General features: G+C 65.8%; 53 protein-coding genes, 2 tRNA genes and 1 riboswitch (2 of these 56 running past the window's edge). Of the genes, 26 read left to right on the top strand and 29 right to left on the bottom strand.

Going from position 1 to position 55,532, the window contains the following annotated elements; genetic code table 11:
- Nucleotides 1-833: the 3' portion of a TAXI family TRAP transporter solute-binding subunit gene (locus WN73_RS29585; protein ID WP_011083361.1), read on the top strand. The gene continues 328 nt to the left of window position 1, outside the view; the window shows 833 of its 1,161 coding nt (coding positions 329-1,161); its start codon lies beyond the left edge, outside the window; the stop codon is at nt 831-833.
- Between the two features lie 69 nt (nt 834-902).
- On the opposite strand, the gene WN73_RS29580 is transcribed toward WN73_RS29585, so the two are convergent.
- On the bottom strand, nt 903-1,286 hold the full coding sequence (locus WN73_RS29580) for a YkvA family protein (RefSeq protein ID WP_028174925.1): 384 nt from the start codon (nt 1,284-1,286) through the stop codon (nt 903-905).
- Nucleotides 1,287-1,382: 96 nt separating this feature from the next.
- On the bottom strand, nt 1,383-1,685 hold the full coding sequence (locus WN73_RS29575; protein ID WP_011083363.1) for a 4a-hydroxytetrahydrobiopterin dehydratase: 303 nt from the start codon (nt 1,683-1,685) through the stop codon (nt 1,383-1,385).
- A gap of 151 nt (nt 1,686-1,836) precedes the next feature.
- Between WN73_RS29575 and WN73_RS29570 the strand changes: the two genes are divergently transcribed.
- Both WN73_RS29570 and WN73_RS29565 read left to right on the top strand, forming a co-directional pair.
- Nucleotides 1,837-3,282 (top strand): TAXI family TRAP transporter solute-binding subunit, encoded by a 1,446-nt coding sequence (locus WN73_RS29570; RefSeq protein ID WP_028174926.1) that lies wholly within the window; start codon nt 1,837-1,839, stop codon nt 3,280-3,282.
- Nucleotides 3,283-3,454: 172 nt separating this feature from the next.
- On the top strand, nt 3,455-4,996 hold the full coding sequence (locus tag WN73_RS29565) for an alkaline phosphatase D family protein (protein ID WP_028174927.1): 1,542 nt from the start codon (nt 3,455-3,457) through the stop codon (nt 4,994-4,996).
- A 23-nt stretch (nt 4,997-5,019) separates the two neighbouring features.
- Here the strand turns inward: WN73_RS29565 and WN73_RS29560 are convergent, their stop codons facing one another.
- A complete protein-coding gene (locus WN73_RS29560; protein WP_028174928.1) occupies nt 5,020-5,403 on the bottom strand; it encodes a response regulator in 384 nt (127 codons plus the stop codon).
- A gap of 186 nt (nt 5,404-5,589) precedes the next feature.
- Between WN73_RS29560 and WN73_RS29555 the strand changes: the two genes are divergently transcribed.
- The 7 genes from WN73_RS29555 to WN73_RS29525 all read left to right on the top strand — a co-directional run bounded on the left by WN73_RS29555 (nt 5,590) and on the right by WN73_RS29525 (nt 12,960).
- Complete coding sequence (locus WN73_RS29555) at nt 5,590-6,357, top strand: Crp/Fnr family transcriptional regulator (RefSeq protein WP_271555773.1); 768 nt, start codon at nt 5,590-5,592, stop codon at nt 6,355-6,357.
- Nucleotides 6,358-6,727: 370 nt separating this feature from the next.
- On the top strand, nt 6,728-7,444 hold the full coding sequence (locus WN73_RS29550) for a prolipoprotein diacylglyceryl transferase (RefSeq protein WP_028174930.1): 717 nt from the start codon (nt 6,728-6,730) through the stop codon (nt 7,442-7,444).
- A complete protein-coding gene (locus WN73_RS29545) occupies nt 7,425-8,870 on the top strand; it encodes a radical SAM protein (protein ID WP_028174931.1) in 1,446 nt (481 codons plus the stop codon). Before WN73_RS29550 ends, WN73_RS29545 begins: the two co-directional genes overlap by 20 nt.
- Nucleotides 8,867-9,112 (top strand): hypothetical protein, encoded by a 246-nt coding sequence (locus WN73_RS29540; RefSeq protein ID WP_028174932.1) that lies wholly within the window; start codon nt 8,867-8,869, stop codon nt 9,110-9,112. The genes WN73_RS29545 and WN73_RS29540 overlap by 4 nt, the downstream gene beginning before the upstream one ends.
- Before the next feature lie 18 nt (nt 9,113-9,130).
- Nucleotides 9,131-9,412 carry a hypothetical protein gene (locus tag WN73_RS29535; protein WP_011083370.1) on the top strand — a complete coding sequence of 94 codons (282 nt, stop codon included), beginning with the start codon at nt 9,131-9,133 and terminating at the stop codon, nt 9,410-9,412.
- Nucleotides 9,413-9,649: 237 nt separating this feature from the next.
- Nucleotides 9,650-11,476, top strand: a complete 1,827-nt coding sequence (gene typA / locus WN73_RS29530; RefSeq protein WP_028174933.1) for a translational GTPase TypA — start codon at nt 9,650-9,652, stop codon at nt 11,474-11,476.
- Nucleotides 11,477-11,712: 236 nt separating this feature from the next.
- Nucleotides 11,713-12,960 (top strand): flavin monoamine oxidase family protein, encoded by a 1,248-nt coding sequence (locus WN73_RS29525; protein WP_028174934.1) that lies wholly within the window; start codon nt 11,713-11,715, stop codon nt 12,958-12,960.
- Nucleotides 12,961-12,994: 34 nt separating this feature from the next.
- On the opposite strand, the gene WN73_RS29520 is transcribed toward WN73_RS29525, so the two are convergent.
- The 4 genes from WN73_RS29520 to WN73_RS29505 are packed head-to-tail and all read right to left on the bottom strand — an operon-like array spanning nt 12,995 to nt 16,065.
- On the bottom strand, nt 12,995-13,402 hold the full coding sequence (locus tag WN73_RS29520) for a thiol-disulfide oxidoreductase DCC family protein (protein ID WP_028174935.1): 408 nt from the start codon (nt 13,400-13,402) through the stop codon (nt 12,995-12,997).
- On the bottom strand, nt 13,402-14,715 hold the full coding sequence (locus WN73_RS29515; RefSeq protein WP_028174936.1) for an SDR family oxidoreductase: 1,314 nt from the start codon (nt 14,713-14,715) through the stop codon (nt 13,402-13,404). Before WN73_RS29515 ends, WN73_RS29520 begins: the two co-directional genes overlap by 1 nt.
- A 7-nt stretch (nt 14,716-14,722) precedes the next feature.
- Entirely contained in the window at nt 14,723-15,190 is a 468-nt protein-coding gene (locus WN73_RS29510; protein WP_011083376.1) for a DUF2269 family protein, read from the bottom strand.
- Nucleotides 15,187-16,065, bottom strand: coding sequence for a dienelactone hydrolase family protein (locus tag WN73_RS29505; protein WP_028174937.1), 879 nt, complete (start codon nt 16,063-16,065; stop codon nt 15,187-15,189). The genes WN73_RS29510 and WN73_RS29505 overlap by 4 nt, the downstream gene beginning before the upstream one ends.
- Nucleotides 16,066-16,331: 266 nt before the next feature.
- Here WN73_RS29505 and WN73_RS29500 point away from each other — a divergent pair, with 266 nt between their 5' ends.
- Nucleotides 16,332-16,841 carry a GNAT family N-acetyltransferase gene (locus WN73_RS29500; protein ID WP_008136728.1) on the top strand — a complete coding sequence of 170 codons (510 nt, stop codon included), beginning with the start codon at nt 16,332-16,334 and terminating at the stop codon, nt 16,839-16,841.
- A gap of 178 nt (nt 16,842-17,019) precedes the next feature.
- Nucleotides 17,020-17,556, top strand: coding sequence for an inorganic diphosphatase (gene ppa / locus WN73_RS29495; RefSeq protein WP_011083378.1), 537 nt, complete (start codon nt 17,020-17,022; stop codon nt 17,554-17,556).
- Between the two features lie 133 nt (nt 17,557-17,689).
- On the opposite strand, the gene WN73_RS29490 is transcribed toward ppa, so the two are convergent.
- Genes WN73_RS29490 through WN73_RS29480 form a run of 3 tightly spaced genes read right to left on the bottom strand, consistent with a single transcriptional unit; the run spans nt 17,690 to nt 19,235 of the window.
- Nucleotides 17,690-18,574, bottom strand: a complete 885-nt coding sequence (locus WN73_RS29490; RefSeq protein ID WP_011083379.1) for a bifunctional methylenetetrahydrofolate dehydrogenase/methenyltetrahydrofolate cyclohydrolase — start codon at nt 18,572-18,574, stop codon at nt 17,690-17,692.
- Nucleotide 18,575: 1 nt separating this feature from the next.
- Nucleotides 18,576-18,929, bottom strand: a complete 354-nt coding sequence (locus tag WN73_RS29485) for a DUF167 domain-containing protein (RefSeq protein WP_028174939.1) — start codon at nt 18,927-18,929, stop codon at nt 18,576-18,578.
- 15 nt (nt 18,930-18,944) lie between these two features.
- Nucleotides 18,945-19,235, bottom strand: coding sequence for a YggT family protein (locus WN73_RS29480; protein ID WP_007598721.1), 291 nt, complete (start codon nt 19,233-19,235; stop codon nt 18,945-18,947).
- 206 nt (nt 19,236-19,441) lie between these two features.
- Between WN73_RS29480 and WN73_RS29475 the strand changes: the two genes are divergently transcribed.
- Nucleotides 19,442-19,517, top strand: a tRNA-Ala gene (locus WN73_RS29475).
- Between the two features lie 108 nt (nt 19,518-19,625).
- Here the strand turns inward: WN73_RS29475 and WN73_RS29470 are convergent.
- The 7 genes from WN73_RS29470 to WN73_RS29440 form a co-directional block, all read right to left on the bottom strand.
- Nucleotides 19,626-20,438, bottom strand: coding sequence for an enoyl-CoA hydratase (locus WN73_RS29470; RefSeq protein ID WP_011083381.1), 813 nt, complete (start codon nt 20,436-20,438; stop codon nt 19,626-19,628).
- Between the two features lie 99 nt (nt 20,439-20,537).
- Entirely contained in the window at nt 20,538-21,341 is an 804-nt protein-coding gene (locus tag WN73_RS29465) for a glutamine amidotransferase (protein ID WP_011083382.1), read from the bottom strand.
- Nucleotides 21,342-21,470: 129 nt separating this feature from the next.
- Nucleotides 21,471-22,250 carry an SDR family NAD(P)-dependent oxidoreductase gene (locus tag WN73_RS29460; RefSeq protein ID WP_011083383.1) on the bottom strand — a complete coding sequence of 260 codons (780 nt, stop codon included), beginning with the start codon at nt 22,248-22,250 and terminating at the stop codon, nt 21,471-21,473.
- Between the two features lie 227 nt (nt 22,251-22,477).
- Nucleotides 22,478-22,966: a tellurite resistance TerB family protein gene (locus WN73_RS29455; protein WP_011083384.1), complete on the bottom strand. Its 489-nt coding sequence runs from the start codon at nt 22,964-22,966 to the stop codon at nt 22,478-22,480.
- A 355-nt stretch (nt 22,967-23,321) separates the two neighbouring features.
- The gene (locus WN73_RS29450) at nt 23,322-24,731 is read right to left on the bottom strand and encodes an adenylate/guanylate cyclase domain-containing protein (protein WP_011083385.1); all 1,410 of its coding nucleotides are present in this window, start codon (nt 24,729-24,731) and stop codon (nt 23,322-23,324) included.
- Nucleotides 24,732-24,781: 50 nt separating this feature from the next.
- Nucleotides 24,782-26,149 (bottom strand): cytochrome P450, encoded by a 1,368-nt coding sequence (locus WN73_RS29445; protein ID WP_028174940.1) that lies wholly within the window; start codon nt 26,147-26,149, stop codon nt 24,782-24,784.
- 34 nt (nt 26,150-26,183) lie between these two features.
- Nucleotides 26,184-27,554: a hydrolase gene (locus tag WN73_RS29440; RefSeq protein ID WP_028174941.1), complete on the bottom strand. Its 1,371-nt coding sequence runs from the start codon at nt 27,552-27,554 to the stop codon at nt 26,184-26,186.
- A gap of 137 nt (nt 27,555-27,691) precedes the next feature.
- Here WN73_RS29440 and WN73_RS29435 point away from each other — a divergent pair, with 137 nt between their 5' ends.
- On the top strand, nt 27,692-29,380 hold the full coding sequence (locus WN73_RS29435) for an MFS transporter (RefSeq protein ID WP_011083388.1): 1,689 nt from the start codon (nt 27,692-27,694) through the stop codon (nt 29,378-29,380).
- A gap of 155 nt (nt 29,381-29,535) precedes the next feature.
- Here the strand turns inward: WN73_RS29435 and WN73_RS29430 are convergent, their stop codons facing one another.
- On the bottom strand, nt 29,536-29,751 hold the full coding sequence (locus WN73_RS29430; protein ID WP_028174942.1) for a hypothetical protein: 216 nt from the start codon (nt 29,749-29,751) through the stop codon (nt 29,536-29,538).
- Nucleotides 29,752-29,916: 165 nt separating this feature from the next.
- Nucleotides 29,917-30,210, bottom strand: a complete 294-nt coding sequence (locus WN73_RS29425; RefSeq protein ID WP_028174943.1) for a hypothetical protein — start codon at nt 30,208-30,210, stop codon at nt 29,917-29,919.
- Between the two features lie 254 nt (nt 30,211-30,464).
- Between WN73_RS29425 and WN73_RS29420 the strand changes: the two genes are divergently transcribed.
- Nucleotides 30,465-31,520 (top strand): polysaccharide deacetylase family protein, encoded by a 1,056-nt coding sequence (locus WN73_RS29420; protein ID WP_271555748.1) that lies wholly within the window; start codon nt 30,465-30,467, stop codon nt 31,518-31,520.
- Between the two features lie 162 nt (nt 31,521-31,682).
- Here WN73_RS29420 and WN73_RS29415 read toward each other — a convergent pair whose 3' ends face one another.
- The 5 genes from WN73_RS29415 to WN73_RS29395 all read right to left on the bottom strand — a co-directional run bounded on the left by WN73_RS29415 (nt 31,683) and on the right by WN73_RS29395 (nt 36,234).
- Nucleotides 31,683-32,051: a hypothetical protein gene (locus tag WN73_RS29415; RefSeq protein ID WP_028174945.1), complete on the bottom strand. Its 369-nt coding sequence runs from the start codon at nt 32,049-32,051 to the stop codon at nt 31,683-31,685.
- A 169-nt stretch (nt 32,052-32,220) separates the two neighbouring features.
- Nucleotides 32,221-32,296 (bottom strand) — tRNA-Thr (locus WN73_RS29410).
- Nucleotides 32,297-32,395: 99 nt separating this feature from the next.
- Nucleotides 32,396-34,150 carry a heme biosynthesis HemY N-terminal domain-containing protein gene (locus tag WN73_RS29405; protein ID WP_271555745.1) on the bottom strand — a complete coding sequence of 585 codons (1,755 nt, stop codon included), beginning with the start codon at nt 34,148-34,150 and terminating at the stop codon, nt 32,396-32,398.
- A gap of 36 nt (nt 34,151-34,186) precedes the next feature.
- Entirely contained in the window at nt 34,187-35,398 is a 1,212-nt protein-coding gene (locus tag WN73_RS29400) for a COG4223 family protein (protein ID WP_028174947.1), read from the bottom strand.
- An 89-nt stretch (nt 35,399-35,487) separates the two neighbouring features.
- Entirely contained in the window at nt 35,488-36,234 is a 747-nt protein-coding gene (locus WN73_RS29395; RefSeq protein WP_011083395.1) for a uroporphyrinogen-III synthase, read from the bottom strand.
- Between the two features lie 151 nt (nt 36,235-36,385).
- Here WN73_RS29395 and tsaD point away from each other — a divergent pair, with 151 nt between their 5' ends.
- The 3 genes from tsaD (at nt 36,386) to WN73_RS29380 (ending at nt 39,193) form a co-directional block, all read left to right on the top strand.
- Nucleotides 36,386-37,459 (top strand): tRNA (adenosine(37)-N6)-threonylcarbamoyltransferase complex transferase subunit TsaD, encoded by a 1,074-nt coding sequence (gene tsaD / locus WN73_RS29390; protein WP_028174948.1) that lies wholly within the window; start codon nt 36,386-36,388, stop codon nt 37,457-37,459.
- A gap of 188 nt (nt 37,460-37,647) precedes the next feature.
- A complete protein-coding gene (locus tag WN73_RS29385; RefSeq protein ID WP_028174949.1) occupies nt 37,648-38,628 on the top strand; it encodes an NAD(P)H-dependent glycerol-3-phosphate dehydrogenase in 981 nt (326 codons plus the stop codon).
- 151 nt (nt 38,629-38,779) lie between these two features.
- Nucleotides 38,780-39,193, top strand: a complete 414-nt coding sequence (locus tag WN73_RS29380) for an EVE domain-containing protein (RefSeq protein ID WP_028174950.1) — start codon at nt 38,780-38,782, stop codon at nt 39,191-39,193.
- Nucleotides 39,194-39,219: 26 nt separating this feature from the next.
- On the opposite strand, the gene WN73_RS29375 is transcribed toward WN73_RS29380, so the two are convergent.
- Nucleotides 39,220-40,299: an adenylate/guanylate cyclase domain-containing protein gene (locus tag WN73_RS29375; RefSeq protein WP_028174951.1), complete on the bottom strand. Its 1,080-nt coding sequence runs from the start codon at nt 40,297-40,299 to the stop codon at nt 39,220-39,222.
- Between the two features lie 123 nt (nt 40,300-40,422).
- Here WN73_RS29375 and WN73_RS29370 point away from each other — a divergent pair, with 123 nt between their 5' ends.
- Nucleotides 40,423-40,878 (top strand): SRPBCC family protein, encoded by a 456-nt coding sequence (locus WN73_RS29370; protein ID WP_011083400.1) that lies wholly within the window; start codon nt 40,423-40,425, stop codon nt 40,876-40,878.
- A gap of 14 nt (nt 40,879-40,892) precedes the next feature.
- Here WN73_RS29370 and WN73_RS29365 read toward each other — a convergent pair whose 3' ends face one another.
- A complete protein-coding gene (locus WN73_RS29365) occupies nt 40,893-42,062 on the bottom strand; it encodes a DNA topoisomerase IB (protein WP_028174952.1) in 1,170 nt (389 codons plus the stop codon).
- A 390-nt stretch (nt 42,063-42,452) separates the two neighbouring features.
- Here WN73_RS29365 and acs point away from each other — a divergent pair, with 390 nt between their 5' ends.
- Both acs and WN73_RS29355 read left to right on the top strand, forming a co-directional pair.
- Nucleotides 42,453-44,399, top strand: coding sequence for an acetate--CoA ligase (acs, locus tag WN73_RS29360; protein WP_028174953.1), 1,947 nt, complete (start codon nt 42,453-42,455; stop codon nt 44,397-44,399).
- A 432-nt stretch (nt 44,400-44,831) separates the two neighbouring features.
- The gene (locus tag WN73_RS29355) at nt 44,832-45,347 is read left to right on the top strand and encodes a L,D-transpeptidase (protein ID WP_161532776.1); all 516 of its coding nucleotides are present in this window, start codon (nt 44,832-44,834) and stop codon (nt 45,345-45,347) included.
- Between the two features lie 53 nt (nt 45,348-45,400).
- On the opposite strand, the gene WN73_RS29350 is transcribed toward WN73_RS29355, so the two are convergent.
- The gene (locus tag WN73_RS29350; RefSeq protein ID WP_039186434.1) at nt 45,401-45,985 is read right to left on the bottom strand and encodes a thermonuclease family protein; all 585 of its coding nucleotides are present in this window, start codon (nt 45,983-45,985) and stop codon (nt 45,401-45,403) included.
- Between the two features lie 233 nt (nt 45,986-46,218).
- Here WN73_RS29350 and WN73_RS29345 point away from each other — a divergent pair, with 233 nt between their 5' ends.
- Nucleotides 46,219-48,249: a methyl-accepting chemotaxis protein gene (locus WN73_RS29345; protein ID WP_271555743.1), complete on the top strand. Its 2,031-nt coding sequence runs from the start codon at nt 46,219-46,221 to the stop codon at nt 48,247-48,249.
- Between the two features lie 141 nt (nt 48,250-48,390).
- Nucleotides 48,391-49,821, top strand: a complete 1,431-nt coding sequence (locus WN73_RS29340) for an FAD/NAD(P)-binding protein (protein ID WP_271555742.1) — start codon at nt 48,391-48,393, stop codon at nt 49,819-49,821.
- A 48-nt stretch (nt 49,822-49,869) separates the two neighbouring features.
- Here the strand turns inward: WN73_RS29340 and WN73_RS29335 are convergent, their stop codons facing one another.
- Nucleotides 49,870-50,079 carry a DUF1674 domain-containing protein gene (locus WN73_RS29335; RefSeq protein WP_028174957.1) on the bottom strand — a complete coding sequence of 70 codons (210 nt, stop codon included), beginning with the start codon at nt 50,077-50,079 and terminating at the stop codon, nt 49,870-49,872.
- A gap of 189 nt (nt 50,080-50,268) precedes the next feature.
- Between WN73_RS29335 and WN73_RS29330 the strand changes: the two genes are divergently transcribed.
- The 3 genes from WN73_RS29330 to purH all read left to right on the top strand — a co-directional run bounded on the left by WN73_RS29330 (nt 50,269) and on the right by purH (nt 55,253).
- Entirely contained in the window at nt 50,269-51,615 is a 1,347-nt protein-coding gene (locus WN73_RS29330; RefSeq protein WP_028174958.1) for an RsmB/NOP family class I SAM-dependent RNA methyltransferase, read from the top strand.
- A gap of 159 nt (nt 51,616-51,774) precedes the next feature.
- Nucleotides 51,775-53,493 (top strand): heparinase II/III family protein, encoded by a 1,719-nt coding sequence (locus WN73_RS29325; RefSeq protein ID WP_271555790.1) that lies wholly within the window; start codon nt 51,775-51,777, stop codon nt 53,491-53,493.
- Nucleotides 53,494-53,552: 59 nt separating this feature from the next.
- Nucleotides 53,553-53,635, top strand: a riboswitch (ZMP/ZTP riboswitch).
- Nucleotides 53,636-53,660: 25 nt separating this feature from the next.
- Complete coding sequence (gene purH, locus WN73_RS29320) at nt 53,661-55,253, top strand: bifunctional phosphoribosylaminoimidazolecarboxamide formyltransferase/IMP cyclohydrolase (protein WP_271555741.1); 1,593 nt, start codon at nt 53,661-53,663, stop codon at nt 55,251-55,253.
- A 128-nt stretch (nt 55,254-55,381) separates the two neighbouring features.
- On the opposite strand, the gene WN73_RS29315 is transcribed toward purH, so the two are convergent.
- Nucleotides 55,382-55,532, bottom strand: the end of a protein-coding gene (locus WN73_RS29315) for an MFS transporter (RefSeq protein ID WP_271555740.1). Its footprint extends 1,235 nt past the window's final position; the window shows 151 of its 1,386 coding nt (coding positions 1,236-1,386); the start codon falls outside the window, past its right edge; the stop codon is at nt 55,382-55,384.

Below are 55,532 nucleotides of genomic sequence, written 5' to 3'. Positions count from 1 at the left end.
GCGTCGTGCGGGCCGACACGCTCGACTATCTGGAGCGCAAGGGCTTTGCCAAGGACATCAAGAAGCAGTTCACGTATGTCACCAAGCTCTACAATGAAGAGATGCAGGTGATCGCGCCGCGGTCGATCGCAACGCTGAAGGACCTCGAGGGCAAGAAGGTCAGCGTCGACCTGCCCAATGGCGGCACCTTCGTCACCGCGCTCACCGTGTTCGAACGACTCGGGATCAAGGCGAACTTCGTCTATGTCGAGCAGCGCATCGCGATGGAAAAGCTGAAGGCCGGCGAGATCGACGCCGTGATCGTGGTCGGCGGCAAGCCGTACAAATCGGTCTCGACCTTCGGCAATGACGGCCGCTTCCATCTCGCGAAGGTCGACTATGCAAAGCCGCTCCAGAGCGACTATCTGCCGGCGACGCTGACCGCGAAGGACTATCCGAACCTGATCAAGGAGGGCGAGAGCGTGGACACGATCGCCGTGCCTGCGGTGCTCGCGGCCTACAACTGGGCGCCCAACACCGAGCGTTATCGCAAGCTCGCACTGTTCGTGGACGCGTTCTTCACGAAATTCCCCTCGCTCCAGAACCCACCCTTCCATCCCAAGTGGAAGGAGGTCTCGCTCGCCGCGCCCCTGTCAGGCTGGAGCAGGCTGCCGGTGGCGCAGCAATGGCTCGACAAGCACGGCGTCGAGCCGGTGACGCGCCAGCGCTTCGAGGCATTCCTGAAGCAGAGCCCCGCGGCCGCACAGGTGTCCGACGCGGACAAGGAGACCTTGTTCAAGCAATTCCAGGCGTGGGATGCGGAGAAGGCGCGGGCGCAGGCGGAGAAGAAGTAGCTCTCTCGGCGTCGTCCTGGCGAAAGCCAGGACGACACGGAGGATGTGGCGACGAGGCGTTGCCAGCAACTACTCTCCTGCCTCCACCTCGTCCACGCCCCGCTTCAGCGCGGCGCGGGCGGCTTCGCGGTGCTCCGTCGTGATGTGGCTGGCGACCATGCGGATGGCGGTGGCGAGCACGGCGGCGTCGTCGGTGAAGCCGAGGATCGGCATCACGTCGGGGACGAAATCGAACGGCAGGATGAAATAGGCGATCGCCCCCAGCAGCGACGCCTGGACATGGCGCGGCGTCTGCCGGTCGAACGCGCAGTAGTAGGCGGCGAGCAGGTCTTCGGCGAACGGCAGATGCGCGGCGACGCGCTTCAGCTTGCGCCAGAAGCGGCGGCGAACGCTTTCACGATCTTCCGCGAGCCGATCGGCCGGCTCGAAGCCGACGCTGTGTTCGGCAGCCATGCTCCAAAACTCCCCGTTCAGCCCGGAGCGGCGGATCGCCGCATCCCCTGCTGATCACAATCACAAGATGGGGATGCAGCCGGTCGCTGCAAGACGTCAGCCCGGTGTAAGCTTGGCGATGGCGTTCATCGCCCTGGCGAGCTCGATGTCGAGCGCTGTGACGCCGCCGGCGTCATGGGTCGACAGCACCACCTCCACGGTCTTGTAGACATTGCGCCATTCGGGGTGATGATCCATCTTCTCGGCAACCAGCGCTGCACGGGTCATGAAGCCGAAGGCTTCGTTGAAATCCTTGAAGACAAAGGTTTTCCCGATGGCGTCGCGGCCCGAAACCTCGGTCCAGTCAGGGATTCCGCCCAGCGCCTGCTTGCGCGCCTCCGTCGTCAGCCGTTCTGCCATGATCGTCTCCGTGCTTCAGGGGAACTTTACCCTAACACCGTGCTTACGCCCGGGTTCACGCGGGATATGCCCCATCCGCTAACCATGACGGAGATGTAACCCCGCCGGACAAGAAATTTGCTACAATTGCGGGCGTAAATCGCCGGCGAAGATGAAACTGAGCCTCAAGCGCCTGTTCGGGAGATCGATGACCGGGGGATTGGACCTGGCCGAAACGCCCTCTCCGCCTTCGCCGCGATCAGCGGCGCGGAAGACGGCGCTCGTGTCTCTGGCGCTGGTGCTCGCAATCGTCGGCGCGCTTGCCGGCGGCTATTATTTCGCGATGCGGCCGGTGGCGCTGAAGATCGCGGTCGGTCCCCCCAATAGCGACGACATCAAGGTCGTGCAGGCGCTGACGCAGGCCTTCTCGCAAAACAAGAGCTATGTGCGGCTACGTCCGATCCAGACCGACGGCGCCACGGCCAGCGCCGAAGCGCTTGCGGAGGGCAAGGTCGATCTTGCCATCGTACGCGGCGATGTCGACGTGCCGAAGAACGCGCAAGCGGTCGCGACCCTGCGCAAGAACGTCGTGGTGCTGTGGTCCGTCCCCGGCAAGGGCAAGAAGAAGGGTGCCAAGATCACCAAGATCGCGCAGCTCGCCGGCCATCGCGTCGGCGTGGTCGGCCGCACGCAGGCCAACGTCAACCTGCTCAAGGTGATCCTCCAGCAATACGGCGTCGATCCCGCCAAGGTCGAGATCATACAATTCCCGGCCAATGAGGCCGCCGAGGCAATCAAGGCCCAGAAGGCCGATGCCTATCTCGCGGCCGGCCCCGTCAACAGCAAGATCACGTCGGATGCGATCGCCGCCTCCACCAAGGATTTCGGCGCGCCGACTTTCCTCGCGATCGATTCGGCGGATGCGATCGCGCAGAATCATCCGGTCTATGAAGCGGCGGAGATTCCCGCCGGCACCTATGGCGGCTCGCCTGACCGACCGGAGGACGAGGTCAAGACCATCAGCTTCGCGCACCACATCGTGGCGCGCAAAGGCGTGTCCGAAACCACCATCGCGGCGTTCACGCGCCAGCTCTTCGCCGTGCGCCAGCAACTGGTGACGGAATTCCCGCTCGCCGCCAAGATCGAAACGCCCGACACCGACAAGGATGCCGTGATCCCCGTGCATCCCGGTGCCGCGGCCTTCGTCGACGGCGAGGAAAAGACCTTCCTCGACAGATACAGCGATTACATCTGGTGGACCCTGATGGCGCTCTCCGCCATGGGTTCGATCGGCGCGTGGTTTGCGGGCTATCTGAAGAAGGACGAGCGCGACAACAACAGCCATCTGCGCGATCGCCTGCTCGACATGATCGCGGCGGCGCGCAAGAGCGAGACCATGGACGAGCTCGACCAGATGCAGACCGAGGCCGACGAGATCCTGCGTGACACGCTGCGCTGCTACGACCACGGGGCGATCGAGGAAGGTGCGCTCACCGCGTTCAACATCGTGCTCGACCAGTTCCACGCCGCGATTGCCGACCGCAAGGCCGTGCTGTTCAGCATGCCGCAAAACCCGCCGCGCGCCGGCGCGCAATTCCGGGCCGCCGGCAACGCGTAAACGGTTGCGCGCGTAATCGCTGCGTCACATTGTCTCAATATAGCTTCGCTGTCATTCCGGGGCGATGCGTCAGCATCGAACCCGGAATCTCGAGATTCCGGGTCCGGTCCTTCGGACCGTCCCGGAATGACGGCGCAAGATACGCGCAAGACAGCCAACCAGCGAATCCACCATGAACATCAAATTCTCCCGCCGCCGTTTCCTCGCCACCAGCACCGGTGCGCTTGGCGCAATCGCAATGCCCTATCTGTCGCGCGCGGCCGACCGGCCGGCGGTCACCCATGGCGTGCAGTCGGGCGACGTCACCGTCGACGGCGGCGTGGTCTGGGCGCGCGCCGATCGTCCATCGCAGATGCTGGTCGAGGTGGCGACGACGGAGTCCTTCAAGGACGCGCGCGCGCTGCCGCCGATCGCGGCGCTGCCCGAAAGCGACTTCACCGCGAAGATGCTGATCGAAAATCTTCCGGGCGGGCAGGACATCTTCTATCGCGTCCGCTTCCGCGATCTCTCGCACGGCGCGATCGAGGGCGAGCCGGTGGTGGGCCGCTTCCGCACCGCGCCGGCCGACCGCCGCGACGTCAGCTTCGTCTGGGGCGGCGACGTCGCAGGTCAAGGCTGGGGCATCAATCCCGATGACGGCGGCATGTTCACCTTCTCCGCGATGCGCAAGCATCGTCCGGATTTCTTCCTGCACTCGGGCGACACGATCTACGCCGACGGCCCGATCGAATCCGAGGTGAAGCTCGCCGACGGCAAGACCTGGAAGAACGTCACCATTCCCGAGAAGGCCAAGGTCGCCGAGACGCTGGACGAGTACCGCGCCGCGCACAAATACAATCTCACCGACGCGAACCTCCGCGCCTTCAATGCCGAAGTGCCGATCTTCGTGCAATGGGATGACCACGAGGTGACCAACAACTGGTCGCTGTCAAAGGAGCTCCCGGCGACCTACAAGGTGCGCGACATCGCGCTGCTCGCAGCGCGCGCGGGCCGCGCCTTCCACGAGATGTATCCGATGCGCGAGAGCATCAATGAGCCGGGCCGCGTCTATCGGCAGATCTCCTACGGCCCGCATCTCGACGTGTTCGTGCTCGACGAGCGCAGCTATCGCGGCCCCAACGGCGCCAATCTCGAAACCGCATACGGCCCCGCCAGCTATTTCCTCGGCCCGGACCAGATCGCCTGGCTCAAGCGCGGCCTCCTCAACTCGCGTGCGACCTGGAAGGTGATCGCCTCCGACATGCCGCTCAGCCTCGTCGTCTCGGACACGCCGAAGGGCGGATCGGAAGCGATCGCTCAGGGCGACGGCCCGGTGCGTGGCCGCGAGTTCGAGATCGCCGACATCCTGCGCTTCATCAAGACGGCGCCGATCAGCAACACGGTGTGGCTGACCGCGGACGTGCATTACGCCGCCGCGCATTACTACGACCCGAACAAGGCGCAATTCCAGGATTTCGAGCCGTTCTGGGAATTCGTCTCCGGCCCGCTGCACGCAGGCACCTTCGGTCCGAACGCGCTCGACAACACGTTTGGGCCGGAGGTGCGCTTCGTCAAGGCGCCGGGCAAGGACAGCCAGAACCTGCCGCCGTCGGCCGGCATGCAGTTCTTCGGTCACGTCAAGATCGACGGCGCCTCCGGCCAGATGACGGTGACCCTGCGCGACCGCGCCGACGTCGCGCTGTGGTCGACGACGCTGGATCCGAAGCTCGCTTGAGCCGCTTCAGCCAGAGCGGAGCGTCATGAGCCGCGCGACCGTAGCGCGGCCTCGAGCGCATCGCTCGAGCACGGCTTTTGCAAACGCGGCCGGTTGACGAAATCCGAAGCGATCCGTGTCTCGGCGCCATAGCCGGTGACGAAGACGAAGGGAATCTTCAGGGCCGCCAGCCGCTCGGCGACGGCAAAGCTGTTCTCGCGGCTGAGCTCGACGTCGAGCAGCGCGAAGTCGGGCGCGCGCGCCGCGATCGCGGCTAGCGCCTGCGCCACCGAACCCACGGTGCGCACGCTTCTCACGCCAAATCCCAGCAGGCGGTCCTCGAAGTCGATCGCGATGATCGGATCGTCCTCGACGATCAGGACATCGGCGGGGACGTCGGACGAGCCGTCCGGGGAAGCAGGTATCATGATCCTGGCTATTGAGGGCTGCATGTTCTTACCGATCAAGGACAGCCGCATTCCGACGCCTGCGCCCAGCGCATCGGAGGGTTCCCGGAACGAAACTCACCACAGAACAGTTTTGACGTCTGTCCACTTGTGCACACGGCCAGCGATCGAGACTCGCTCGTGCTGAAAGGAGAGCAGGGATTTACGATGGACGCGCGTATCGGGAAGGTTACGGAGGTCGGCAGCCGGCCGGCCAACAATCTGCTGCGACGCTTGAGTCCGGCCGACTATGCGCTGCTCGCGCCACACGTCATCGTTGACGATGCCGCGGCCAACGAGCTGCTCTACAGTCCCGGCGACGATGTCCAGGTCGTGCACTTTCCGTGCGGGCCGTCGCTTGCGACCTTTCTCGTTCCCAACGAAGACGGCCGCGACGTCGAGACCATCCTGGTCGGCCGCGAAGGCGCGGTCGGCGGCATCGTCAGCGAGGGATTTCTGCCGGCCTACACCCGCATCTGCGTGAAATTCGGCGGGCCGTTTGCGCGCATCCACGTCGGCAAATTGGAGGCGGCCAAGCTGCGCTCGCCCACGCTGCGCAACATCTTCGTCCGCTATGCCGACTGCATGCTGGCGCAGATCTTCCAGTCCACCGCCTGCAACGCCATCCACTCGATCGAGCAGCGCACGGCGAAATGGATCCTGGCGGCGATGGAGCGGACCGGCGACGAGAGCAGCGTGCCGCTGACGCATGAGCAGCTTGCGACGCTGCTCGGGGTGGGGCGCAGCTATGCGAGCCGCGTGCTCCAGTCGTTCAGGGCCGACGGCATCCTCGACACGCGGCGCGGCTCGATCCTGGTCCGCGACCGCGACCGCCTGCGCCTGCGCGCCTGCCTCTGCAACGAGGCGGTGAAGAACCATTTCGAGGAAGTGCTGCGCGGCGTCTACCCGACGGAGGAGGCGAGCAGCACGGGCTGACCCTCTCCGGCGCGCTCCCGATCCCCCTGACCTCCCGCTCCATGCAGAGCAATCGCATGTGGATTTCACGAGGATTGTCCGCGGGCTTGCTTCGCCTCTCCCGCTTGCGGGAGAGGCCGACGCGCCCCGGGGCGATGCGAAGCATCGTCCCGAGCGCGGCGGGTGAGGGCTCTCACCACGCAGGGACGTCCTCCGCAATCCCAGGCAATCCCGCCGCGGAGACACCCCACCCCAGCCCTCCCCCGCAAGCGGGAGAGGGAGCCGAGCGCCGGTGCCGCCGCATCGTGCACACCACATGCGATAGCCCTGCGCTCCATGAAAGGATGCCGACGTGCGACACCGCACGTCCGCCGTGCTATACCCGCTCCGCATGAGCGGGGCATTCCTTCACACTGTCTTCGATGTTGCGGCGTGGCTGGCGGCGGGGGCGGCGGTTTACTGGCTGTCGCGACAAGGCTTGCGGTTTCCGGCGCAATCCTTCGAGCTTCCCTACATCGCCGCGCTGGTGTTCGGCGCCGGCCTTGCCGCCTATCTGTTCGGGTCCGCCAATCTGTGGCTGTCGGGCGAAAGCGGCATTGCGCGCTCGGTCGAGGGCGCGCTTGCCGGCGGCATCGTGGCGGTCGAGCTCTACAAATGGACCGCCGGCATCGCCCTGCGCACGGGCGCGCGGTTTGCGCTGCCGCTGGCCCTCGGTATCGCGATCGGACGGCTCGGCTGCTATTTCGCGGGCCTCGACGATTTCACCTACGGCACGCCGACGGCATTGCCCTGGGGCCATGATTTCGGCGACGGCATTCTCCGCCATCCCGTGCAGCTCTACGAGAGCGCCGCGATGGGCATGTTCGCGCTGCTCTATGTGCTGGCGGTCTTGAACCGGAACGCATTCGCGATCACCAATGGTTTCTACCTGGTTCTGCTCTACTATGGAGCGCAGCGCTTCCTGTGGGAATTCCTCAAGCCCTATGGCACGCTGATCGGCCCCCTCACGCTGTTTCACCTGCTGTCGCTGTTCATCCTCCTCTACGCCGCAATCATGCTGGCGACGGCGCCCAAAGCGAGACCTGTGCATGAACGCGCCGTTGCGTAAGTCGCGTCCCTACATCTTCTGGGGCCAGACCCAGTCCCTCTGCGAGACCTGCCTGAAGCTGGTGCCGACCAAGATCCAGATCCTCGACAACGAGGTCTGGTACGAAAAGCGGTGCAAGGAGCATGGCGTTCAGTCGACGCTCGTGTCCACCGACGCGGCCTATTGGCGTTTGTGCAAGGATTTCATCAAGCCTGGCGACCGCCCGCTGCAATTCCAGCACCGCACCGAATTCGGCTGCCCCTATGATTGCGGCCTCTGCCCGGATCACGAGCAGCATTCCTGCCTCGCGCTGATCGAGATCACCGAGCACTGCAATCTCACCTGCCCGGTCTGCTTCGCCGAATCCGCGCCGGCGCGAACCAAATTCACCCCGCTCGCGACCGTGGAGAAGATGCTCGACGCGCTGGTTGCCAGCGAGGGCGAGCCCGACCTCGTGCAGATTTCCGGCGGCGAGCCGACATTGCACCCGGACTTCTTCGCGATCCTGGACGCCGTGCGCGCCCGCCCGATCCGCCATGTCATGATCAACACCAACGGCCTGCGCATTGCCCGCGAAAAGGATTTCGTGGCGCGGCTCGCCGAGAACAAGCGCGGGCTGGAGGTCTATCTCCAGTTCGATTCGCTGCAACGCGATCCATTGATCAATCTGCGCGGCGCGGACCTGCGCAAGATCCGCCAGCAGGCGCTGGAGAATCTCGAGCATTTCGGCGTGTCGACCACGCTGGTGGCGACCATCAAGCGCGGCGTCAACGATGCCGAAATCGGCGACATCGTGCGTCACGCGCTGACCTGGAAATGCGTGCGCGGCGTCACGCTCCAGCCGGTGCAGGATGCCGGCCGCAACGAGAACTTCGACAAGAATACCGACCGCATCATGCTGTCGGAGATTCGCAACCGCGTGGTCGAGACCGGCGTGTTCGGCGACAAGGACATGATCCCGCTGCCCTGCAACCCCGAAAGCATCTCGATCGGCTACGGCCTGCGCAAAGGCGAGAAGGTGCTGCCGCTGACCTCGCTGATCCCGCAGGAACAGCTGGTTGCGGTGATGCCCAACACCATCAGCCCGGAAAAATATCCGATGCTGCGGGAAAAATTTGTCGATCTGTTCTCACTGTCGTCGGGGCCGATCAACACCTCCGAGCGCGTTTGCGAGCTCTTGTGCTGCCTGCCGAGCTTCGAGGTGCCGGAAGGACTTTCTTACGAGAACGTGTTCCGCGTCACCATCGTGCAGTTTCTCGACCGCTTCAATTTCTGCGTCGGCAACGTCAAGCGGTCCTGCATCCATTTCGTCACGGAGCAGGGCGCGATCATTCCGTTCGACACCTACAATCTGTTCTATCGCAACGGAAAGATCGACGGCATCCGCGCTGCACTGGCTGGCGAGACGTATCGCGAGGCACGCCAAAGCGAGGAGGTGCCGCGATGAGCGACACCGGCACGCCTCCTCCGACTCCGACGCCGCAAGGGGACGCGCCTCCGATGGCGCCGCCACGGCGCGACGGGCGCCTGACCGCTTTCATGGTGATCGCCGGCGTGGTGCTGCTTTTCCCCGGCCTGTGCTTCCTGGCATTCGGCGGCCAAGGTGCCCCCTTTGTCCTGATTGGATTGGTCCTGGTCGGATTTGCGATCTTCCTGTTCATCCGCGCGGCGAGCCCGCCCAAGCCCTGACAAGAGTGTCGCCTCCTCATGAGCAACATCGCCCCCCCGCCCCCGCCTCCTCCGGCCGCCCCGCCGCAGCGCGGCGGCTGCCTGACCGCGCTCATGGCGATCTCCGGGGTCATCCTGCTGCTTCCGGGTCTCTGCGCACTCCTGTTCGGCGGAATCTCCATATCCGAGGGGGGCAAGATCGATTCCGACATCGCCCCGCTGGTCTTCCTGGGGCTGGTCGTCGGCATCGGGGGCGTCGTCCTGATCTGGGCGGCGATCAAGGGGCGAAAGGCCCCCGCTCATCCCGGAACCCAGCCCTAAGCCCCGGGAATTCCCGGACAAAATTCAGTCAACCAACCGGCAAAGAACACATTGTTTTTTGGCGGTTTTTGCATATATTGCGCCGCAACGCGCAGGGTGCCCGGTCGATAGACCGGGCTTCCCTTTTTGGGCGGAAAGCGCCCGTTTCCAGTCTTCCAGCGTTGTTTCGAGAAGAGGTCCCGGTCTGGCCGGCGAGATCGCGCTTAACCCATTGTTCGAACGCAAAGAAGCTCACTCATGAACCTCCGCAACGTCGCCATCATCGCCCACGTCGACCACGGCAAGACGACCCTGGTCGACAAACTCCTCCAGCAGTCCGGCACGTTCCGCGAGAACCAGAAGGTGACGGATCGCGCCATGGACTCCAACGACCTGGAGCGCGAGCGCGGCATCACCATTCTGGCCAAGGCAGCCTCGGTGCAGTGGAAGGACACCCGGGTCAACATCGTCGACACCCCCGGCCACGCCGATTTCGGCGGCGAGGTCGAGCGCATCCTCAACATGGTGGACGGCGCGCTGGTGCTGGTGGACGCCGCTGAAGGCCCGCTGCCGCAGACCAAGTTCGTGGTCTCCAAGGCGCTGAAGGTCGGCCTCAAGCCGATCGTCGTCATCAACAAGGTCGACCGCCCCGACGCGCGCCCGACCGAAGTCATCAACGAGGTGTTCGACCTGTTCGCGGCGCTCGACGCCAGCGAGGAGCAGCTCGACTTCCCGATCCTCTACGGATCGGCCAAGCAGGGCTGGATGGCCGAGAGCCCCGAGGGTCCGCAGGACAAGGGCATGGAGCCGCTGTTCGACCTGATCCTGCGCCACGTCGCGCCGCCGACGGTCGAGGAAGGTCCGTTCAGGATGATCGGCACCATCCTGGAGGCCAACCCCTATCTCGGCCGCATCATCACCGGCCGCATCTCCTCCGGCGTGCTCAAACCGAACCAGCAGGTCAAGGTGCTGCATGCCGACGGCAAGCTGGTCGAGACCGGGCGCATCACCAAGATCCTGGCGTTTCGCGGCCTTGAGCGCACGCCGCTGGATGAAGCCGAAGCCGGCGACATCGTCGCCATCGCGGGCCTGACCAAGGGCACCGTCGCCGACACCTTCTGCGATCCGACCGTCGAGGTGCCGCTGCCGGCACAGCCGATCGATCCGCCGACCGTGTCGATGTCCTTCATCGTCAACAATTCCCCGCTCGCCGGCACCGAAGGCGACAAGGTGACGAGCCGCATGATCCGCGACCGTCTGCTCCGTGAAGCCGAAGGCAACGTCGCGCTGCGCGTCGTCGAGGCCGCCGACAAGGACGCGATGGAAGTCTCGGGCCGCGGCGAATTGCAGCTCGCGATCCTGATCGAGACCATGCGCCGTGAGGGCTTCGAGCTCTCGGTGTCGCGCCCGCGCGTCGTGTACCAGAAGGACGAAGCCACCGGCGCCACCATGGAGCCGATCGAGGAGGTCGTGATCGACGTCGACGAGGAGCATTCCGGCGTCGTCGTGCAGAAGATGAGCGAGCGCAAGTCCGAGCTGGTCGAGATGAAGCCGTCCGGCGGCAACCGCCTGCGCCTGGTGTTCTACGCGCCGACCCGCGGCCTGATCGGCTACCAGGGCGAGCTGCTCACCGACACCCGCGGCACCGCGATCATGAACCGCCTGTTCCACGGCTACGCCCCGTACAAGGGCGAGATCCAGGGCCGCCGCAACGGCGTGCTGATCTCCAACGACCAGGGCGAGGCCGTGGCCTACGCCATGTTCAAGCTGGAAGACCGCGGCCCGATGATGATCGAGCCGGGCTGGAAGGTCTACAAGGGCATGATCGTCGGCGAGCACACCCGCGACAACGATCTCGAGATCAACGTGCTCAAGGGCAAGCAGCTCACCAACATCCGCACGACGTCGAAGGACGAAGCCGTGCGCCTGACCCCGCCGATCCGCATGACTCTGGAAAAGGCGCTCGCCTATATCGAGGACGACGAGCTCGTCGAGGTCACCCCGAAGTCGATCCGCCTGCGCAAGAAGCACCTCGACCCGAACGAGCGCAAGCGCGCGGAGAAGTCCAAGGAAGCGGTGGCGTAAGCTACCGCACGCCGTTGTGCCGTAGGGTGGGCAAAGCGTAGCGTGCCCACCACTTGAAGTCCCGGTCGGCAATGGTGGGCACGGCGCAAGAGCGCCTTTGCCCACCCTACGGAGCGTCACTCCCGCCTCTGGAATACTGGATCACCCGCTCCAGTGCGCAAGCGCGCACAGGGCGGGTGATGACAGCTGACTTGTGGCGGCTTCAGCACATCCAGCGAACGTGCTAGAGCCCGCCCATGAGCTCCCTTCCCTCCTCCGTTGATGTCGCGATCATCGGCGCCGGTGCTGCCGGGCTCGGCGCGGCGCACGCGCTGGCGGGTTCCGGCCTCTCCGCCATCGTGCTGGAGGCCCGCGACCGGCTCGGTGGCCGGGCGTGGACCGTGCAGGCCTCGCCCGAGGTGACGTTCGACGTCGGCTGCGGCTGGCTGCATTCGGCGGACCAAAACTCCTTCGTCGCAATCGCAAGGCAGCTCGATTTCGAGGTCAACAAGGACCTGCCGCCCTGGCGCGAGCGCGCCTTCGGCAACGCGTTTCCGCAAAGCCAGCGCGACGAGTTCATGCAGGCGATGGACGCGTTCTACGAGCGCCTCTGGCAGGCCGCGCAAAAGGGCAAGGACGAGCCCGCGAGCCTGAGCCTCGAGCCCGGCAATCGCTGGAATCCCATGATCGACGCGATCTCGACCTATATCAACGGCTGCGAACTCAAGGACATGTCGACGCTGGACTGGGACGCCTATGAGGACACCAACCTCAACTGGCGCATCCGCCGCGGCTACGGCGCCCTGGTCGTGGCCTATGGCGCGCCCTGCCCGGTGGCGCTGAACTGCATGGTCACGCTGATCGATCATTCCGGCCCGCGCATTCGTATCGAGACGTCGCAGGGCACGCTGACCGCCGGCAAGGCGATCGTCACCGTGCCGACCAATCTGATCGCCGATGAGGCGATCCGCTTCTCGCCACAGCTCCCCGCCAAGGTCGATGCCGCAGCCGGCCTGCCGCTCGGTGTCGACGACAAGGTGACGCTGGCGCTTGGCGATGCCGAAGCGTTCCCTAGGGAAGGCAACCTGCGCGGCGCCACCATGCGCACCGCGATGGGCACCTACCACATCCGCCCGTTCGGCCAGCCCTGCATCGAAGGCTTTTTTGGCGGCAGCTTCGCAAGAGAACTGGAAGACGCCGGCGACGGCGCCATCGCCGCGCAGAGCATCGACGAGATCGCCAGCTTCCTCGGCAACGACATCCGCCGCAAGCTGAAGCCGCTGTGCGAGTCGCGTTGGGCGCATGATCCTTTCGCGCGAGGGTCGTATTCGCACGCGCTGCCCGGACACGCCGGCGACCGTGCGGTGCTGGCTGCACCGGTGGATGGACGGCTGTTTTTCGCCGGAGAGGCGACGTCGCCGACCTTCTTCACCACGGCGCACGGGGCGCGGGACAGCGGAGAACGGGCGGCGAAGGAAGTGCTGGCGGCTCTGCGCAAGCCATAACCGCAAACTCCGTCATTGCGAGCGCAGCGACAAGTCACTCGATTACCCGCGCCCGCAACTCCGCATCCGGCACAAAGCACGCCTCGTACTTCCCGAAAATGCGATAGCGGTTGCGCGCGATGAGGCTGTAGACGGGATCCCGCAGCGGCTTCGGTACCGCGAACAACGCGCGTACCCAGCCCCAATCGGGAAGCTGCGACAGCACCATCAGCGCTGCATCCGACTTCATGAACACCTCGCCGCCGTGGATCACGGCGTTGGTGTCGGGATCCCCAGGGTCGATGCCGAACGTGCGCGCCAAACGCGCCCCATAGTCCGACTGGATCGGCGTGAAACGAAAGCGCTTCGCCGTGTCGCGCTTGGCGACGAAGCGCACCCAGCGCGAGCAGAAGATGCAGACGCCGTCGAACAGGATCACATCGTCGTCGGGCCATTTTGGCATCAGCGATTATCCAGCATCAGCAGCGCAACCAGCATCAGCACGATCGCAGGCCCCGTCTTGACCAGCGCGCCGAGCGGCTCGATCCAGAGATCGGGCGTCAGGATCGCCGCGCCGAGCATATAGCCGAGCGAGGCGACAATGCCCGCGACCAAGCCGACCGCAGCCGTACGTCGGAACGCGATCAGCACGCCGATGCTCATGTCCATCAGGCTGGTGCCGATGGTGATGGGATCGACCAGCGCAGGCGCAAAATTGTGCGCGCTCAGGATGCCGGCGGCGGCGCGGTAGGAGACGAACAGCGCGATGAAGCCGGAGACGACCCAGAACGCGGCCAGGCTCGCGAAGATCAGCGCCTTGACCAGGAACAGCCGCGCGAACCATTTGTCCTGGATGGTGGCGGGATGACGTCCGATCACTTCAGCCAGCGTTTTCGGCACGATGCCCGTGGCGGCGATCCAGGCCGAGGGATCACCGCTCACGCCGCGGCGCAGCTCGGCTATGGCGGTGGAGCGCATCGGCGGCATCCAGCCGAGATAATTGGCGAGATCGCCGATTTTCGCGCCGAGATCGAGCATCAAGGTCGGCATCGCGATGCGCGGCCAACCGGCCGTGCCGAATGCGAACCGAAACTGCTTGATGATTCCGGCCATGGTGACCGGCTCCGATAGCATCAGGTCCCAGCACACTGATATCACGGATGCATCGTCGATATCACGCGCGGCGAGCCAGGCGATGGTCGCCGAGATGTCCTCGACCGCGACGGGCTGGAACGGCGTCGCCATCTCCGCACCCGGCAAGTCGAGCGGGAAGGCGGCGAGCGCGCGCAGCATGGCGCTGCCGCCATAGGCTGACGGCGCGACCACGAAGCCGGGCCGCAGGATGGCATGGGCGATGCCGGAGGCCGCGATCAATCGCTCGGCCTCGCGTTTGGTCGTCGCGAAGGCGGTGCGGTCGGCTTCGGCCATTCCCGGAATCGAGATGTGCACCAGCCGGATCGCGCTGTCGCCGATCGCCTGAAGCAGACGCGCGACGAAATCCCGGTGCACGGCGCTTGTGTCGCTGCCGGGCCCATCCTGGAGCACGCCGAGGCAATTCACGACGACATCCACGGCCTGCTCGCGCAGCAGGCGCGTCAGCGCGGCCGCATCGAGCGATAGGATTGGAAGCTCGATATCGAGCGCGCCCATCTTCTGCGCCGGCGACAGGCTGCGCGCCACGCCGACGGCGCGAAAGCCCCGCGCGCGCAGATCGTCGGTGACGAAGCGGCCGATCAGGCCGGAGGCGCCGAGCACCAGGATGGTTCGCTGGTTCATCATTCCCTCAAAACGGCTTGGCGACCATCAGCCAGAGGATGAGCATCGTCGCGCCGAAGCCGGGGAAGCCGAACGCGAACCAGCGGCGGAACAGGACGAAGTAACGCTCCGGCAGCGCGGCGCGCTGCTCGGAAGCCTTGCGCGCGAGATCGCGCATCTCGATCTGCATGAAGACGACAGGGATCCAGAACAGGCCCGCGATGGCATAGAGCGCGAGCGACGCGAGCAGCCAGCGCTCCGTGAACGACGTGGCCGAGAGCATCATCAGCAGGCCACCGCTGACCGGCTGCAAGATCACGGCCGACAGCGTGAAGATCGCGTCGGCAATCACCACCACCGAGGCGGTGCGCGCAATGAAGTCTGCATCGTGCGTGCGATGCGCCATCAGCATGAAGAAGGCGATGCCGGTTCCGGTGCCGAGGATGACGATGGCGCCGAGCACGTGCAGGTATTTGACCAGGAAATACAACGTCATGGTTTCTTCTTCAGCGCACGCTCGAGCTCGCTGCCGGCGGCTTTGACGCCGGCTTCGGTCTCGATCATCCAGTGCCCCTCGCTGCCCACCCCGGGCAGTGCGCGGAAATCGACCTTGCCGCCACCGCCGCGAAATGCATCTGCCAGCGACTTCGAAAATACCGGCGGAAAATAGCTGTCATTGCTCGCAACGAGCCATGTGACGGGAATGCGCGCCGCCTTGCCGAATTCAGCGGCGGCCGCGAGAAGCGCATGGGGCGCGCAGATCCGGTTCGGTTCGTCATTGGCATGGCCGCCGCGCCCCGGCGCAATTACTGTGATCGCCGAGATCGTCTTGGGCTCGGCATTGGCGAGCGCCAGCGCGCCCCAGCCGCCGGCGGAATGGCCGATCACGATCGCGGCATCCTTGCGGATGAAATCCTGCTTTCGCAAATGGTCCAGTGCCAGCGAAATTTCTTCGGCGGTCGCACGACCCGCGCGCGCGTAATCCGCTTCGTCACAGCCGCCCTGGTCTTCGACATAGCGGCCGCCGGTTGCACCGTGGCCGAGCCGTTCCGGCACCAGCACGGCAAAGCCGCGCGCGACGAGGAACGCTGTGAGCGCGCGGTATTCCGGCTGCGGCATTTGTGCACGACGCAAGCCATTCTGCGTCGAAGCATGCGCGATGACCGCGAGTCGAAATGGACCGGCACCGAACGGGCGAAACAGCAGCGCATGCGCGGCAATGTCCGTATCCGGCGACGGCACACGCCACTCCTGCCGGCGAAACGGCTCGCCTTCCTCGCCCGATGCAGCGAACGTGACCTGGGCGCACAGAGGCGGCGCGGTCAGCACGGCCAGCAGAGGCAGGAGCGCGAAGATGTTGAAGAGCCGCATGAATTGCCGGAGTCGAGCACGGACAACGAAGGCCAGACTAACGGGAACGAATCATCCTGGGCGGACTTTCTGCGTTGCCATCGCCATTCATTGGTTGCTGCAACCGAGTTTTGCACCGACGCATGGCAGTTCGTTGCCGTTCAGGGCAGCGCCTTGTCCTCTTTCGGTACAACACAGTTGAAATACTGATGCAGAAAGTCCACAGGTTAACCGATAATTAACGATAGGTCTTGCCGCCGACGCGGCGACTTGGTTTGATCGTGTCCATGAGCACAACCCTGATCGAGGTCCGGCCGGCCAAAGCTGCAGATGCAACTGCGGTGGCGTCAACCCATGACGAAGCCTGGCGCTCGGCCTATCAGGGCATCATTCCCGGCGCCGAGCTGGAGAAGCTGATCAACCGCCGCGGTCCGCAGTGGTGGGACAGCGCGATCCGCAAGGGCAGCCGCGTCAGCGTACTGGTGTTCGGCGACAAGATCGCAGGCTATGCCAATTACGGCCGTAACCGTGCCCGCAGCCTGCACTTCGACGGCGAGATCTACGAGCTCTATCTGCGCCCCGAATTCCAGGGCCTCGGCTTTGGCCGTCGCCTGTTCGCCGCCGCTCGCCGCGACCTGATGCAGAGCGGGCTGAAGAGCATGGTCGTGTGGGCGCTCTCGGACAACGATCCGGCGACCGAGTTCTACCGGGCCCTGGGCGGCCGCATGGTGGCGCGTTCTTCGGAACGATTCGGGCCGAAGTCGCTCGACAAGGTTGCCTTCGCTTGGACCAATTGAGCTGCTGAAAGTCTAGCCGGCAGCGTTTCCCATCCGTCGATACCGTTGCCGCTTGAGCCGGTGTTCGCCGGATTCATTATTTCAAAAAAACACGATGGATTGGGGGGCCAAGCCCGCGTATGACAGCGCCAAAATCGCTGCCGGGCGCGATTTAACCTCGGCAACAACGGAGCCTTGAATGCGTATCGATGCTATCTCGATCGGGAAAAACGTCCCACAGGACGTCAATGTCATCATCGAAGTCCCCGTGGGCGGCGAACCGATCAAATACGAGATGGACAAGGAGGCCGGCACGCTGGTGGTCGACCGCTTCCTGTACACGCCGATGCGTTACCCCGGTAACTACGGCTTCATCCCGCACACGTTGTCGGACGACGGTGACCCCTGCGACGTGCTGATCATCAACACCCGCGCCATCATCCCCGGCGCCGTCATGAGCGTACGCCCGGTCGGCGTGCTGTTCATGGAAGACGAAGCCGGCGGCGACGAGAAGATCCTGGCGGTGCCGTCGTCGAAGCTGACGCAGCGCTACGACAAGGTGAAGTCGTACTCCGACCTGCCCGACATCACGCTGCAGCAGATCCAGCACTTCTTCGAGCACTACAAGGATCTCGAGAAGGGCAAGTGGGTGAAGATCCTGCGCTGGGGCGGCCCGGAGGACGCGCACAAGCTGATCCTCGAGGGCATCGAGCGCGAGAAGAAGAAGAAGGGCTGAGCTTCTGTGTCCCGGACGCGGCGCGGCATGAAATGACGCGACGCTGAGCCGGGACCCATGCCGCCACTGGGCCCCGGCTCAGCAGCGCCCCGCTGAAGAAGCGCTGCGCTGCGTCCGGGGCACGAGAGTTTACCTACACCGCCGGCTTCGGCAGCCCGGCGATTGCGCAGGCCGCGCGCAGCGTGTTCACGAGCAGGCACGCCACCGTCATCTGGCCGACGCCGCCGGGCACCGGCGTGATGGCACCGGCAACGCCGAGCGCTTCCTGATAGGCGACGTCGCCGACAAGGCGCGTCTTGCCGTCCTCCTTTGGAATCCGGCTGATGCCGATGTCGATCACGGTCGCGCCGGGCTTCAGCCAGTCGCCGCGCACCATCTCCGGCTTGCCGACGGCGGCGTAGACGAGATCGGCGCGCTTCACGAGGCCCGGCAAATCGCGCGAGCGCGAATGCGCGATGGTCACCGTGGCGTTCTCGTTCAGCAGCAATTGCACCAGCGGCCGGCCGACCAGGTTGGAGCGGCCGATGACGATGGCGTTCAAGCCCTCGAGCGAGGGATGGACGCTCTTGGTCAAAATGATGGAGCCGAGCGGCGTGCAGGGCGACAGCGCTTCGAAACCGCCAGCGAGACGACCGGCATTGTTCGGATGCAGGCCGTCGACATCCTTGGCGGGATCGATGGCGTTGATGACGGCCTCGGTGTTGAGGCCCTTCGGCAGCGGCAGCTGGACAAGAATACCGTGCACGGCGGGATCGCGGTTGAGCTTTGCGACGACGGCCAGCAAGTCCGCTTGCGAGACGTCAGCCGGCAGCTTGTGCTCGAAGGAGGCCATGCCGGCCGCCTGCGTCTGGGTGCCCTTGGAGCGGACATAGACCTCGCTCGCCGGGTCGTTGCCGACCAGGACCACCGCAAGGCCCGGCACCAGATTGTGCTCGCGCTTGACGCGGGCAACCTCGTCGGCCACGCGCGCCCGGAGGTCCGCGGCAATGACTTTTCCATCGATGATCTTGGCCGTCATGTCAGTTCCCTCGGTCTTTCGATTTGGCGGATGCGAGTTGGCGCAAGGTCTCGCCGAGCCGAGCCGGATCGCCGTCGACCGCGATCTGCTTCAGCCGCGAGGTCGCTCCGGACAGGAGTCTTACGCTGGCCTTGGGGACACCAAGCGATTTCGCCAGCAGGACCAAAACGGCCTTGTTGGCCTCGCCGCCATCGGCGATCGCGCGCACCCGCACCTTGAGCACGCTGCGGCCATCGGCCAGCTGCTCGATCCCGTCGATGTCGTCGCGGCCGCCGCGCGGCGTCACCCGCAGCGCGATGCTGATTCCTGCAGCCGAGTAACGCCAGGGTTCCTTGAAGGCCTCTTTCGCGACCAAGGCGCTCCTGCCTGCTTAGATGACGTTCGGGTAGATGTAATACAGGATCACCCGCTCGATGAACATGATGAGCAGGATCAGGATGATCGGCGAGATGTCGAGCCCGCCGAGGCTGGGCAGGAAATTGCGAATCGGCGCCAGCACCGGCTCGGTGATCCGGTAGAGGAACTCCGCAACCGCCGAAACGAACTGGTTGCGGGTGTTCACCACGTTGAAAGCGATCAGCCAGGACAGGATCGCGGAGGCGATCAGCAGCCAGACGTAGAGGTCGAGCACGATGATGACGATGTCGAGAACGGCACGCATGGCTTTTGAAGACTCTGGCTTTTGAAAACTCTGGCTGCGGTCGGGATTGACGCCTTTTGCTAGATATCGGTTCCCCCCGGCCCAAACAAGGGAAGTTCGGACGCAGGAATGGCTAAAACCGGGTTACGCCCGTCCTTGACTTGACCTTGGCAGGGACTTAAATGGCGCCCGGTTGTCGGCCGCGTTTACCAGGGCGGCCAACAAACGGGGCCATAGCTCAGCTGGGAGAGCGCGTCGTTCGCAATGACGAGGTCGGCGGTTCGATCCCGCCTGGCTCCACCAGCCTTCGCAGGCTGCGCCTGCTTCGGCTCGGCAAGCCCGCTCGTAGCGAAGGCTGCCACGCCATAGCCCACGGGGCGACGGCGGGCTCCATCCGAAGACCTCTCCCCCCTACCTCCCCGTAAACCTCGGCGGCCGCTTTTCCATGAAGCTTGCCACGCCCTCCCGGAAATCGCTGCCGCCGAGCGCCACCATCATCTCCCGGTTGGCCTCGATCGTTGCCTCGGCCAGCGTCTGGAACGGCACCTCGTAGAGCTGGCGCTTGATCACGGCCATCGCGCTCGGCGAGACGAAGTCGGCGAGGTCGCGCGCATAGGCGTAGGTTTCCTCGCGGAGCTTCTCCGGCGAGCACAGACGGTTGACCAGCCCGATCCGCAGCGCCTCGTCGCTCGAAACACGGCGCGCCGAGAGCAACAGATCCATCGCATTGGCATGGCCGACGATGCGCGGCAGCATCCAGCTGATGCCGTGCTCGGCGATGAGCCCGCGCCGCGCGAAGGCGGTGGTGAACACGGTGTTGTCGGCGGCAAAGCGCAGGTCGCAATAGAGCGCGTGGACGAGGCCGATGCCCGCGGTCGCGCCGTTGAGCATAGCGATGACGGGCTTGCCGATCGACGGATAGAAGCCGTAGCGCGTCTGCCAGTCGGGCCGGCGATTCATGTCGAAGGGCGGCAGGCTCGATGCGCGCCTGACGTCATCGGGGTCGAGCCCTTTCAGCGCATCCATGTCGGCGCCGGCGCAGAAGGCGCGGCCCGCGCCGGTGAGCACGATGACGCGGACATTGTCGTCGGCGCTTGATGCTTCCATCGCATGGCGCACGTCGCGCTCCATTGTCGGCGTCCACGCGTTCATGCGGTCCGGGCGATTGAGCGTGATGGTCGCGACCTTGTCGCGCACCTCATAGAGAATGTGTTCATAGGCCATGACGCTCTCCCTTTGTCTGCCGGCACGCGTTCGCGCGCGCTCGTTGTCAGCGAGCCTAGCATATCCAGGGATGAGGCAAGGGCTTGCGCGAAGGCGCGATCACTCGGCGGCTTGCGCCAGCAGCGGCCGGCGCGCCAGCCAGCCATTGATGAAGTGATCGAGCCAGGCGCGTTCCGCGGCATCGTACACGGCACGGTCCGCGAAATGATGATGCCGCTCGCGCGCACCGGGCGCGCTGAACCCGTCATAGCCGCGCGTGGTCCAGCGATGCATCATGGCGTAGGTCACGTCAGGATGAAACTGCACGCCGAAGGCATGGCCCGCACGGAACGCCTGCACCGGAAAATCGTCGCCTTCCGCCAGCAGCTCAGTGCCGGCCGGCAGCTCGAAACCCTCGCGGTGCCAGTGATAGACCTGCGCCGGCCAGGCCGGACAGAGCGCGTGGCCCGCGGCCGTCGGGCGGATCGGGTAGTAGCCGATCTGGGTCAGTGCCTCCGCATGCGGCGCGACGCGGGCCCCGAGCTGCATCGCCAGCATCTGCGCACCGAGACAGATGCCGAGGAACGGCCGCTGTTCGCGAAGCGGAATTTCGATCCAGTCGATCTCGCGGCGGATGTAGTCGTCGGGATCGTTGGCGCTCATGGGGCCGCCGAAGACCACGGCGCCGGCATGCTGATCGAGCGTCTCCGGAAGCGGATCGCCAAAGCGGGGACGGCGGATGTCGAGACGATGGCCGAGCGCGCGCAGCGCATTGCCGACCCGGCCGGGCGTCGAGGATTCCTGGTGCAGGACAATCAGAACCGGCAACCGGGCTTCGGGACGAGCAGCAGATGCGCCAAGGGCCCTTCTCTTCGGGAAGGGCACCAATTCCGCGCCACCAAACCTGTCCGTCCGGAACGACATTGCCTTTCCAAATGCTATCGGTTCAGACCGCCAGCATAGCTAAGCGATGGTTAACATCGTGTGAGTTTGCGCACACACGACACCGATCAGGAAAGCAAGCTCCGGGCCACGACAGGCTTCGAGCGTTCTTCAGCGTCTCTGCCGCTGGAATCGGCTGGTGGCGGACAGGATGAAGCCGCGCGGGAAGAAACGTAGCGCGAACGGCACAATCTTGATGCCGAGACCCGGCAGCACTGCCCGTTTATTTGCCATCAGCCCACGATAGGCCTCCCGTGCAACATCGGAGGCAGGAACATTGAGAAGGGCCGTATTGTGTCCGGATCCGACGCCGGCGCGCGCCTGGAATTCGGTAGGCACCGGACCCGGGCAAAGTACGGTGACGCGGACGCCGCGCGGCGCGAGCTCCGCCCGCAAGGCCTCGGTGAGAGAAATCACATAGGCCTTGGACGCGTAATAGACCGCCATGCCGGGGCCGGGCAGAAAGCCGGCGACCGAGCCGACATTGAGAAGACCGCCCTTGTTCCTGATGAGCTGATCGGCAAATCGCAGCGACAGATCGGTCAGGGCCCGGACGTTGACGTCGACGATGCCAACCTGCTCGTCGCGATCGCACTCGATGGCATCGCCGAACACGCCGAAGCCGGCATTGTTGACGAGATGGTCGAGCTCGACATCTTCGGCGGCGAGCGCGGCCGCGATCTTCTCGCCGGCATCAGCTTCCTGGAGGTCGCAGGCGATTACGATCGGCTTCTTGCCGCCCTTGGCGGCGAGTTCGTTCGCGAGCGCCTCGAGCCGGTCCGCACGCCGCGCCGTCAGCGCCAGACGGTGTCCATTCGCGGCGAACACCCGCGCCAGCTCCGTGCCGATGCCCGCCGAGGCACCGGTGATCAACGTTACCCGCTCAGTCACGATCGAAGTCTCTTGAATTGAAGTTTTTAGTCCCGCAATGGCGGAACGAGAGCATAGGCCGTACGCGACAGGCAAGCGGCGCTGACAGCATGGCCGCCTGACCGGACATCAGGGAGACCAGAAAACCCGGGGATTTACGGATGAATCCGGGATAACCGCAGCCGGGGGCTACATTAAAGTTTCGTCATGTAGCCTGTACAACCGGCAATCCGCCGTGTTGGACGAAATCAGCCGCCTACGGCGCCGTCCTTCACCTGGTTACCGGCACGGTCCGCCACGGCATGCTTCAGGTCGATCCGGTCGCGCTGGGAAATCCCGAGCAGGTCGGAGGCGCGCCAGACCACGTTGTCCTCGAACTCGGAGACCTGGCCGTCGGCATAGACCAGCTCCCACATCATCTGGACGATGCGCTTGCGGCCCGCTTCGTCGAGCGAGCGCATGATGACGCTGGTGAAGTGATAGAGATCGACCGCCTCACCCTCGACCTGGGTCGCATCGGCGATCAAACGATCGGCAGTGCCGCGATCGAGCCCAAAATGGCTTTCGATCAGGCTGTGCAGCTTGCGCTGCTCGGTCGCCGTCGGCTGGCCGTCCAGCGAGACCACGTGAACCAGCAACGCGGTCGCCGCAAGCCGATAATCGCTGTCGCCGAATGCGCGATCCCCGGCATGGGGAGCAACAATGTCGGCGATGAATTGACGCAGGCCGTCGAGCATGGGGTCCTACCGAAAACGATGACGCCGCGGGGGCGCGGCGTTACCAGCATTATATGTGCGGGAAACTCAACCGGCGCAACGTGCGTCAGTTCCCCGCGCTGCATTACGTTTCGGCAATCTCAAGGCGGTCATTTCTGAAGGGCGGCCAAATCGACTCTCCTAAGTCGTCCTGGCGAAGGCCAGGACCCATTACCCCAGCGAGCAGTTTGACGAAGACTGGTTGTCGTACGGTACTACGACCATCCGCAATCGATAGATACCGCGGTATGGGTCCTGGCTTTCGCCAGGACGACGCTGGAGAGATTTGGTGCTTCGCTCGTAGATGACGGAGCCCGCGGACTCCGCCACCGCGCGCTCACGGTATCTCGTACACCACCATCTTGTCGGCGATGCCGCGCAATGCGGCCTGCTTCTGAATCGGCTTGATTTCACGCTGCTTCAGCACTTCCGCCACGGCTGGCGCGTCCAGCACTGACCCGGTGATGTGCATCTCCTGCGCGGTCGACAGGCTCTGCACGCGCGCGGCGATGTTGACGGTCTGGCCGAAATAATCCTGCCGCTCGTTGAGCATCACCGCGAGGCACGGACCTTCATGGATGCCGATCTTGACGATGAGATCGGCGGTGCCGCGCTGCTTGTTGAGCACGTCCATCGCCGCACGCATCCGCAGGCCCGCGACGATCGCGTGCTCGGGACGGACGAAGGTCGCCATCACGGCGTCGCCGATGGTCTTCACCACCGCGCCCTTCTCGGAGGAGATGATCTCGAGCAGCGCATGGAAATGCGCGCGCACGAGATCGAAGGCGGCGAGATCGCCGACCCGCTCGTAGAGCGCGGTCGATCCTTTCAGATCCGTGAACAGAAATGTCAGGGACGTGATCTGGAGCCGCTGATCGACACTGAGATTGTCCGCCTTGAACACATCGCGGAACGTCTGGTTCGACAGCATCCGCTTGGCGGTGAGGAACGGCTTGCGCTTGCCGATGAGGTGATGAAGCGCCTCGGCCGCGATGAACACCGACGGCAGCACGCGTACGCCGGCCTGGTTCTCCAGCGACAGCCGCAGCGGACCCGGCCGCATGGTCGTGGTGCCCGTCGGCGCCTGCACCCTGTTGTACATGATGGCGAGCTGCTGGCGGTCCTTGGTCGGCTCGCCCTGGACGTCGATGAAATGCGCGGCGTGCGTCACCGGCTCGAAGATGATGATGAAGTCGTTCGGCAGTTGCAGCGACATGGTCGCCTTCTCGCCGGCAGGCAGCTCCATCGTATCCAGTGTGACCTCGTTGGCCAGCGTCGCAAACGACTCCTTGTTGAAGTCGACGCCGGAGCTCCAGAACACCTGCTTGAAATACTCCCATACCGGAAGCGTATCCGGGTCGTGCGCCGCGATGCGCCGGACGCGCGGGTTCACGGTGAAGGAGACCTCGACCTGGTCGTCGACGGAGGCCTTGTAACCGCAGGCACAGAGCGCACAGTGATAGTCGTCGGGCTTGAGCGCCTTCAGCGTCGCGTGAGCGCCAAGCACACCGCCGCAGCCCGGACACAGCACGTTCCAGCCGAGATCGAATAGCCCGAGCCGCGCCGAATGCAGGAAGGCGGAGATCGCGCGCTCTTCGTCGACACCATGCTGCCTGGCGAAATCGAGGACATTGACCCGGTTGAGCTCGTGATCCTCGCCGTCCTCGATGAGGCGCGCAATCTCATCGACCGCCTTCGGATCGGCGGTCTGCTTCAGAACGGAAAATTGGGCCTGGATGTCGCTCATGGCGTAACTCTATCTAGGGTGGATCACGCCATCGGCCAGGCGAGCGCCTGTCACCGACGCGTGATTCGGAACATGGGTGAGCGGTCCGGCTGGGTCGTGACGACGCCATGCGGGATCACGGGAACCGTATCGACCAGCTCGACGCGAAACGCACCGATCAGCCGGGCCAGCGCCAGCACGGATTCGGCTTGCGCAAACGGTGCGCCGACGCACACGCGCGGACCCGCGCCGAACGGCAAATAGGCAAAACGGTCGGGTGCTTCGGTCGACATGAAACGCTTTGGAACGAACGCGTTCGGCTGATCCCACAGCTTTTCGTGCCGGTGCAGCAGCCAGGGCGCGATCATGATGATGTCGCCCCTGCCGATCTCGATTCCGGCCGCATTGTCCTTCTCGCGCGCGGCACGCGCGATCAGGAAGGCGGGCGGATAGAGCCGCATGGTTTCTTCGATCACCGCGCGGGTGAATTTCTGGCGATCGATGTCGGCCATGCTGTCGAGATGTTCGCCGCGGGTCTCGGAGGCCACCTCCTCCTGCGTATCAGGATCGAGCGCGAGCAGATAGAGCGCCCAGAACAGCGCGGTCGCCGTGGTCTCGTGGCCGGCGAGAATCATGGTCGCGACTTCGTCGATAAGCTGCTCGTCCGAAAAGCCCTTGCCCGTTTCAGGATCGCGCGCCTCGTCCATGAGATCGAACAGGTCGCGCGGCGGCGCGCCGTCCTTTTTCCCGGCGGCGCGCCGCTCGGCGATCAGCATCGCGACGAATTCGGTCCAGCGCTTGCGGAAACGGGCGCGGGCAAAATCCATCGGGCTCGGCCAGGACACCGGCAGCAGCATGTCGAGGAAATAGGGCCGTCCCAGCCGCTCGCCATATTCCACGACGAAGTTGCGCAAGGTGGCGCCATGCCGGTCCATGCCGAACGAGAACATCGTGCGCCCGGCGATCTCGAGCGTCATGCGCTGCATGGCCTCGCGCAGATCGACGGTCTCGCCGCTGCGCGCATCCAGCTTCGCGATGGTCTCGTCGAGCACCGCCGTCATGTGCGGAACGAGATTTGCGGTGGCGCGCGGCGTGAAGGCCGGCGCAAGCGTGCGGCGCTGAAACGTCCAGGCATGACCTTCCGCAATCAGGAGGCCTTCGCCGAGCACGGGACGCAGCATGCGAATGCCGGCCGGCGTGCGCGTGTAGTTCTCGTAATTGCTGAGCAGGACATGCCGGATCGCGTCCGGGCGGTTCAGGATGAAGCTCTTATGGAGGAAGAAGCGGCCCTCGAGAACGTCTTCCTCATAGGCGCGCTGTCCCCAGGTTGCGATCATGTTCTGCCTGATCACAGCGACCCGTCCGAGGAACGACATGTCGTCGGGGGCACGCGGCGGCGTCGGGGGGATGATGGGCCGCCGCACGCTGGCGATGTTCATGGCTCTCTCCCGCAGATGTGACGCAGGCAAATAGCTAGTAAGTCAGCTCGGCAACCGCAATCCTGTTCTCGGCGGCAGGCCAGAGGCGTGCCACGATCCGTTCTTCGCCGAACTGGGCCACGATGTTACGCCCGATCTCGCCGGCCGGAAGCCGCAATGTTGCTGTCGCATCCGTGGGTACGCCCGGTTTGACGTCGGCCGGCTCCTTGCCGTCGAGCAGAACCACGTCCCGCGGCAGGCCGAAATAGCCGCGCGGACGTGACATGATCACGACTGCGCCGGCATCCTTGTCCGCCGGCCCGAGCGGGCGCGCGGCACGCAGGTGGACGACGTCGGACGAGCGCGGGAAGGGCGAGCGATAGATATGCGTGGTCGGCGCATCCGGCGACGCGAGGACGAATTCGAGCGGCCAGGAGGGTTCGACCTGCGCTGGCCCCCAGCGGCCGTCAGCACCGGTCTTCGCGCTGTGCACGGCATTGCCGTTGCGCTCACCGGTATCCGGATCGACGCGGAAGATATCGACGGTTGCGCCCGCCACCGGCCGATTGGTGGACACGCCGCCCGGCGTTCCCGTGACGAGGCCACTCAGCCTGACGCTCGGTTCCGGCACGATCGCGATGCGCGCGGGCTCGCGGCCGGCGATGAACTTGTAGATCTCGCGGAACGCGCGCGGGTGAAACGCCACCTCGCGATGATCGAGCGCACCGAGCACGAGATTGGTGGCCCCCCGCAGCTCCGGCCCCTCGGCGGTGACACCGGTCGGCGTGCCGGGCTTGCCGATGAAGCGGCCGTCGGCTTGCGCGTATTTGTCCATGCCATCGCTGCGCAAGGTGAGGAAAGCCGTGCCCGGCGTCACCTCGCTCTCGCCCCCGTTCAACCCGCGCAGGAAAACGCCGCGGCCGTTGAACTCGTTGTTGGGCTGGTCGTCGCTCGTGAACACGCCGTGATTGGGCGTGCCGCACAGGACAGCGTGGCTGACGTCAGCCACACCGCCGTTCCTGACGACATTGCGGATCGCATAGCCGCCGCGCGAGCTGCCGACCAGCGCCACGCGAGGTGCGCCGGTACGGCGCTTCAGCTCGGCGATGGCGGCGGCGAGCTCACGGCGCTGGTCCTCGGTCGAGGAGCGGTTCGCCTGCTCGACCGTGTCGTCGCTCCGCGCATTGGGATCGGTGAAGTTGATCGCCAGCATGCGATCGCGCGCGATGCCATTGGATTCCATCCGCCACATCGTGGTCATCCAGAGCGCGTCGTAGTCGCCATTGCCGTGGACGAACAGGATCGGCGGCACCTCGGCGCCCTGCGCCGCGGGCGCGGTTTGAGCGAAAGCATCCATCCGGACGCTCGCAAGCGCAAAAGGCAATGTGCCGGCACCTTGCAGGATCGTCCGTCGCGACAGCTTCATCTGTTCCTCCCCGGCAAAACCGCCTCTTTGCACCGCTTATAGCGTCCTAACCACTGGACAGCGAAGGACTTTCGCGGGCATCACTGAATCCGCCGGAATCGCCAGGACCACTTCTGCCAGCCCATATGGAAGGGGATATGACCGAGCAGCCGAACCGTCAGAGAATCGCAGCCGACGGCATCGCCGCGCCGCTGCGATACACCGTGTTCCGGCGCATCTGGCTCGCCAGCCTGCTCTCCAATCTCGGCCTGCTGATCCAGGGCGTCGGCGCCGCCTGGGCGATGACGCAGATGGCGGCCTCGGCCGACAAGGTGGCGCTGGTGCAGACCGCGCTGATGCTGCCGATCATGCTGATCTCGATGCCGGCGGGCGCCATCGCCGACATGTATGACCGCCGCATCGTCACCCTGGTCTCGCTCATGATCGCGCTGACCGGCGCGACTGCGCTCACGATCCTGGCCGGGCTCAAGCTGATCACGCCGGAAGCGCTGCTCGCCTTCTGCTTCGTCGTGGGCAGCGGCAACGCGCTGTTCGGCCCGGCCTGGCAATCCTCGGTCAGCGAGCAGGTGCCGCCCGAAGCACTGCCGTCGGCCGTCGCGCTGAACGGCATCAGCTACAACATCGCGCGCAGCTTCGGTCCCGCGGTCGGCGGCGTCATCGTCGCCGCGCTCGGCGCGGTGGCGGCGTTTGCCTGCAACGCGATCCTCTATCTGCCGCTGCTGGTCGTGCTGCTGCTGTGGCGGCGCAGCACCGAGCCCTCGCGCCTGCCCCGCGAGAAGCTCAACCGCGCCATGGTTTCGGGCTTCCGCTACATCACCAATTCGCCGCCGATCAAGATCGTCCTGCTGCGCACGCTGGTGATGGGCCTGATCGGCGGCGCCATCATGGCGCTGATGCCGCTGGTCGCGCGCGACCTCTTGCATGGCGGCGCGCAGACCTACGGCATCATGCTCGGCGCCTTCGGCATGGGCGCGGTCATCGGCGCGCTCAACATCCACGAATTGCGCAAGCGCATGAGCGGCGAGTCCGCGATCCGCGCCTGCACCATCTCGATGGCCTTTGCGATGGCCGCCCTTGCCGTGAGCACAGAACCGGTGCTGACGGCGACCGCGCTGGTGCTGGCCGGCGCGGTCTGGATGGCCGCCGTCGCGCTGTTCAATATCGGCGTGCAGCTCTCGGCACCGCGCTGGGTCGCAGGCCGGTCGCTGGCAGCGTTCCAGGCCTCGATCTCCGGCGGCATCGCGATCGGCGCCTGGGGCTGGGGCCATCTCACCGACTATGCCGGCGTCGAGGTCGCGCTTCTGGTCGCGGCAGGCCTGATGCTGATCTCACCGCTGCTCGGGATCTGGCTCACGATGCCGCGCGTCGGCGCCCGCAACGAGGACGCCGAGGTGCTGGCCGATCCCGAAGTCAGGCTGTCGCTCACCGGCCGCAGCGGACCGCTGGTGGTCGAGATCGAATACCGGGTGTCTCAGGAGAACGCGCGCGCCTTCCACAATGTGATGCAGGACGTGCAGCTCTCGAGGCAGCGCAACGGCGCCTATGGCTGGTCGATCGCGCGCGACATCGCCGACCCCGAATTGTGGACCGAGCGCTATCACTGCCCGACCTGGTTCGACTATCTTCGCCAGCGCAACCGCTCGACCCTATCCGAACGCGCGCTGCATCAGCAGGCGATCGATTTCCACATCGGCCCCGAGCCGGTGCGCGTCCGCCGCATGCTGGAGCGTCCGTTCGGCTCGGTGCGCTGGAAGGAAGAGACGCCGGACCAGGGAGCAAGCGAGGTGCTGCCCGTGGTCGCGACCGCGGCGGGCAGCAGCACGTAGGTTCTGCCGTCGTCCCGGCGAAGGCCGGGACCCATAACCACAGGCAAAAGTTTGGCGAAGATTCGGAGTTGCGACCGAGTCCTGTACAGCTAGTCGCGCTCTATCGATAGATCACGCGGTATGGGTCCCGGCCTTCGCCGGGACGACAATCACGTTTACTGCCCGTGCTCCGTCAGCACCTTGTCGCAGCCCTTGCTCAGCCGCGTGCGGTTCTGCTTCAGGCAGGCGAGCACAGCCTGGTCGCCATTGTTCATCACGGGGCGGCAGAAGCGCGTGACGTCGCGCGCGCAGGCGTCGTGTCCGGGCTGCTGTTGCGCGGAGGCGCCAGATGCGCACAGAAGAAAAGGAACGATCAAAAGAAATCTGGTCATCGCGTAATGCCTCTTACCCGGAAGATGTGCGGGCGAAGCTAGTGCGACGATCCCGGAGCCGCAACGGCTTTATTGACAGGCTGCATCGCGCCACAGCGTGGCCCCGGCTTGACGCCGGGGCACAACGCGAGGGGAGCTAACCGACGCAACGATCGCTGTGTGCTCTTACTGGTTGCCCTGAGCGTCAGCGACCTTGCGTGAGGCGCCCTTGGCGAGGTCCTTGTCCATCACTGCGCGGCAGCCGGCGCTCAGATCCGAGCGATGCTTCATCATGCACGCGGTGATCTTCGGGATGTTGGGGATCTCCGACGAGCACAGGCGGAAGGCATCGCCGGTGCACTGCTGCTGCGCCTCGGCCGAGAAGGCGAAGCTCGAAGTCGTCGAGACGATCGAGACGATGGCGGCGAAGCCCAGAGCCAGGCTGGTGTCGCACAGCTTGGCCGTAAACGACTTGGTCATTTGAAGCTCCCATTGGCGCCGCTGCAAGCGGAGCCCGTTGTTGATGGGAACTACGATGCTCTAGCAAAACAGTTTCCACTGTGATGACGGTCACGGGGCGCACCCCAACTGTGACATCGGTCACATTGGCGCACCTCGCTGAAAATCCGGCGCAAACGCCGTCGTGTTGGTGTCACGTTAACTGTTCCTTCGCATTAATGGCTCGTCGCGCGGGAAATTCCGCAGGTTTGGTTGCGTAATTGGAAAGAGTAGCGATGCGTAATGCGTTGGGCCTGATGCTGGCCAGTGTAGTTGCGGCGGTCGTGATCGCCGCCGGCGGTTGGTTTTATTATTCCGCGAGCGCCGATCCGGGCGCCCCCAAGACAGTTGCCGCCCGTGCCGCCGACCCGTTGCCGGCACAGGCGAAAATCGCCGCCAAGGACGACGTCGCGACCACCGCGGCGATCGCGGCGAAGCCGACGGCCGTTGCCCAGGCATCCGCGCCTACGCCCGCCCCGGTCGCGCCAGTTCAACCGAAGCAGGCCTGCGCCAATCCAAACGCCCTCGGCGTCGCCCGCGTGGTCGAGATCGACACCACCGGCGGTCCCGGCTTCGGCTTCGAGCACTTCAAGCAGTTCGATTTCCTCACCGACAAGGAGGTCGTGCTGACCTTCGACGACGGTCCGTGGCCGGTCAACACGCCCGCAGTGCTGAAGGCGCTCGCGGATGAATGCACCAAGGGCCTGTTCTTCTCGGTCGGCAAGCACGCGACCTACCACCCGGAGATCCTGCGCCAGGTTCTGGCCCAGGGCCACACGGTCGGCACGCACACCTGGTCGCATGTCAACCTGAACAGCAAAAAGATGACGGAGCAACAGGTCAAGGACGAGGTCGAGAAGGGCTTCAGCGCAGTGAGGTTCGCGCTCGGCACCAATCCCGCGCCGTTCTTCCGCTTCCCGCAGCTTCAGCACAATCCGGCGATGGTGAGCTATTTCGGCACCCGCAACGTCGCGATGTTCTCGACCGACATCGATTCCTTCGACTTCAGGAAGGGCGCCACGCCGGAGAAGATCGTCGAGACCGTGATGGGCAGGCTCGACAAGCTCGGCAAGGGCATCATCCTGATGCACGACTTCCAGAAGCACACCGGCGAAGCCATGCCGGCGCTGCTCGCGCGGCTCAAGGCCGGCGGCTACAAGATCGTGCAGATGAAGGCCAAGACCACCTTCCAGACGCTGCCGGAATATGACGAGGCGCTGCTGAAGGACCTGAAGGTGCCGACCTCGAGCGCGCGTCCGATCGGAAGCGTGGTGCAGACGGTTTCGCAGTAACGCGTTCGACCAGATCGAAAACTCTTGCGTGATGGCCGGGCTTGTCCCGGCCATCAACGTTCTTGGGCCACTCCGAAGACGTGGATGCCCGGGACATCTGGCGCGAACACGCGCCTCGCGTTTGCCTGAGGCGTGACGGCGAGGGTGGGGCGCAAAGACCGCTTACCAATAGATGCCGTGGCGATGCAGCTCGCTGATGATGCGGCCTTCGGTCCAGGTACGCTTGTGCTTCGGCTTGTTGACTTTCGCCGTGGTCTTCGTTGCGGTCGCGGCGGGCGCTGAAGTCGTCGTGGTTACGGCGGGTGCCGCGGCAGGCGCAGGCGCCGAGATCGCCGGCGGACGGTCGACATATTTCGGAGGTTCGGTGACGGGTGCGGCTTCACTCACTTGCGTCGTCACGGCGATTGTCGCCGTCGCTTGCGGCGCCGAGGCCTGTTCGCTCGCCGTGGCCAGCGAGAGGCTGCGTGGACCGGCCGCCTGAGCAGATGCTGAAGCCAGGACCATGGCGGCCAGCAGAATGATCTTGCGCATGTGAAATCTCCCCGCGTTGGCGTGACCGGGACGCTACGGGAGAGACACGCGACATTATGTGATCGCGATCACGCAGGCGACCGAACGATCTTGAACCCGCGCACGCTCATGCCGGCTGGATGCGCCGGTTAAGACGCTTGTCTGTGATAACAGGATGAATTCGGGGCGCTGGTGCCGCAAGAGGGATTCGAACCCCCGACCCCGTCATTACGAATGACGTGCTCTACCGACTGAGCTATTGCGGCGAACCCTGCCGGGCTCGGACGATGCCGGTCCCGATACGCGCGCTCCTGATATCGGGCATGGCCCGAATTGGCAAGAACAAGCCGGGTGCGAAATGCGGCTTAGGCGCCCCAGCGGGACCAGAATCCGCGCCAGCCGCCGGCCTGGGCCTTGGGCGTGCCGATTTGTTCCGTAAATTCATCGCTCGGGCCCTCGTCATCGATCCCGGGATCATCCGGGGCGCGGACGATCGGGATGACGGCGGGGATCGGGACAGGTGCGGGCTTGCCGAGGTCGGCGCGGGTCCGGAACACCGGCGTTGCCGCCGCCGGCGATGATTCGGCCGGCTCGGGGGCCGGCGTGACCGGCTCCGCAGATGTCATCGCAGGCTCTGCCTTTGGCTCTTCCTTCGGCTCTTCCTTGGCCACCGGAGGTGAATTGTCCTGCTCCGCCGGGACCGATGCAGCCGGAGCCGGTTCCATCAGGGTGTCATTCGCAGGCGCCGTCACCCGTTTCGGCGGCGGGGCCGCCAGCATGGCTTCCTCGAAGGCCGAGGATTCGATCAAGTCGCCCTTGTCGGAAGGAAGGCTCGCGACCGGCGTCTGCCACTGGAAGGCGTCGAGGCGGCCGGTGACCGGGGAAACCGGGCGCCAGCGATCGCTGACATAGCCGTCGGCGGTCCAGGCCGGATCGTGGCGAGCACGCACCGCGCGCAAGGTCCAGGCGCGGGCGCGGCCGCCGTCGCCGTGCTCGGTGCGCTCGATCTCCGCCATCAGCAGTGCGACCCGCTGGGTCGGATCGTTGACATAAGGCGCCAGCACCGCGCGTGCGCGGCTGAATTCGGAGGCATCGATCGCGGCGCGTGCGAGCGCGAGCTGGCCTTCAACATGGCCGGCCTTGTCGGCAGGCGTCTTGGCCGCAAGCGTCTCGACCCGCTGCAAGCGCTGCCGCGCGGAATCGCCGAGCTTCACATGTGCATAGGCCTCGGCCAGATCGGGATGCGGATTGGCGAGCCAGGCGGCCTCGACCAGCTTCATGGCGCGGCGCACCTGATGCGCCTCGCTCTCGAATTTTGCGGCGAGCACGGCGGCCGGCACCAGGGTCGGTGCGAGCTTGATCGCCTCCATCACGCTCTCGCGTGCGACGTCGCGATCCATCGTTTGCAATTCCAGCGCACGTGCGGTGAGCAGCACGCCGCGCTGGCGACGATAGGCCGGCTTGTCGATCAGGCCCGCGGACAGGTTCGAATCGAGGATCGCCAGCGCGCCGCTCCAGTCGCCGCGCGCGCAGCGGAAGCCGAGCACCGCATGCGAGGCCCAGGTCGACGACGGCGACAGCTTGATCGCTTCCTCCGCGATCATGACGGCGCCGACCGCATCGTCGGCGCGCTGCGCCTCGATGAACAGGCCGCGCAGGCCGAGCAGCCGCGTATCCTCGCGCTCGGCCATGGCACGGAAGGCGCGCTGCGCCTCGTCGCGATTGCCTTCGAGCTGCGCCGACTGCGCATGCAAGAGAAGCGCGAGCGGATCGTTCGGCGCATGCCGCCGCGCCGTCTCGGCATGACGGCGGGCGAGCGCGGTATCGCCATGGCCGATCGCGAGCAGGCCGTGGGTGATGGCGTGGCGGCCGCGCGCGTGGCGCTTTTCGTGACTGCGGCGGCGCAAACGCCCCGGCGTCCGCCAGATCGTCGTCAGGATGCTCCAGACCAGCACGACTGCCGCGGCAAAGAGGCCAAGCAAGAACACGAATCTGGGCAACGTCGTTGAGGCGCGGAAGCCGCCCGCCGTCAGGACGAGATCGCCGGGCTGATCGGCAACCCAGGCCGCGCCGGCCGCCGCCAGCGCAATCAAGACGAGGAAAAGGACGATGCGAAGCATGGCGATCCCTATACGCGCTGATTGTTGCGCGAAGCTTTATTGAGCAGGCTTGACGAGATCCGCCATGGCATCGTCGGCGAATTTGCGGGAGGCGGCGAGCGCGGCATCGCGGGCATTGGCCTTGTCGAGCCAGGCCTGCGCCGGCGCGCGATCGGCATCGGGCAGCGTCTTCAACTCGCGCCGCGCCTCGACGAAATCATTGCGGAGCGCAGCAGCCGTCACCCGCGCCACGATGGCGCCGCGATCATTGCCGACCCCGTCGGTCCGTTCGATGCGGACGAGCTTTGACGCTCCGGCCTGGAGGCGCTCGACGATGCCGCCGCCGCTGGACTGGGCATCCGCCGGCGGCGACAGCTTTGACACGATGTTGAGGAGCTCGCGGCTCAGCGCGACGGGGGTCGGGATGCCCGACGATGCAAAGGTGTCGAGTGGCTTCAGCATCTCGGGCTTGGCCGCCAGCGACCGCGCCGCGGCGAGCTGCGCCTCATAGGGATCGCCATGGCGCACGGCGACGTCGAGCAGGGCCGCCGCCACCACATGGCGCAGCGGCTTGTCGTCCATCGTCCTGGCGTCGGCGATCTTCTCGCCCTGCTGCGCAAGCTCGGCCCGCTCCGTCTTGCCGGCGCGCTCGAGCTGCGCGATGCGGTCGTTGAGCGCGGCAAGATCAGGCGAAGCGGCGCCCGGCGCAGATTTCGCGTCGTTCAGTGCGCTCGCGGTCTTGTCGGACTGTGCGCGCAGATTGGCGATGTCGCTGCGCAGGCTGCCCACGGATTTTTCCAGCGCATCGATCCGCGCCACCATGGCCGGATCGGCGGCGGGCTTGCCGGCCTTGGCTTCAACCGCGGCAACGCGACCGCCCAGAGCATCGACCGTCGCGCTCGTCACTTGTGGCGCGGCAGGCGGCGCCTGCACGGCGGGCCAGCCCAGCATCCAGCCGACCGCGATCACGACGGCCGCCGCCACCGCACCGGAGAGCGGTGCAATGACCCAGGGCGAAACCGGAGGCGACGCGGGAGCGGGCGCAACCGCGGCCTGCGCCTCGGCGCGCTCCGGCTCGGCGTCAGCCTGCTCGGATTTTGCCTGCTCGGGCTCGGTGTGCTCGCTCACCGGCGGAGCCTCGGGCTCGCCCGCCGCCTCCTGCGGCTGGGTCGAGACATCGGTCGCCTCGAGGTCGATGGTCGGCGGGGGGCGCTTGGCACGACCGGACTCCGGGGCCAATCCTGCGTCTTCAGGCTTGTCGTCGGCCATCGTGACGGTTCCTCACACTTCCATACCTTGCACAGATCCCTGGCGCAGATCTTGGGCAGACCCGATCGCGTCGGATTCGGCCCGACCTCTTACGCCAAACGGGTCTGCAAAGCACGCTCCAAGGTGTCAAATAAGGCATTTTCGTCCGGTTTCGCGGCCACCAGAACCTGCGACGCACCGGCATCGCGCAGCACGCTTGCGACCGTCTCGGACAGGCAGCATTGCGGGATCGCCAGCGCCGAGATTTCGACGCCTTCGTCCCGCGCTGCATCCAGGAAGGCTCGCGCGCTGCGCCGGGAGTAATGAAGCACCGCCTCGATCCCATGCGCGGCAAAACCCTCGCAGACATCGCGCGGGAGAACCTTGACCGGCGCCATGCGATAGGTGGTCTGCGTCACCACGTTGAAGCCTTCGGTGCCGAGTTCGCCGCCGAGATCGCGCGACAGATCCGCGCCGGCGAGATAAAGCAGCGTGCTTTTCTTTTTCAGCACCTTGTCGCGCGCACTCCGGACGACCGTGTCGCGCAGGGCCGCGGAATCGCCGCCGGCGATAATCACCTCGGCAAAGCCGGCGTCTCGCGCGGCAGTCGCGGTGTGCTCGCCGACCGCGAACAGCGGCAGCTTCAACAGGCCGAGATCCTGCAATTGCGGCGCGACGGCACGGATCGCATTGGCCGATGTGACGATGATGGCGCTATAGTTCGCCTCGCTCTCGTCGTGGAAAGCGACCGGCTCGAATTTGAGCACCGGCGCGAGCAGCACCACGTGTCCCCGCGCGCGCAAATTGTCCGCCGTCGCCTCATTGTCGGGATGCGGTCGTGTGACAAGAATGGACATCGCTCGTGTTCCCGAACCGCGTGACGGTGACGCATTCGCAAAGACGGCCGCGCGTGACGATTGCGCAAGCCGACCCCGGAATGCTACCGGACGTACCAGAACTCTGCTTTCCGGATGAGCGCAAGGGCGCAAATTGGATAACAATTCGCCAATGCTGGTATTGGGCATCGAAACCACCTGCGACGAGACCGCCGCGGCCGTGATCGAGCGCGCGCCTGACGGCAGCGGCAAGATCCTGTCCAACATCGTGCGGTCGCAGGTCGATGAGCATGCCCCGTTCGGCGGCGTGGTGCCGGAGATTGCCGCCCGCGCGCATGTCGACCTGCTCGACGGCATCATCGACCGCGCCATGCGCGAGGCCGGCATCGGCTTCGCCCAGCTCAATGGCGTCGCGGCGGCCGCGGGACCGGGCCTGATCGGCGGTGTCATCGTCGGGCTCACCACCGCGAAGGCGATCGCTTTGGTGCACGACACGCCGCTGGTCGCGGTGAACCATCTGGAGGCGCATGCGCTGACGCCGCGGCTGACCGACGGAATCGAATTCCCGTACTGCCTGTTCCTCGCCTCCGGCGGCCACACCCAGATCGTCGCGGTCACCGGCGTCGGCCAATATGTGCGGCTCGGCACCACCGTCGACGACGCCATCGGCGAAGCCTTCGACAAGGTCGCGAAGATGCTGGGCCTGCCCTATCCCGGTGGCCCGCAGGTCGAGCGCGCGGCGGCCGGCGGCGATGCCGCGCGCTTCGCCTTTCCGCGGCCGATGCAGGGCAGGCCGGACGCCAACTTCTCCCTGTCGGGATTGAAGACCGCGGTGCGCAACGAAGCGAGCCGGATCGCCGAGATCACGCCGCAGGACATCAGCGATCTCTGCGCAAGCTTCCAGGCCGCCGTGCTGGATTCGACGGCCGACCGGCTGAATGTCGGCTTGAGACTTTTCCGCGAACAGTTCGGCGCGCCGCGCGCGCTCGTGGCCGCCGGCGGCGTCGCCGCCAATCAGGCGATCCGCGGCGCGCTGCATGACGTCGCTCGGCAGGCCAAGACGCAACTGATCATGCCGCCGCCTGCGCTCTGCACCGACAACGGCGCGATGATCGCCTGGGCCGGCGCCGAGCGCCTCGCGCTGGGAATGACCGACACGATGGAAGCCCAGCCCCGCGCCCGCTGGCTGCTCGACGCGAATGCGACAGCGCCCGCGGGCTACGGCAAGACGCGAGCGGGATTCTAAATGGAGAGGCGTCTCCACGAGCTCCACTTCACCTCGCCCCGCTTGCGGGGAGAGGTCGGATTGCATCGTAGATGCAATCCGGGTGAGGGGGACTCTCCGCGAATCCAGCTGCCACCTCCCTTGCGGAGACTCCCCCTCACCCCAACCCTCTCCCCGCAAGCGGGGAGAGGGAGCGGAGGGAGCGAGCGATGACCGCGTTCCACTCCGTTGCGGTGATCGGAGCGGGCGCCTGGGGCACGGCGCTGGCGATGGTGGCAGCGCGGGCCGGGCGGAGCGTCACGCTCTGGGCGCGCAATGCCGAGCATGCGACGCGCATCGCTTCGACCCGCGACAATCCGCGGCTGCCCGGCGTGCGGCTTGCGCCGGAAATCGTCGTGACGAGCGAGCTGGCGCTCGCCGCGCGCGCGGACATGCTGCTGATCGCAACGCCGGCGCAGCATCTGCGCGGCGCCGTCAACATGCTGGCCTCGCACATCGCAAGACCGACACCGGTCGTCGCCTGTGCCAAGGGCATCGAGCACGGCACCCATAAATTCATGACCGAGGTGATCGCTGAAGCCGCGCTGCACGCGCAGCCGGCGATCCTGTCGGGCCCGAGCTTTGCCGACGACGTCGCGCGCGGCCTGCCGACGGCGGTGACGCTGGCGGCGAAGGAGGAAGAGCTGGCCAGCAGCCTCGTGCAGGCGTTGGGCTCGCCGACGTTCCGGCCCTATCACTCCACCGACGTCCGCGGCGTCGAGATCGGTGGCGCCGCCAAGAACGTGCTGGCGATCGCTGCCGGCATCGTGGTCGGCCGCAACCTCGGGGCCTCCGCGCTCGCCGCGCTGACCACGCGCGGCTTCAGCGAGCTGGCACGGCTCGGCCGCGCCTGCGGCGCGCGCCCGGAAACGCTCTCGGGCCTCTCCGGCCTTGGCGACCTGCTCCTGAGTTGTTCAACCGCGCAATCGCGCAATTTCGCGCTCGGCATTGCGCTCGGCCGCGGCGAGGCGGCGCCGGCGGGCAAGCTTGCGGAAGGCGCATTCACCGCGCCGGTGCTGGTCGAGCTCGCGGCCGCACGGAACGTCGACATGCCGGTCTCGCAGGCCGTCGCTGCCATCCTCGACAACAAATTGACGATCGACGCAGCGATCGAGGGGCTGCTGACGCGGCCGTTCAAGGCAGAAGAATGACATCTTCCGTCATGCCCGCGCTTGTCGCGGGCATCGACGTCTTGGTATTGAACACGGAAGCAGAGACGTGGATGGTCGGGCATAGGCGAGCGAAAGCGACGCCGTCCTTCGGACGGCTATGCCCGGCCATGACGAACGGATAGGGCGCGCGATGAACTACTGGCTGGTGAAATCCGAACCGTCGGTGTGGTCCTGGGACCAGCAGGTGGCGAAGGGCGCCAAGGGCGAAGCCTGGACGGGGGTGCGCAATTACACCGCGCGCCAGAATCTCGTCGCCATGAAGAAGGGCGACAAGGCGTTCTTCTATCATTCCAACGAGGGCAAGGAGATCGTCGGCATCGCGGAGATCGTCAAGGAGGCCTATCCTGATCCGACCGACAAGACCGAAAAATTCGTCTGCGTCGACATCAAGGCCGACAAGCCCTTGAAGACGCCGGTGACGATGGCCGCGATCAAGGCCGAGAAGAAGCTCGCCGACATGGCGCTGGTGAAATATTCGCGCCTGTCGGTGCAGCCGGTGACGGCCGAGGAGTGGAAGCTCGTCTGCAAGATGGGCGGGATGTAGGAGTTATCCCATCTACGCTGTCCGACTTACGTCTCCGGCAGCGCAAAGACCTCGCATGGCGCAGCAATGCCGCGCAGCGGATGCGATCCTAGCGCGACCAGTGGCATGTCCGTCTCGGCGGCGAGCGCGCCCGACACCAGCACGGTCTCGCGAAGCGGCTTGCACAATCCCTCGAGCCGGCTGGCGAGATTGACGGCGGGACCGATCGCCGTGAAATCGAGGCGGTTGGCGGCGCCGATATTGCCCCACAGCATCTCGCCGAGATGGAGCGCCGCGCCAAACGAGAGCGGCGGCAGGCCCTGGTTGCGGCGCTCGTCGTTGAGGTGGGCCATCCCCGCCCGGGCCGCGCCTGCGGCGCGCAAGGCCGCATCGCAGGCGCGGCGCGGTGATGCCTCGACCACCGGAAAGATCGCGAGCACGCCGTCGCCGATGAATTTCAGCACCTCGCCGCCAAAGGCGTGAACGGCACCGGCGATGCGGTCGAACCAGGCGTCGAGCGCCGCGATCACCTGGGCCGGCGGCGTGGTTTCCGACAGGATCGTGAAATTGCGCAAGTCCGCATAGAGTAGCGCGGCCTGAATGGTTTCGCCGAGATCGCGCCGCAGCGGTGCCGCCAGCACCCGTTCCGCGCTGCGTTTGCCGAGATAGGCATCCAGCGTCGCCCGCAACGTGGCGCGCGCGGCGAGCACGGCAAGGGGCGTCGCGGCAAATCGCGCAGCCTGGCGCAGTTGTTCGATTTCATCCGCCGTGAACGGACGCGGCCCGATCCAGCCGAGCACCGGTCCATCGGGCCGACCGACGATGTCTTCGTGCACCTCGCCGTCCGCAATGCCGCGGAGCCACCGGCGACCGGCATCGTTGGGCGGGTCGGGCGCCAATCCGCCTGGTGCAAAGCCGAGCGCTTCGATTACCGCGCCGGTCCCGGCGCGCCACAGCCAGGTCCGCTTCGCGATCAGCGGGTGCGGCACCTCCAGCGTCAGGGCGCCTGCCGCAAGCGGCACGCCGTCGGCGACCAGATGCGCGCCGAGGTCCGCAAGCAGGCGATCGGCCCCCTGACTATCGGAGGCGGCATCGACGAGCCAGGCGAGGGTCGGGGCGAGGTGCATGGCCCGATGATGACGAAGCAGGCCCGTCTTTGTCACGGGCAATCCTTGACGGAGCGCAGGGCCGCCGCCATGTCCCGAGGGCAGCCCAAGGGCAGCTCAAGGCAAGACGAGGGATGATCGCCGATGACCGAACCGTTCATAGTGCGACGCGAGACCCAGATCGCAGCCCCGCGTGCCACCGTCTTCGCCTATTTGACCGATCCCGAGAAGATCTTGAGCTGGATGGGTTCCGACGCGACGACGGAACCGCATCCCGGCGGGCTCTATCTGCTCAAGGGTATCGGCCCGCGCGGCGCCGCCGCCCGCGGCGCCTTCCGCGAGGTCGTGCCGGTGCATCGTCTGGCCTACACGTTTGGCTGGGAGGGCGGCCAGGAAGTACCACCCGGATCGAGCCTGATCGAGATCGACCTGATCGAGCGCGACGGCGGCACGCTGCTGCGCATGACCCATAGCGGGCTGCCGACCGAGGAACAGGCCGCCGCACACGCGAAGGGTTGGGCGCACTATCTGGAACGACTCACCACCGCAGCCGCGGGCAACGATCCCGGTCCGGATAACGGCGTCTCGACCAAGTCGTAGCTCTTGTGGGGTCGTTACACCGCCGCGGTCGCGACCACCTGCGCCAGAAGCTGCTCGCGCCTCGCCTGCGAGCGCTGGCCCTTCATGGTCGCGGCGAAACGCTCGAGAATGCCGTCCTCGAAGGCGGTGACGATGGTGTCGTGGACATAGCTCTTGCGGCAGATCGCCGGCGTGTTGGAGAGCTTGTCGGCCGCGGCACGGATCGCGTCCAGCACCTGCTTCTTGCGGCCGCGCTGGCTGGTCGCCGGCGTGATCCGCGACAGCGATTCCACCACGACGGCGGAGGCCATCAGGGTGCGAAAATCCTTCAGCGAAATCTTGATGCCGGCGATCTCGCGCAAAAACGCGTTCACCTGCGTGGTGTTGACCGCGCGCACGATGCCGTAGGCATCGCGATACTGGAACATGCGTTTGCCGGGAACGCCGCGCAGGATGCCGATGGCGCGCACCAGCTTGGCCGCGTCGCACTCCTTCCGCACCGCCTTGCCGCCCTTCGCCTTGAAGGTCAGCACGAAGCAATCGTCTTCCAGCGTCACGTTCGACTTCAGCAGCGTGGTCGCGCCGCGGGTTCCGTTGAGGCGGGCATAGGATTCGTTGCCGGGACGGATCGCGGTGCGCGCGATCAATTCGATCACGGCCGAGAGCGCGAATTCGCGTGTCGGCTCGTCACCCGACAGGAACGCCGACACCTTGCGCCGGATCTTTGGCAGCGCGCCGACGAGCTTCTCCAGGCGATGCGCCTTGCGGTGCTCGCGGACCTTCTCCCAGTCGGCGTGATAGCGGTATTGCAGCCGGCCCGCGGCATCGCGTCCCACGGCCTGGAGATGCGTGCTCGGATCGGCCGAGTAGCGCACCTCGCGATAGGCCGGCGGCACCGCCATGGCGTGCAGCCGGCGGATGGTGCGGGCGTCGCGGATATGCGCGCCGTTGGGACGGACGAAGGAATAGCCCTTGCCGCGCTTGATGCGGCGGATGGTCAGCTCGTTCTGGTCGCCGAGCCGCAGGCCCAGCTCCCTGGCCAGCGCCTCGACCGTCGCCGCGGGCGCCGTGTCGAAGACCTTTTTCGGGCTGAGACGCGCTGATGCGGCCGGTTTCGGCCATTGTCCCAGGGCCTTGGCCAGCGCAACAGCTGCAGGATCGGCTGAAGCGGGCCGCATCGTCCCGAGATTCTGCTGATCCATCATAGTGTTACGCCTTAGCCCTGCCTGTTACCGGTCAATGCCGCTGTTCTGATTTTTGTTCCTAGGGGTCTCTTTGGACCCGGGTTGGCCATTTAGGGTGTTCCGAACCGTATTGCGAGTCCCGAATCAGTGAGAGACGGTTCCCAAATACCTCCGAGCGGCGCATGGGGCTCTGCGCGGGCCTGTTCCGGGGATCTGGGTAAAGAGCCGAAAGGCGCCGACCGGCCTGTTTCAGATTTGCGACAGCCGACCTGCGCACCTTGATCCTTCGCATGGCGGGCCGCTCGCCGAAGGTCCAGCTTGTGCACCTTGTCGGGTCCGGTTAGCCCGACGCATAATCAGCCCAATGATTGATGTCGGCATTGCCTGAGCTTGCCGCATGTGGAGGGAAATATGTCCGAGAAGATTTACGACGTGCCGGCGGAATGGGCAAAGCGCGCCTGGGTCGACCAAGCCAAGTACAAGGAAATGTACGCCCGCTCGATCTCGGACCCGAACGGTTTCTGGGCCGAACAGGCCAAGCGGATCGACTGGATGAAGGCGCCGACGAAAATCGAGAACGTCTCCTTCGCGCCGGGCAACGTCTCGATCAAATGGTTCGAGGACGGCGTCCTCAACGTCGCCCATAACTGCATCGACCGTCATCTGCACAAGCGCGCCAACCAGACCGCAATCATCTGGGAAGGTGACGATCCCTCGCAGTCCCGCCACATCACCTACAAGGAGCTCCACGACGAGGTCTGCCGGATGGCCAACATCCTGCGTACCCGCAACGTCAAGAAGGGCGACCGCGTCACCATCTACCTGCCGATGATTCCGGAAGCGGCCTACGCGATGCTGGCCTGCGCGCGGATCGGCGCGATCCACTCGGTGGTGTTCGCGGGCTTCTCGCCCGACAGCCTCGCCCAACGCATCAACGACTGCCAGTCCAAGGTGATCATCACCGCCGACGAAGGCCTGCGCGGCGGCAAGAAGGTGCCGCTGAAGGCCAATGTCGACGCGGCGCTCGCCAAGGCCGACGGCGTCGACTGGGTCGTCGTGGTCAAGCGCACCGGCGGCAAGATCGACATGAACCCGACCCGCGACCTCTGGTATCACGAGGCGGCGGCGATGGTGACGACGGAATGCCCGGTCGAGCACATGCACGCCGAGGATCCGCTGTTCATCCTCTATACCTCCGGCTCGACCGGCCAGCCCAAGGGCGTGCTGCACACCTCCGCCGGCTATCTCGTCTATGCCGCGATGACGCATCAATACGTCTTCGACTATCACGACGGCGACATCTACTGGTGCACCGCCGACGTCGGCTGGGTCACGGGCCACAGCTACATTCTCTACGGGCCGCTCGCCAACGGCGCGACCACGCTGATGTTCGAGGGCGTGCCGAATTATCCGGACAATTCCCGCTTCTGGAACGTCATCGACAAGCACAAGGTCAATACCTTCTACACCGCGCCGACCGCGATCCGCGCGCTGATGCAGGGTGGCGACGAGCCGGTGAAGAAGACCTCGCGCGCCTCGCTGCGCCTGCTCGGCTCGGTCGGCGAGCCCATCAATCCGGAAGCCTGGGAGTGGTATCACCGCGTCGTCGGCGAGGACCGCTGCCCGATCGTCGATACCTGGTGGCAGACCGAGACCGGCGGCATCCTGATCACGCCGCTGCCGGGCGCCACTAAGCTCAAGCCGGGCTCGGCGACGCAGCCCTTCTTCGGCGTGGTGCCGGAGATCGTCGATGCCGACGGCAAGGTTCTGGAAGGCGAGACCACCGGCAATCTCTGTCTCACCCGGGCATGGCCGGGCATGATGCGCACGGTCTATGGCGATCACGCGCGGTTCGAGCAGACCTATTTCTCGACCTACAAGGGCAAGTATTTTACGGGCGACGGCTGCCGGCGCGACGCCGACGGCTATTACTGGATCACCGGCCGCGTCGACGACGTCATCAACGTCTCCGGCCACCGCATGGGCACCGCGGAGGTCGAGAGCGCGCTGGTTGCGCATGAGAAGGTGTCGGAAGCTGCCGTGGTCGGCTTCCCGCACGACATCAAGGGCCAGGGCATCTACGCCTATGTCACCCTGATGGCCGGCGTCCAGCCGACCGAGGATCTGCGCAAGGAGCTCGTGACCTGGGTGCGCAAGGAGATCGGCCCGATCGCCTCACCCGACCAGATCCAGTTCGCGCCGGGCCTGCCCAAGACCCGGTCCGGCAAGATCATGCGCCGCATCCTGCGCAAGATCGCCGAGGACGAGCCGGGCAGCCTGGGCGACACCTCGACCCTGGCCGATCCCGCCGTGGTCGACGACCTCGTCAAGAATCGGCAGAACAAGAAGTCGGCGTAAGCCAAGGTCTCGTGCCCCGGACGCAGCGCAGCGCGCACTTCAGCGGTGCGCTGCAGGGCCGGGGCCCAACTGTCCACACGCAAAGAACTGGGTCCCGGCTCTGCGCCTCGTCACTTCGTGCCGCGCCTTGTCCGGGACACGCGACCAAACCTCGCTCCGCACTCTGTCGCCCCCCGAAACAACAGCGGTTCACACCCTCACGCTCTTGTCAGGGCGCTTGCCGGCATGGCCGTATCTTTCCCGCCGAGTGTTGTTTTCCGGTCATTTACTTTATTTCGAACATTTCCTTTGTTCCCCCGGCTGGCTGGCCCTCGGCGGCCGCGCGTAGAAACCATCCGGTTAACAGGCGCGGTTAAGAATGTCTGGGCAAGGCAGCGATTGCCGGGTTCTGCGTAGATTTGGACGACCCGTACGGGGCAAGGGGAAGCATTGATGGCGATGAGGATTGCTGTGGCGCTGGCCGCCACCATCGGGGCAGGGATATTGATGTCAACGGCGGCGGAGGCGCGGCCAGAAATGGTGGGGACGCACCTGGCCGACTATTCGCCGGGCACCATCGTGGTCAAGACCAACGAGCGGCGGCTCTATCTCATTCTCGATAACGGCCACGCCGTGCGCTATCCGGTCGGCGTCGGCAAGTCCGGCAAGCAGTGGGCCGGCACGACCCGTATCGACGGCAAATACCGCAATCCGGCCTGGTCGCCGCCCGCCGAGGTGAAGCGCGACAAGCCGCAGCTTCCCGACGTCATTCCCGGCGGCTCGCCGCGCAACCCGATGGGCGTTGCGGCGATGACGCTCGCCGGCGGCGAATATGCGATCCACGGCACCAACGTGCCGGGCTCGGTCGGCGGCTTCGTCTCTTATGGCTGCATCCGCATGCTCAACGACGACATCACCGATCTCTACAGCCGCGTCTCTGTCGGCACGACGGTGGTCGTGACACGCTGATCACCGGGATCAGAGAGAATTGAAAGAGCCGCGTCCTCGACGCGGCTTTTTTGTTACCAGAAGCGCCACCCCCGCGCGCACCAGCCGTCGCGATGGCCGCCATTGTAGCTGCGCGCATAACCACCCGCGAGCAGCACGGCCGAGACGTTGGCCGTGCGTTTGGTCGCGACGTCGGCAAGAACACGCCCGTATTTGTCGGGGCCGAGATTGGTGATCGTGACGCCGCCCTGGCCGAGCAGGTTGCGCAGCGCGTCGGTGGCGGCTTCAGCCTTGTCCAGTTCCTCCTGGCAGGACGCTTTCATCTCCGGCGCATCGATGCCGCGCAGGCGCACGCGCACGACGAGATCGCGGCCGCCCTGCTGATGCACGCGCGCGAGAAAAGTGTCGCCGTCGATGGTGCGGATGACGTCGACGGGCTGACGGCTAGCGGAATTGCCGGATTGCTGGAGGATGATCTCGGTATCTTGCGACCGACCGTCGGCTCCATGCGGAACGGGCGCTCCGTGCCGGAAGGTGAGCACGATCGCCGCCGCGACGCCGACCACGAACATCCACGGCAACAGCCCCGCGAAGCGGCGGCCGAATGGCGAACCGCCGAACTGCGGCCGATAGGCATTGGGGCGATCGTGGAAGCGCATCAACTCACGCTAGGACTGAGTCGGGGAAACCGGCAAGGCACGATCGGCACCCGGGCTGATCGGTGATCGCTTGATCGCCCCGATCGTTGCCCGACGAAGAATCGTACCTATGCGCGGCGCGCTGTTCCAAACGCTCTCCGTTCCATACCTCCTGTAGTTGTACGGAGTTTAAGATTCACGCACTGTTTAGTAATAGGGCGGAGTACTCGGTTTGCGTGTGGGGAGCGGTAAGCATGGCATCGTTCAAGGTTCGCATCGGTACAAAACTGGGATTGACCGCGAGTGCGGGTGTCCTTCTCGTCGGCGGCATGCTCGCCAACCAGCTCATTCGCAACGAGCAGATCGCGGACCTGAGCCGGCTGGTGGTCATCAACACCGCGAACAAGGCCAACGCCCAGGGCGCCGAACTCGCAGTGACCCGGGCACGCCTCGCCATAGCGGAAATCGGATCCGCATCCTCCGCCGACGGTCTCGCCAAACATCTCGAAACATTGCGTGGCTCCATCGCCGGTGCCACGACCGAAATAGACGCCGCATTGGAACGGTCCAAGCGTGCCGAAGCCAAAGAGCTTTGTCGCGAGGTGAAGATCCTGCTCGACGCCTCTTTGAAGGCCGGCAACGATCTCGGCGAGGCTCGTGGCACCGCCGTCGCCGAATTCGCCGCGGCAAGCCAGATCGAGGAGGCCTGGAACAAGGCCCTCGAGACCCTGTTGGCGTCGTCCGCAATCGCCGCATCGCAGAACCGGCTCAACATCGAGGTCGCATTGCGCGAAGCCGACGCCTTGTTCAAGGCGGTCAGCGCGGCCGACTGGCATTTCACGGCGACCGGCGACGCCGTGCAGAAGGACCGCATCGCCGAACGCGCCGACGCCATGATCCGCGTTCTGAAACAGGTCCGTCAGTCCGCCGACGACAAGAAGATCGTCGACGGTGTCGACGCGCTCGCCGCGCTCGCCGGACGCTACAAGGCGGCAACCGGCGCAGCCATCAAGGCGGAGGAAGCCAGGAGGCGCATTTTCGACGAGCGGGTGCTTCCGGCCGCCAAGGAAATCACGACGCGCGTCGACAAGCTGGTCGCCGCCAACAACGAATATATGGCTCTGCGACAGAGCCAGCTCGTGACCGCGCTGGAGCAGGCGACCCAGGTCAGCCTGGCCGTCGGCGTCCTCGTGATACTGGTCCTGGCCGGCTCGGCTCTGTTTTCCGTGCTGAGCATCGCCCGGCCGATCCGTCGCATCGGCGACGTGCTGCTGCAACTCGCCGGCGGCAACAAGGCCGTCGAGATTCCCTACACCTCCCGCGGTGACGAAGTCGGCGACAACGCCCGTGCGGCCCGCACGTTCAGGGACAACCTGATCCGCATCGAGCAGATGGAGGCCGACCAGAAGGATCAGGAGGCCGCAGCCGCTGCGCAACGCAAGCAGGAGATGATCCGGCTGGCGGGCGCGTTCGAGGATGCGGTCGGCGGCATCATCAATTCGGTTTCGGTCGCCTCGCAGCAGCTCGAATCCGCCGCCGGCACGCTGTCGGGGACAGCGGAAGAGACCGAGCAGCTTTCCGGAATGGTGGCCGCGGCCTCCGAAGAAGCCTCTGCCAATGTCGGAGCCGTGGCGTCCGCCGCCGAGGAGATGAGCGCATCGGTCGTCGAGATCGGCCGCCAGGTCCATGATTCCAGCCGCATCGCCGGCGAAGCGGTGCGGCAGGCCGAGCGTACCGACCTCCGGATCAATGAATTGCTCAAGGCCGCGGGCCGGATCGGCGACGTCGTCAAATTGATCACCGCAATCGCGGAGCAGACCAACCTGCTGGCCTTGAACGCCACCATCGAAGCGGCGCGCGCCGGCGAGTCGGGCCGCGGATTTGCCGTGGTGGCGAGCGAGGTCAAGGCGCTCGCAGCCCAGACCGCGCGGGCAACCGACGAGATCGGCGCACAGATCGCCGACATGCAGACGGCGACGGAAGACTCCGTCGGTGCCATCAAGGAGATCGGCACGACCATCTCCAGGATTTCGGACATCTCGACCACCATTGCCGCCACCATCGAGGAGCAGGGGGCTGCGACGGCCGAGATCGCACGCAATGTCAGCGAAGCGGCTAAGGGAACGGTCGAAGTCGCCGACAAGATCGCCCAGGTCAGTCATGGCGCCGGCGCCACCGGTTCGGCGTCGACGCAGGTGCTGGCATCCGCGCGCTCACTCTCGACCGAGAGCGGCCGCCTCAAGCACGAGGTCGCGAAATTCCTCGATACGGTGCGGGCCGCCTGAGGACCCGCACGTCCTGCGGCCGGCCCGAGGCCGGTCGCAAGCCATCTTTCTCATGTGACGAACAATCAACGGCTTTGGGAAACCCCCACGCCGAGCCCCCGCTCGCGCCTGGGTCAAACAGATAAACTGGGGGATTGGGCGATGATCATCAGCATTGTCGGCGGTGGCGCGACCGGCATCACGATCTTGCGTCATCTGGCGGAGCTCGCCGCATCAGGGCGAGACCACGGCGCGATCAGCGGAATTCAGCTCTTCGACAAGTCCGGTTTCGATGGCGGCGTTGCCTATCGCACGCAGAGCGACCGCCATCTGCTCAACATGAAAGCGTCGACGATGTCGATCCGTCCGGGCGACGCGGAAGAGTTTCTGCGCTGGCTTCGGGCCCGCGGCCTCTCCTGCCACGGCAACAGGCACCTGCCGCGGATGGTCTATCGGGACTACCTCGACGCCGTGCGACTGGCCGCGATCGCGCAATGCCGCAGCGCCGGCGTGCCCGTTCATGTCGAGCATGCCGAAATTGTCCGCATGCGGTTCTCGCCGGATCGCGATGTCCTGCTGACGACCGACCTCAACATCACGCATATCTCGTCCGTGCTGATCCTCTGCACCGGTCACAACGCGCCCGACGACCATTACGGCCTCGCCGCAATCCCGAACTACATCCGCGACCCCTACGCCCAATTCGCCTTCGCCGATCGCGACGGCGTCGAGGTCGGCATCCTCGGAAGCGGACTCAGCGCGGTCGACACCGCGGCGGCGCTGGCCAAAACCCACCAGTCCGTCAGGATGACCTGCTTCTCCAGAAGCGGCCTGTTTCCGACGGTGCAGCCGGTGACGAGTCCCGCCATCGCAAATGGCTTCCGCGACGCCCTGGATCGCTATGTGGCCAGCCGTGAGCGAATCGAAGCGGACGCCTTTGCCGCCCGCCTTTCCGGACTGCTGCTGGAGACCACCGGAATTCGCTGCGATCTGTCTTGCCGCAACGTCGGCGGCGATGCGCTGGCCGATCTCGAGCACAACATCGGGCGAGCCGAGTCCGGCGAGCCCAGCGTCTACTCCTATCTCGTCAGTGTCATCGACGTGATATGCGATGCCTGGAGCCGGATGCGCGATGTCGAGAAGATGCACTTCATGGACGTCTACAATTCCGGCTGGCTCCGCAATCGTTCGGCGATGCCGCTGGAGAACGCAATCCGTATCCGCGACCTGATGCGCTCGGGCAGGCTCTCGGCCCACGCCCGGCTGCGCAACGTGACCGGCATCGGCGGCCGATTTCGCGCGATCCTCGGCGACGGCGATCGTCACGACGTCGATTACGTCATCGACGCGACAGGGGCGTCCTACCGGCTGGACTCGAGCCCGCTCTATCAGGACATGCAGCGGCAGGGGTTCATCGCGTTCGACGCACTCGGCGGGATTCGCTGCGGCTACGACGACAGCCGTGTCCACGACCGCCACGGCACAGCTCATCCGAACGTGTACGCGGTCGGTGGCCCGACCAAGGGGACGCACTTCTACGCCGCCGCCGTCGTCATCAACCTGCGCCGCGCCCAGGAGCACCATTATCTCTAGCGGCCGGGACGAGCCTTGCCCGCATCGTCGACCGATCCGGCTGACTGCTCAGAAGTCGGACGCGATGCCCTTGCGCTCCCAATCGCCGTAGCGGGTCGGCTCGGGTCCCTTCGGCCCCTGCAACTCCTTCGGCGTCGCCTTGGCGTCGTCCTCGGCCTGGACCGCCGCAGCCTGTCGGCGCGCCTCGGCCTCGGCCAGCGCGCGCTGGGCTGCCGGCGACAGCGGCTTGCGATCGGAAACGGGTGGCTGGTCACTCATCGCCAGGTCTTCTAGCGCAGGACGAGCCGCAATGCGACGTCCAATAACGCATTCCTGAAATCGGGCCCAAAGCGCTGAAAAAGCCGGAAGCGATTCTTACATTTGGCATATTCGCGTGCCAGAGATCGCTTTCTCAAGGCATGCGCCCATATCGGCGGAACTGCCGCTCGCTCAGAACCTTGCTTCCGCATGCCATCTCAACGTTTCGCCCCACCATCCGAAGTGCCTGGTCTCGCGGCGCGGCGGATTGCCGCCGACATCGTCGACGGCGTGCTGCACAAGCACCGCACGCTTGACGACCAGCTCGACGGCAGCGGCGCCCATCCCGGACTGAAGACGCTGGCCGACCGCGACCGCGCGCTGATGCGCCGCCTGGTCGCGACCGTGCTGCGCCGGCTCGGCACGCTCGGCCATGTGCTGTCCCGCCTGCTCGACAAGGGCATTCCCTCCGAAGCACCGCGCGCGCAGAGCGCGCTGCTGATCGGCGCCGCCCAGATCCTCTGGATGGACGTGCCCGATCATGCCGCCGTCGATCTCTCCGTCCGCCTCGTGCAATCCGACCGGCGCGCCGCGCGCTATGCCGGCCTCGTCAACGCCGTGCTGCGCCGCTGTGCGCGCGAGGGCCAGGCGCTGGTCGAGGAAGTCGCTACGCAATCGCTGGACCTGCCGCCATGGCTGCTGGCGCGCTGGCGCGCACATTATGGCGAGGCCGCCGCAAGAGACATGGCGCTGGCGCTCGGCCATGAGCCGTCACTCGATCTGACCGTGAAGTCGGACGCCGAACAATGGGCGAGCCGCCTGCACGGCGAGACGCTGCCGACGGGGACGGTGCGGATGCTGCTGCACGGCTCGGTGACCATGCTGCCCGGCTTCGCCGAGGGACAATGGTGGGTGCAGGATGCCGCCGCCGCATTGCCGGCCCGGCTGTTCGGCGACATCAAGGGCAAGTCCATTGCCGATCTCTGCGCCGCCCCCGGCGGCAAGACCGCGCAACTGGCGCACGCCGGTGCGCATGTCACGGCGATCGACCGCTCGCCCGCCCGGGTCGCACGGCTGCGCGAGAATCTGGCGCGGCTGTCGCTCCAGGCCGAGACCGTCGTCGCTGACGCCGCGGAATGGGCCGGCCCCGCCGAAGGTTTTGACGGTATTCTGATCGACGCGCCCTGCACCTCGACCGGCACGATCCGCCGTCATCCCGACGTGGCCTGGCTGCGACAGGAGTCCGACATCGCCGCCCTGACCGCGCTCCAGCAGCGGCTGCTGCGAAAATCGGTCTCGCTGCTCAAGCCGGGCGGGACGCTGGTCTACTGCACCTGCTCGCTGGAACCCGAAGAGGGCGAACAGGCCATCGCCACGCTGCTGGCCGCAGAGCCTGCGCTTCGCCGCGTCCCGATCGAGGCGTCGGAGGTCTCAGGGCTCTCCGAGATCATCACTGCCGAGGGCGACCTGCGCACCCTGCCCAGCCATCTGCCGAACGCCGATCCCAAGCTCGGCGGGCTCGACGGATTCTTTGCAGCCCGGCTCGTTAAATCCTGATTTTGCACTGGTTTTTGCAACCTCGGCGTTGATTCCCACCGTTCAAGGTGGTGTCAGACGGTCGATTTTGGGATTAATAAGGATTCGTCGGAATCCTCCTCTCCCCCTTCAAGGCAAGGCGTGTCGGTCGCTCAACGCAGACGTATCTCGACGCTGGTGATGAACCGCTTCGCGCGGAACATGCTCGCGCGCGCGAGCGGCGGCTCCGTTGCGCTGTCACGGGTCTGGCCCGGCCGCACCGACCGCCTGATCATCGCGCCGCATGATCTGCGCACCGCGGACGCGACCCGCGCCGCCGAGATCTATGCCGGCCGCTTCGTCTTCGCCGGCAAGATCGTCAATTGCCACGGCCGCTCGATCTTCGATCTCGAGCCTCCGTCGGAGGATTGGGAGGTTGCGCTGCTCGGCTTCGGCTGGCTGCGCCATCTGCGCGCCGCCGACACCGCACTGACGCGCGCCAATGCGCGCGCACTGGTCGAGGACTGGATCGCCAACCCCGCCAACAAGCGCCGCCCCGTCGCGCGGCGCGCCGACGTGCTCGCGCGGCGCGTGATCTCGCTGCTGTCGCAGGCGCCCCTGGTGCTCAACGACACCGACAACAAATTCTACCGCCGCTATCTGCGCGCGCTGGCCCGCGAGATCCGCTTCCTGCGCTACACCATGGTCAACATCCCGGACGGGGTGCCGAAGCTCCAGGTGCTGATCGCGCTGTGCTACACGACACTCTGCCTCGCCAACCAGGCGCGCCATATCCGCAGCGCCTCGAAAAAACTTTCGGACGAGTTGCAGCGGCAGATCCTGCCCGACGGCGGACACATCTCCCGCAATCCGGGCGCGCTGATCGAGCTCCTGATCGACCTCTTGCCGCTGCGGCAGACCTTTGCCGCGCGCAACATCGCGCCGCCGCCGGCGCTGCTTAACGCGATCGACCGCATGATGCCGATGCTGCGCTTCTTCCGGCACGGCGACGGCAATTTCGCGCTGTTCAACGGCATGAGCGCAACGCCCTCGGACCTGCTCGCCACGCTGCTCGCCTATGACGACACCCACGGCGCGCCGATGGCGAACATGCCGCATACCGGCTTCCAGCGCCTCGATGCCGGCCAGACCACACTGATCATCGACACCGGCCCGCCGCCGCCGGCCGGCGTCAGCCACGACGCCCATGCCGGCTGCCTGTCGTTCGAATTGTCCTCCGGCATCAGCCGCATCGTCACCAATTGCGGGATGCCGACCACGGGCCGCGACAATTGGCGGCCGTTCGCGCGCAGCACGGCGGCGCATTCGACGCTGACCTATCACGACACCTCTTCATGCCAGTTCGTGGAGATGTCGGCGATGAAGCGGCTGTTGCATGGCTCGCCTGTCACCAGCGGCCCGATCGAGGTCGAGAGCTATCGCGAGGTCGTTCAGAACGGCACGCTGCTCACGACGTCGCATGACGGCTATCTCGCCAAATTCGGCGCGATCCATCGCCGCGTCCTGATGATCGCCAATGACGGCGCGCGCATCGACGGCGAGGACACGCTGTCGCCGCCGCAAGGCGGACGTTTCAAGGGCGCGGATGCCGATTTCGCGGTCCGCTTCCATCTGCATCCGGCGGTGAAGGCGAGCCGGCTGTCGGATGCCCGCGGCGTCATGCTGGTGCTGCCGAACCGCGACGTCTGGACCTTCGAGGCGCTCGACGACAAGGTCGATCTCGAGGACAGCGTGTTCCTGGCCGGCAATGACGGCCCGCGCCGCACCGCGCAGATCGTGGTCCGGCAGGATGCCCGCCAGGCGCCCTCGCTCCGCTGGAGCTTTGTCCGCTCCACCGCTTCGCCCGCTGTCACCAATGCCCGCCGCAACGCCCGCCGCGAGCCGGAACTTCCGCTGTAAATGCGCACGATTCGGCCCCATCTCATCGTTGTGAAAACGGCCGAAAGCTGCTATCGAGCGCTCGCTCGCGCGACTGGCGACCTTGGATGGAGCACCATCGGGAAGCGCGGGACTTAAGACGCCGCGCGCCTGGGCATAGACACTCCTTAAGACAGAGGATCTTGCTCATGACTGACCATCCCCGCCGCGTCACCCGTGCCCTGCTTTCCGTCTCCGACAAGACCGGCCTGATCGAATTCGCCAAGGCGCTTGCCGCCCATGACGTCGAACTGGTTTCGACCGGCGGCACCGCCAAGGCGATCGCCGCGGCCGGCCTCAAGGTGAAGGACGTTTCCGAGCTGACCGGCTTCCCCGAGATGATGGACGGCCGCGTCAAGACGCTGCATCCGAAGGTGCATGGCGGCCTGCTCGCGATCCGCGACAACAAGGACCATGCGGATGCGATGAAGGCGCACGGCATCGCGCCGATCGATCTGCTCGTCGTCAATCTCTATCCGTTCGAGGCGACCGTCGACAAAGGCGCCGGCTTCGAGGATTGCATCGAAAACATCGACATCGGCGGCCCCGCGATGATCCGCGCCGCGGCCAAGAACCATGACGACGTCGCCGTGGTGGTCGAGGCCGAGGACTACAAGGCGGTGCTCGACGAGCTCGCCGCCAACAAGGGCGCAACCACGCTGAAGCTGCGCCGGCGGCTTGCCGCGAAGGCCTATGCGCGGACCGCGGCCTACGACGCCGCGATCTCGAACTGGTTCAACCGGCAGCTCGAGATCGACGCACCTGATTTCCGCGCCTTCGGCGGCAAATTGATCCAGTCGCTGCGCTACGGCGAGAACCCGCACCAGACCGCGGCATTCTATGCGACTCCCGACAAGCGCCCGGGCGTCTCGACCGCACGGCAGCTGCAGGGCAAGGAGCTCTCCTACAACAACATCAACGACACCGATGCGGCCTATGAGTGCATCGGCGAGTTCGACGCCAAGCGCACCGCGGCCTGCGTCATCGTCAAGCACGCCAATCCCTGCGGCGTCGCTGAGGGCTCCGACCTCGTCAGCGCCTATCGCAAGGCGCTCGCCTGCGATTCGACCTCGGCGTTCGGCGGCATCATCGCGATGAACCGCGCGCTCGACGCCGACACCGCGCGCGAGATCACGAAGATCTTCACCGAGGTGATCATCGCGCCCGACGCGAGCGAGGAAGCGATCTCGATCATCGGCGCGCGCAAGAACCTCCGCCTGTTGCTCGCGGGCAGCCTGCCCGATCCGCGCGCGCCGGGCCTCACCGCCAAGACGGTGGCCGGCGGCCTGCTCGTGCAGAGCCGCGACAACGCCGTGGTCGACGACATGACGTTCAAGGTGGTGACCAAGCGTGCGCCCACGGACGCCGAGATGCGCGACCTCAAGTTCGCGTTCCGGGTGGCCAAGCACGTCAAGTCAAACACCATCATCTACGCCAAGGATCTCGCTACCGTCGGCATCGGCGCGGGCCAGATGAGCCGGGTCGATTCAGCCCGCATCGCGGCGCGCAAGGCGCAGGATGCGGCGGCTGAGCTGAAGCTCGCCGAGCCGCTCACCAAGGGCTCGGTGGTGGCCTCGGATGCGTTCTTCCCGTTCGCCGACGGCATGCTCGCCTGCATCGAGGCCGGCGCTACCGCCGTTGTGCAGCCCGGCGGCTCCATGCGCGACGACGAGGTGATCAAGGCCGCCGACGAGCACGGCATCGCCATGGTGTTCACGGGAACGCGGCATTTCAGGCACTGATTTCGCCGTCATTCCGGGGCGCGCGCAGCGCGAACTCTGGTGCGCAATTGCGCACCTGAGAATCTCGCGCGACAACTTCTGGATTCCGGGTTCATCGCTCCGCGATGCCCCGGAATGACGGCGGGAAGCTACTCCCGCACCCGCATCAACAGCCCCAGTCCCGCGACGAAGAACACCACCAGCACGGCCATGCCGGCCTTCTGGCTGGCCGTCACCGCCGTGATCATGCCGATCAGCAGTGGGCCGATGAAGGACGTCACTTTCCCGGTCAGCGCGAAC

Source organism: Bradyrhizobium sp. CCBAU 45394 (assembly GCF_028128655.1).
GTDB lineage: Bacteria > Pseudomonadota > Alphaproteobacteria > Rhizobiales > Xanthobacteraceae > Bradyrhizobium > Bradyrhizobium diazoefficiens.
The sequence above is the reverse complement of the archived record's forward strand: the minus strand, read 5'-3'. Positions and strand labels throughout refer to the sequence as shown.

Bases quoted from the DNA above. Each gene is read 5' to 3' on its own strand.
- WN73_RS29580 (WP_028174925.1), bottom strand. From the start codon at position 1,286: ATGGCTGCCGAACACAGCGTCGGCTTCGAGCCGGCCGATCGGCTCGCG.
- WN73_RS29575 (WP_011083363.1), bottom strand. From the start codon at position 1,685: ATGGCAGAACGGCTGACGACGGAGGCGCGCAAGCAGGCGCTGGGCGGA.
- WN73_RS29570 (WP_028174926.1), top strand. From the start codon at position 1,837: ATGAAACTGAGCCTCAAGCGCCTGTTCGGGAGATCGATGACCGGGGGA.
- WN73_RS29565 (WP_028174927.1), top strand. From the start codon at position 3,455: ATGAACATCAAATTCTCCCGCCGCCGTTTCCTCGCCACCAGCACCGGT.
- WN73_RS29560 (WP_028174928.1), bottom strand. From the start codon at position 5,403: ATGATACCTGCTTCCCCGGACGGCTCGTCCGACGTCCCCGCCGATGTC.
- WN73_RS29555 (WP_271555773.1), top strand. From the start codon at position 5,590: ATGGACGCGCGTATCGGGAAGGTTACGGAGGTCGGCAGCCGGCCGGCC.
- WN73_RS29550 (WP_028174930.1), top strand. From the start codon at position 6,728: ATGAGCGGGGCATTCCTTCACACTGTCTTCGATGTTGCGGCGTGGCTG.
- WN73_RS29545 (WP_028174931.1), top strand. From the start codon at position 7,425: ATGAACGCGCCGTTGCGTAAGTCGCGTCCCTACATCTTCTGGGGCCAG.
- WN73_RS29540 (WP_028174932.1), top strand. From the start codon at position 8,867: ATGAGCGACACCGGCACGCCTCCTCCGACTCCGACGCCGCAAGGGGAC.
- WN73_RS29535 (WP_011083370.1), top strand. From the start codon at position 9,131: ATGAGCAACATCGCCCCCCCGCCCCCGCCTCCTCCGGCCGCCCCGCCG.
- typA (WP_028174933.1), top strand. From the start codon at position 9,650: ATGAACCTCCGCAACGTCGCCATCATCGCCCACGTCGACCACGGCAAG.
- WN73_RS29525 (WP_028174934.1), top strand. From the start codon at position 11,713: ATGAGCTCCCTTCCCTCCTCCGTTGATGTCGCGATCATCGGCGCCGGT.
- WN73_RS29520 (WP_028174935.1), bottom strand. From the start codon at position 13,402: ATGCCAAAATGGCCCGACGACGATGTGATCCTGTTCGACGGCGTCTGC.
- WN73_RS29515 (WP_028174936.1), bottom strand. From the start codon at position 14,715: ATGAACCAGCGAACCATCCTGGTGCTCGGCGCCTCCGGCCTGATCGGC.
- WN73_RS29510 (WP_011083376.1), bottom strand. From the start codon at position 15,190: ATGACGTTGTATTTCCTGGTCAAATACCTGCACGTGCTCGGCGCCATC.
- WN73_RS29505 (WP_028174937.1), bottom strand. From the start codon at position 16,065: ATGCGGCTCTTCAACATCTTCGCGCTCCTGCCTCTGCTGGCCGTGCTG.
- WN73_RS29500 (WP_008136728.1), top strand. From the start codon at position 16,332: ATGAGCACAACCCTGATCGAGGTCCGGCCGGCCAAAGCTGCAGATGCA.
- ppa (WP_011083378.1), top strand. From the start codon at position 17,020: ATGCGTATCGATGCTATCTCGATCGGGAAAAACGTCCCACAGGACGTC.
- WN73_RS29490 (WP_011083379.1), bottom strand. From the start codon at position 18,574: ATGACGGCCAAGATCATCGATGGAAAAGTCATTGCCGCGGACCTCCGG.
- WN73_RS29480 (WP_007598721.1), bottom strand. From the start codon at position 19,235: ATGCGTGCCGTTCTCGACATCGTCATCATCGTGCTCGACCTCTACGTC.
- WN73_RS29470 (WP_011083381.1), bottom strand. From the start codon at position 20,438: ATGGCCTATGAACACATTCTCTATGAGGTGCGCGACAAGGTCGCGACC.
- WN73_RS29465 (WP_011083382.1), bottom strand. From the start codon at position 21,341: ATGTCGTTCCGGACGGACAGGTTTGGTGGCGCGGAATTGGTGCCCTTC.
- WN73_RS29455 (WP_011083384.1), bottom strand. From the start codon at position 22,966: ATGCTCGACGGCCTGCGTCAATTCATCGCCGACATTGTTGCTCCCCAT.
- WN73_RS29450 (WP_011083385.1), bottom strand. From the start codon at position 24,731: ATGAGCGACATCCAGGCCCAATTTTCCGTTCTGAAGCAGACCGCCGAT.
- WN73_RS29445 (WP_028174940.1), bottom strand. From the start codon at position 26,149: ATGAACATCGCCAGCGTGCGGCGGCCCATCATCCCCCCGACGCCGCCG.
- WN73_RS29440 (WP_028174941.1), bottom strand. From the start codon at position 27,554: ATGAAGCTGTCGCGACGGACGATCCTGCAAGGTGCCGGCACATTGCCT.
- WN73_RS29435 (WP_011083388.1), top strand. From the start codon at position 27,692: ATGACCGAGCAGCCGAACCGTCAGAGAATCGCAGCCGACGGCATCGCC.
- WN73_RS29430 (WP_028174942.1), bottom strand. From the start codon at position 29,751: ATGACCAGATTTCTTTTGATCGTTCCTTTTCTTCTGTGCGCATCTGGC.
- WN73_RS29425 (WP_028174943.1), bottom strand. From the start codon at position 30,210: ATGACCAAGTCGTTTACGGCCAAGCTGTGCGACACCAGCCTGGCTCTG.
- WN73_RS29420 (WP_271555748.1), top strand. From the start codon at position 30,465: ATGCGTAATGCGTTGGGCCTGATGCTGGCCAGTGTAGTTGCGGCGGTC.
- WN73_RS29415 (WP_028174945.1), bottom strand. From the start codon at position 32,051: ATGCGCAAGATCATTCTGCTGGCCGCCATGGTCCTGGCTTCAGCATCT.
- WN73_RS29405 (WP_271555745.1), bottom strand. From the start codon at position 34,150: ATGCTTCGCATCGTCCTTTTCCTCGTCTTGATTGCGCTGGCGGCGGCC.
- WN73_RS29400 (WP_028174947.1), bottom strand. From the start codon at position 35,398: ATGGCCGACGACAAGCCTGAAGACGCAGGATTGGCCCCGGAGTCCGGT.
- WN73_RS29395 (WP_011083395.1), bottom strand. From the start codon at position 36,234: ATGTCCATTCTTGTCACACGACCGCATCCCGACAATGAGGCGACGGCG.
- tsaD (WP_028174948.1), top strand. From the start codon at position 36,386: ATGCTGGTATTGGGCATCGAAACCACCTGCGACGAGACCGCCGCGGCC.
- WN73_RS29385 (WP_028174949.1), top strand. From the start codon at position 37,648: ATGACCGCGTTCCACTCCGTTGCGGTGATCGGAGCGGGCGCCTGGGGC.
- WN73_RS29380 (WP_028174950.1), top strand. From the start codon at position 38,780: ATGAACTACTGGCTGGTGAAATCCGAACCGTCGGTGTGGTCCTGGGAC.
- WN73_RS29375 (WP_028174951.1), bottom strand. From the start codon at position 40,299: ATGCACCTCGCCCCGACCCTCGCCTGGCTCGTCGATGCCGCCTCCGAT.
- WN73_RS29370 (WP_011083400.1), top strand. From the start codon at position 40,423: ATGACCGAACCGTTCATAGTGCGACGCGAGACCCAGATCGCAGCCCCG.
- WN73_RS29365 (WP_028174952.1), bottom strand. From the start codon at position 42,062: ATGATGGATCAGCAGAATCTCGGGACGATGCGGCCCGCTTCAGCCGAT.
- acs (WP_028174953.1), top strand. From the start codon at position 42,453: ATGTCCGAGAAGATTTACGACGTGCCGGCGGAATGGGCAAAGCGCGCC.
- WN73_RS29355 (WP_161532776.1), top strand. From the start codon at position 44,832: ATGGCGATGAGGATTGCTGTGGCGCTGGCCGCCACCATCGGGGCAGGG.
- WN73_RS29350 (WP_039186434.1), bottom strand. From the start codon at position 45,985: ATGCGCTTCCACGATCGCCCCAATGCCTATCGGCCGCAGTTCGGCGGT.
- WN73_RS29345 (WP_271555743.1), top strand. From the start codon at position 46,219: ATGGCATCGTTCAAGGTTCGCATCGGTACAAAACTGGGATTGACCGCG.
- WN73_RS29340 (WP_271555742.1), top strand. From the start codon at position 48,391: ATGATCATCAGCATTGTCGGCGGTGGCGCGACCGGCATCACGATCTTG.
- WN73_RS29335 (WP_028174957.1), bottom strand. From the start codon at position 50,079: ATGAGTGACCAGCCACCCGTTTCCGATCGCAAGCCGCTGTCGCCGGCA.
- WN73_RS29330 (WP_028174958.1), top strand. From the start codon at position 50,269: ATGCCATCTCAACGTTTCGCCCCACCATCCGAAGTGCCTGGTCTCGCG.
- WN73_RS29325 (WP_271555790.1), top strand. From the start codon at position 51,775: ATGAACCGCTTCGCGCGGAACATGCTCGCGCGCGCGAGCGGCGGCTCC.
- purH (WP_271555741.1), top strand. From the start codon at position 53,661: ATGACTGACCATCCCCGCCGCGTCACCCGTGCCCTGCTTTCCGTCTCC.